This window comes from Paenibacillus sp. MER TA 81-3, from assembly GCF_023713585.1.
GTDB classification, from domain to species: Bacteria; Bacillota; Bacilli; order Paenibacillales; family Paenibacillaceae; genus Paenibacillus_B; species Paenibacillus_B profundus.
On sequence record NZ_JAMAWB010000008.1, the window covers coordinates 1 to 57,671 of the forward strand.

The 57,671-nt window shown below is 49.5% G+C and carries 51 protein-coding genes, 14 tRNA genes and 1 rRNA gene (1 of these 66 running past the window's edge); 60 read left to right on the forward strand and 6 right to left on the reverse strand.

Translation table 11 applies throughout. The features are described 5' to 3' along the window. The first annotated feature begins 141 nt into the window (after window positions 1-141). The 11 genes from rrf (at window position 142) to M3650_RS12750 (ending at window position 1,361) form a co-directional block, all read left to right on the forward strand. A 5S ribosomal RNA gene (gene rrf, locus M3650_RS12700) occupies window positions 142-258 on the forward strand. A gap of 45 nt (window positions 259-303) precedes the next feature. After that, window positions 304-379, forward strand: a tRNA-Asn gene (locus M3650_RS12705). A gap of 3 nt (window positions 380-382) precedes the next feature. Then, window positions 383-474, forward strand: a tRNA-Ser gene (locus M3650_RS12710). A 16-nt stretch (window positions 475-490) separates the two neighbouring features. After that, a tRNA-Glu gene (locus tag M3650_RS12715) sits at window positions 491-565 on the forward strand. Between the two features lie 14 nt (window positions 566-579). Beyond that, a tRNA-Val gene (locus M3650_RS12720) sits at window positions 580-655 on the forward strand. A gap of 16 nt (window positions 656-671) precedes the next feature. Beyond that, window positions 672-748, forward strand: a tRNA-Met gene (locus M3650_RS12725). Between the two features lie 93 nt (window positions 749-841). Further along, a tRNA-Met gene (locus tag M3650_RS12730) sits at window positions 842-918 on the forward strand. A 93-nt stretch (window positions 919-1,011) separates the two neighbouring features. Beyond that, a tRNA-Met gene (locus M3650_RS12735) sits at window positions 1,012-1,088 on the forward strand. A 3-nt stretch (window positions 1,089-1,091) separates the two neighbouring features. Beyond that, window positions 1,092-1,168: transfer RNA gene (locus M3650_RS12740), tRNA-Asp, on the forward strand. 26 nt (window positions 1,169-1,194) lie between these two features. Next, window positions 1,195-1,269, forward strand: a tRNA-Glu gene (locus M3650_RS12745). A 16-nt stretch (window positions 1,270-1,285) separates the two neighbouring features. Then, window positions 1,286-1,361, forward strand: a tRNA-Lys gene (locus tag M3650_RS12750). Window positions 1,362-1,560: 199 nt separating this feature from the next. On the opposite strand, the gene M3650_RS12755 is transcribed toward M3650_RS12750, so the two are convergent. Further along, complete coding sequence (locus M3650_RS12755) at window positions 1,561-2,430, reverse strand: AraC family transcriptional regulator (protein ID WP_251575194.1); 870 nt, start codon at window positions 2,428-2,430, stop codon at window positions 1,561-1,563. A gap of 118 nt (window positions 2,431-2,548) precedes the next feature. Between M3650_RS12755 and M3650_RS12760 the strand changes: the two genes are divergently transcribed. From M3650_RS12760 to yajC, 21 genes are all read left to right on the forward strand, one after another. Further along, complete coding sequence (locus M3650_RS12760; RefSeq protein ID WP_251575196.1) at window positions 2,549-4,525, forward strand: beta-galactosidase trimerization domain-containing protein; 1,977 nt, start codon at window positions 2,549-2,551, stop codon at window positions 4,523-4,525. A 108-nt stretch (window positions 4,526-4,633) separates the two neighbouring features. Continuing rightward, on the forward strand, window positions 4,634-5,653 hold the full coding sequence (locus M3650_RS12765; protein WP_251575197.1) for an asparaginase: 1,020 nt from the start codon (window positions 4,634-4,636) through the stop codon (window positions 5,651-5,653). Between the two features lie 234 nt (window positions 5,654-5,887). Further along, a tRNA-Gly gene (locus M3650_RS12770) sits at window positions 5,888-5,962 on the forward strand. A gap of 6 nt (window positions 5,963-5,968) precedes the next feature. Next, window positions 5,969-6,045 (forward strand) — tRNA-Arg (locus M3650_RS12775). A 15-nt stretch (window positions 6,046-6,060) separates the two neighbouring features. Further along, window positions 6,061-6,142: transfer RNA gene (locus M3650_RS12780), tRNA-Leu, on the forward strand. Between the two features lie 9 nt (window positions 6,143-6,151). Further along, window positions 6,152-6,228: transfer RNA gene (locus M3650_RS12785), tRNA-Pro, on the forward strand. A gap of 285 nt (window positions 6,229-6,513) precedes the next feature. Next, window positions 6,514-7,023 carry an RNA polymerase sigma factor SigY gene (sigY, locus tag M3650_RS12790; protein WP_251575203.1) on the forward strand — a complete coding sequence of 170 codons (510 nt, stop codon included), beginning with the start codon at window positions 6,514-6,516 and terminating at the stop codon, window positions 7,021-7,023. A gap of 1 nt (window position 7,024) precedes the next feature. Further along, on the forward strand, window positions 7,025-7,372 hold the full coding sequence (locus M3650_RS12795) for a YxlC family protein (protein ID WP_251575204.1): 348 nt from the start codon (window positions 7,025-7,027) through the stop codon (window positions 7,370-7,372). Then, window positions 7,365-7,598 (forward strand): sigmaY antisigma factor component, encoded by a 234-nt coding sequence (locus tag M3650_RS12800; protein WP_251575205.1) that lies wholly within the window; start codon window positions 7,365-7,367, stop codon window positions 7,596-7,598. Before M3650_RS12795 ends, M3650_RS12800 begins: the two co-directional genes overlap by 8 nt. Before the next feature lie 29 nt (window positions 7,599-7,627). Next, window positions 7,628-7,834 (forward strand): PLD nuclease N-terminal domain-containing protein, encoded by a 207-nt coding sequence (locus M3650_RS12805; RefSeq protein WP_251575206.1) that lies wholly within the window; start codon window positions 7,628-7,630, stop codon window positions 7,832-7,834. Then, window positions 7,831-8,751, forward strand: coding sequence for an ABC transporter ATP-binding protein (locus M3650_RS12810; RefSeq protein ID WP_251575207.1), 921 nt, complete (start codon window positions 7,831-7,833; stop codon window positions 8,749-8,751). Before M3650_RS12805 ends, M3650_RS12810 begins: the two co-directional genes overlap by 4 nt. Then, the gene (locus M3650_RS12815; protein ID WP_251575209.1) at window positions 8,751-9,545 is read left to right on the forward strand and encodes an ABC transporter permease subunit; all 795 of its coding nucleotides are present in this window, start codon (window positions 8,751-8,753) and stop codon (window positions 9,543-9,545) included. The genes M3650_RS12810 and M3650_RS12815 overlap by 1 nt, the downstream gene beginning before the upstream one ends. Window positions 9,546-9,621: 76 nt before the next feature. Further along, window positions 9,622-10,350 carry a BofC C-terminal domain-containing protein gene (locus M3650_RS12820; RefSeq protein WP_251575211.1) on the forward strand — a complete coding sequence of 243 codons (729 nt, stop codon included), beginning with the start codon at window positions 9,622-9,624 and terminating at the stop codon, window positions 10,348-10,350. 173 nt (window positions 10,351-10,523) lie between these two features. Next, window positions 10,524-11,699, forward strand: coding sequence for a cation:proton antiporter (locus tag M3650_RS12825; RefSeq protein ID WP_483311741.1), 1,176 nt, complete (start codon window positions 10,524-10,526; stop codon window positions 11,697-11,699). 125 nt (window positions 11,700-11,824) lie between these two features. Then, on the forward strand, window positions 11,825-12,328 hold the full coding sequence (gene ruvC, locus M3650_RS12830) for a crossover junction endodeoxyribonuclease RuvC (protein WP_251575214.1): 504 nt from the start codon (window positions 11,825-11,827) through the stop codon (window positions 12,326-12,328). After that, window positions 12,325-12,945, forward strand: coding sequence for a Holliday junction branch migration protein RuvA (gene ruvA, locus M3650_RS12835; RefSeq protein ID WP_019423668.1), 621 nt, complete (start codon window positions 12,325-12,327; stop codon window positions 12,943-12,945). Before ruvC ends, ruvA begins: the two co-directional genes overlap by 4 nt. A gap of 14 nt (window positions 12,946-12,959) precedes the next feature. Beyond that, the gene (ruvB, locus tag M3650_RS12840; protein ID WP_251575216.1) at window positions 12,960-13,964 is read left to right on the forward strand and encodes a Holliday junction branch migration DNA helicase RuvB; all 1,005 of its coding nucleotides are present in this window, start codon (window positions 12,960-12,962) and stop codon (window positions 13,962-13,964) included. 286 nt (window positions 13,965-14,250) lie between these two features. After that, on the forward strand, window positions 14,251-16,398 hold the full coding sequence (locus M3650_RS12845; RefSeq protein WP_251575220.1) for a SpoIID/LytB domain-containing protein: 2,148 nt from the start codon (window positions 14,251-14,253) through the stop codon (window positions 16,396-16,398). Between the two features lie 12 nt (window positions 16,399-16,410). Then, window positions 16,411-17,448, forward strand: coding sequence for a tRNA preQ1(34) S-adenosylmethionine ribosyltransferase-isomerase QueA (queA, locus tag M3650_RS12850; RefSeq protein WP_019423665.1), 1,038 nt, complete (start codon window positions 16,411-16,413; stop codon window positions 17,446-17,448). A gap of 26 nt (window positions 17,449-17,474) precedes the next feature. Beyond that, a complete protein-coding gene (tgt, locus tag M3650_RS12855; protein ID WP_019423664.1) occupies window positions 17,475-18,611 on the forward strand; it encodes a tRNA guanosine(34) transglycosylase Tgt in 1,137 nt (378 codons plus the stop codon). A gap of 99 nt (window positions 18,612-18,710) precedes the next feature. After that, entirely contained in the window at window positions 18,711-19,025 is a 315-nt protein-coding gene (gene yajC, locus M3650_RS12860; protein ID WP_019423663.1) for a preprotein translocase subunit YajC, read from the forward strand. 141 nt (window positions 19,026-19,166) lie between these two features. Here the strand turns inward: yajC and M3650_RS12865 are convergent, their stop codons facing one another. Continuing rightward, a complete protein-coding gene (locus M3650_RS12865) occupies window positions 19,167-20,030 on the reverse strand; it encodes a phosphatase PAP2 family protein (RefSeq protein WP_251575221.1) in 864 nt (287 codons plus the stop codon). A 108-nt stretch (window positions 20,031-20,138) separates the two neighbouring features. After that, window positions 20,139-20,537, reverse strand: coding sequence for a TIGR04086 family membrane protein (locus M3650_RS12870; RefSeq protein ID WP_251575222.1), 399 nt, complete (start codon window positions 20,535-20,537; stop codon window positions 20,139-20,141). Between the two features lie 173 nt (window positions 20,538-20,710). Here M3650_RS12870 and M3650_RS12875 point away from each other — a divergent pair, with 173 nt between their 5' ends. Both M3650_RS12875 and M3650_RS12880 read left to right on the forward strand, forming a co-directional pair. Then, on the forward strand, window positions 20,711-22,033 hold the full coding sequence (locus M3650_RS12875; RefSeq protein WP_251575223.1) for an ArsB/NhaD family transporter: 1,323 nt from the start codon (window positions 20,711-20,713) through the stop codon (window positions 22,031-22,033). 184 nt (window positions 22,034-22,217) lie between these two features. Next, window positions 22,218-23,036: a DUF421 domain-containing protein gene (locus M3650_RS12880; protein WP_251575224.1), complete on the forward strand. Its 819-nt coding sequence runs from the start codon at window positions 22,218-22,220 to the stop codon at window positions 23,034-23,036. A gap of 39 nt (window positions 23,037-23,075) precedes the next feature. On the opposite strand, the gene spoVB is transcribed toward M3650_RS12880, so the two are convergent. Further along, on the reverse strand, window positions 23,076-24,659 hold the full coding sequence (gene spoVB, locus M3650_RS12885; RefSeq protein WP_251575226.1) for a stage V sporulation protein B: 1,584 nt from the start codon (window positions 24,657-24,659) through the stop codon (window positions 23,076-23,078). Window positions 24,660-24,857: 198 nt separating this feature from the next. Between spoVB and M3650_RS12890 the strand changes: the two genes are divergently transcribed. From M3650_RS12890 to M3650_RS12915, 6 genes are all read left to right on the forward strand, one after another. After that, a complete protein-coding gene (locus M3650_RS12890; protein WP_251575228.1) occupies window positions 24,858-25,112 on the forward strand; it encodes a post-transcriptional regulator in 255 nt (84 codons plus the stop codon). A gap of 270 nt (window positions 25,113-25,382) precedes the next feature. After that, window positions 25,383-26,651: a protein translocase subunit SecD gene (gene secD, locus M3650_RS12895; protein WP_251575230.1), complete on the forward strand. Its 1,269-nt coding sequence runs from the start codon at window positions 25,383-25,385 to the stop codon at window positions 26,649-26,651. Further along, a complete protein-coding gene (secF, locus tag M3650_RS12900) occupies window positions 26,641-27,552 on the forward strand; it encodes a protein translocase subunit SecF (protein WP_251575231.1) in 912 nt (303 codons plus the stop codon). Before secD ends, secF begins: the two co-directional genes overlap by 11 nt. 208 nt (window positions 27,553-27,760) lie before the next feature. Next, on the forward strand, window positions 27,761-28,711 hold the full coding sequence (locus M3650_RS12905; protein ID WP_019423653.1) for a cation diffusion facilitator family transporter: 951 nt from the start codon (window positions 27,761-27,763) through the stop codon (window positions 28,709-28,711). 22 nt (window positions 28,712-28,733) lie between these two features. Beyond that, a complete protein-coding gene (gene recJ / locus M3650_RS12910; RefSeq protein WP_251575233.1) occupies window positions 28,734-31,163 on the forward strand; it encodes a single-stranded-DNA-specific exonuclease RecJ in 2,430 nt (809 codons plus the stop codon). A gap of 20 nt (window positions 31,164-31,183) precedes the next feature. Further along, on the forward strand, window positions 31,184-31,696 hold the full coding sequence (locus M3650_RS12915; RefSeq protein ID WP_251575242.1) for an adenine phosphoribosyltransferase: 513 nt from the start codon (window positions 31,184-31,186) through the stop codon (window positions 31,694-31,696). 83 nt (window positions 31,697-31,779) lie between these two features. Here the strand turns inward: M3650_RS12915 and uraA are convergent, their stop codons facing one another. Further along, window positions 31,780-33,042, reverse strand: coding sequence for a uracil permease (gene uraA / locus M3650_RS12920; RefSeq protein ID WP_019423650.1), 1,263 nt, complete (start codon window positions 33,040-33,042; stop codon window positions 31,780-31,782). Between the two features lie 303 nt (window positions 33,043-33,345). Between uraA and M3650_RS12925 the strand changes: the two genes are divergently transcribed. From M3650_RS12925 to M3650_RS12980, 12 genes are all read left to right on the forward strand, one after another. After that, complete coding sequence (locus M3650_RS12925) at window positions 33,346-35,526, forward strand: RelA/SpoT family protein (RefSeq protein WP_251575244.1); 2,181 nt, start codon at window positions 33,346-33,348, stop codon at window positions 35,524-35,526. Between the two features lie 33 nt (window positions 35,527-35,559). After that, window positions 35,560-36,003, forward strand: coding sequence for a D-aminoacyl-tRNA deacylase (gene dtd / locus M3650_RS12930; RefSeq protein ID WP_251575248.1), 444 nt, complete (start codon window positions 35,560-35,562; stop codon window positions 36,001-36,003). A gap of 164 nt (window positions 36,004-36,167) precedes the next feature. Beyond that, on the forward strand, window positions 36,168-36,311 hold the full coding sequence (locus M3650_RS12935) for a hypothetical protein (protein ID WP_233698117.1): 144 nt from the start codon (window positions 36,168-36,170) through the stop codon (window positions 36,309-36,311). A gap of 159 nt (window positions 36,312-36,470) precedes the next feature. Then, window positions 36,471-36,905: a flagellar basal body rod protein gene (locus M3650_RS12940; protein WP_251575250.1), complete on the forward strand. Its 435-nt coding sequence runs from the start codon at window positions 36,471-36,473 to the stop codon at window positions 36,903-36,905. Window positions 36,906-37,039: 134 nt separating this feature from the next. Continuing rightward, the gene (locus M3650_RS12945; RefSeq protein WP_251575256.1) at window positions 37,040-38,602 is read left to right on the forward strand and encodes a coproporphyrinogen III oxidase; all 1,563 of its coding nucleotides are present in this window, start codon (window positions 37,040-37,042) and stop codon (window positions 38,600-38,602) included. A gap of 580 nt (window positions 38,603-39,182) precedes the next feature. Continuing rightward, window positions 39,183-40,433: a histidine--tRNA ligase gene (hisS, locus tag M3650_RS12950; RefSeq protein WP_251575258.1), complete on the forward strand. Its 1,251-nt coding sequence runs from the start codon at window positions 39,183-39,185 to the stop codon at window positions 40,431-40,433. 105 nt (window positions 40,434-40,538) lie between these two features. After that, window positions 40,539-42,323 (forward strand): aspartate--tRNA ligase, encoded by a 1,785-nt coding sequence (aspS, locus tag M3650_RS12955; RefSeq protein WP_251575625.1) that lies wholly within the window; start codon window positions 40,539-40,541, stop codon window positions 42,321-42,323. A gap of 122 nt (window positions 42,324-42,445) precedes the next feature. Continuing rightward, a complete protein-coding gene (locus M3650_RS12960; protein WP_019423642.1) occupies window positions 42,446-43,192 on the forward strand; it encodes a tRNA threonylcarbamoyladenosine dehydratase in 747 nt (248 codons plus the stop codon). A gap of 11 nt (window positions 43,193-43,203) precedes the next feature. After that, window positions 43,204-44,514 carry a replication-associated recombination protein A gene (locus M3650_RS12965; protein WP_483311742.1) on the forward strand — a complete coding sequence of 437 codons (1,311 nt, stop codon included), beginning with the start codon at window positions 43,204-43,206 and terminating at the stop codon, window positions 44,512-44,514. Window positions 44,515-44,647: 133 nt separating this feature from the next. Continuing rightward, window positions 44,648-45,193 carry a PCYCGC motif-containing (lipo)protein gene (locus M3650_RS12970; RefSeq protein ID WP_251575260.1) on the forward strand — a complete coding sequence of 182 codons (546 nt, stop codon included), beginning with the start codon at window positions 44,648-44,650 and terminating at the stop codon, window positions 45,191-45,193. A gap of 301 nt (window positions 45,194-45,494) precedes the next feature. Next, entirely contained in the window at window positions 45,495-45,806 is a 312-nt protein-coding gene (locus tag M3650_RS12975; RefSeq protein WP_019423639.1) for an ArsR/SmtB family transcription factor, read from the forward strand. Between the two features lie 223 nt (window positions 45,807-46,029). Next, window positions 46,030-47,367 (forward strand): hemolysin family protein, encoded by a 1,338-nt coding sequence (locus M3650_RS12980; protein ID WP_019423638.1) that lies wholly within the window; start codon window positions 46,030-46,032, stop codon window positions 47,365-47,367. Window positions 47,368-48,183: 816 nt separating this feature from the next. Here M3650_RS12980 and mnmA read toward each other — a convergent pair. After that, window positions 48,184-49,290 carry a tRNA 2-thiouridine(34) synthase MnmA gene (gene mnmA, locus M3650_RS12985; RefSeq protein WP_251575262.1) on the reverse strand — a complete coding sequence of 369 codons (1,107 nt, stop codon included), beginning with the start codon at window positions 49,288-49,290 and terminating at the stop codon, window positions 48,184-48,186. 240 nt (window positions 49,291-49,530) lie between these two features. Here mnmA and cymR point away from each other — a divergent pair, with 240 nt between their 5' ends. From cymR to M3650_RS13025, 8 genes are all read left to right on the forward strand, one after another. Beyond that, window positions 49,531-49,950 carry a cysteine metabolism transcriptional regulator CymR gene (cymR, locus tag M3650_RS12990; protein ID WP_019423635.1) on the forward strand — a complete coding sequence of 140 codons (420 nt, stop codon included), beginning with the start codon at window positions 49,531-49,533 and terminating at the stop codon, window positions 49,948-49,950. Between the two features lie 40 nt (window positions 49,951-49,990). After that, on the forward strand, window positions 49,991-51,169 hold the full coding sequence (locus M3650_RS12995; protein ID WP_251575263.1) for a cysteine desulfurase family protein: 1,179 nt from the start codon (window positions 49,991-49,993) through the stop codon (window positions 51,167-51,169). A gap of 138 nt (window positions 51,170-51,307) precedes the next feature. Then, window positions 51,308-51,787 (forward strand): PRC-barrel domain-containing protein, encoded by a 480-nt coding sequence (locus tag M3650_RS13000; protein ID WP_251575265.1) that lies wholly within the window; start codon window positions 51,308-51,310, stop codon window positions 51,785-51,787. Window positions 51,788-51,837: 50 nt separating this feature from the next. Continuing rightward, window positions 51,838-52,050: a hypothetical protein gene (locus M3650_RS13005; RefSeq protein WP_026011278.1), complete on the forward strand. Its 213-nt coding sequence runs from the start codon at window positions 51,838-51,840 to the stop codon at window positions 52,048-52,050. A gap of 325 nt (window positions 52,051-52,375) precedes the next feature. Then, window positions 52,376-54,241 (forward strand): anaerobic ribonucleoside triphosphate reductase, encoded by a 1,866-nt coding sequence (locus M3650_RS13010; RefSeq protein WP_251575628.1) that lies wholly within the window; start codon window positions 52,376-52,378, stop codon window positions 54,239-54,241. Between the two features lie 2 nt (window positions 54,242-54,243). Further along, entirely contained in the window at window positions 54,244-54,723 is a 480-nt protein-coding gene (nrdG, locus tag M3650_RS13015; protein WP_483311743.1) for an anaerobic ribonucleoside-triphosphate reductase activating protein, read from the forward strand. A gap of 51 nt (window positions 54,724-54,774) precedes the next feature. Then, the gene (locus M3650_RS13020) at window positions 54,775-55,845 is read left to right on the forward strand and encodes an AI-2E family transporter (RefSeq protein WP_251575268.1); all 1,071 of its coding nucleotides are present in this window, start codon (window positions 54,775-54,777) and stop codon (window positions 55,843-55,845) included. 451 nt (window positions 55,846-56,296) lie between these two features. Beyond that, window positions 56,297-57,671: the beginning of a SwmB domain-containing protein gene (locus M3650_RS13025; protein ID WP_251575271.1), read on the forward strand. The gene runs 1,937 nt beyond the window's last position; 1,375 of the gene's 3,312 nt are visible here — the first part of the coding sequence; it begins with the start codon at window positions 56,297-56,299; its stop codon lies off the right edge, out of view.

Below are 57,671 nucleotides of genomic sequence, written 5' to 3' on the forward strand. Positions count from 1 at the left end.
GTAGATAGGTTCGGGGTGGAAGCACAGCAATGTGTGGAGCTGACGAATACTAATCGGTCGAGGGCTTATCCTAAGCAATATGATTCGAAGCAGTTGAAACTTTCGCGTTCAGTTTTCAAGGTGCAAACCCTTGAATACCTGTTTGGTGGCGATAGCGGAGGGGTTCCACGCGTACCCATCCCGAACACGACCGTTAAGCCCTCCAGCGCCGATGGTACTTGGACCGCAGGGTCCCGGGAGAGTAGGACGTTGCCAAGCAGACAATTAGACTCTTCAAGCGAGTCCTGTGAGAGTCTATAATATTCCCTGATAGCTCAGTTGGTAGAGCACTCGGCTGTTAACCGAGTTGTCACAGGTTCGAGTCCTGTTCGGGGAGCCATCTGGAGAGATGTCCGAGCTGGTCGAAGGAGCACGATTGGAAATCGTGTAGGCGTCACAAGCGTCTCGAGGGTTCGAATCCCTCTCTCTCCGCCAGTTAGGACTTTACTGAGGCCCGTTGGTCAAGGGGTTAAGACACCTCCCTTTCACGGAGGTAACAGGGGTTCGAATCCCCTACGGGTCACCATAGAGCATACATATGGACACTTAGCTCAGCTGGGAGAGCACCATCTTGACAGGGTGGGGGTCAGCGGTTCGAACCCGTTAGTGTCCACCATATTTATCATCAATAGCGCGGGGTGGAGCAGTCCGGTAGCTCGTCGGGCTCATAACCCGAAGGTCGTAGGTTCAAATCCTGCCCCCGCAACCAAATGACACTGGCATAGTTGGGAGAACACCATCCTGACAGGGTGAGGTCAGTGGTTAGAACTCATTAGTGTCAACTATATTTTATTATCAATAGCGCGGGGTGGAGCAGTCCGGTAGCTCGTCGGGCTCATAACCCGAAGGTCGTAGGTTCAAATCCTGCCCCCGCAACCAAATGACACTGGCATAGTTGGGAGAACACCATCCTGACAGGGTGAGGTCAGTGGTTAGAACTCATTAGTGTCAACTATATTTTATTATCAATAGCGCGGGGTGGAGCAGTCCGGTAGCTCGTCGGGCTCATAACCCGAAGGTCGTAGGTTCAAATCCTGCCCCCGCAACCAAATGGAGCTGTGGTGTAGAGGCCTAACATGCCTGCCTGTCACGCAGGAGATCGCGGGTTCGAATCCCGTCAGCTCCGCCATTCATTTTTTATAGGAAATTGCCTTCGGCCCGTTGGTCAAGGGGTTAAGACACCTCCCTTTCACGGAGGTAACAGGGGTTCGAATCCCCTACGGGTCACCATATTTCTCAATTATGAGAGCCATTAGCTCAGTTGGTAGAGCACCTGACTTTTAATCAGGGTGTCGAAGGTTCGAGTCCTTCATGGCTCACCAGAACATACAAATCAGGTCTGCGTTTTTAACGCAGATTTTTTTGTGTTATCCTCCGTTTTTACTTCCAATATTGAAAGAATCGTGCAATCTCAATCTATGTTTCTCCATTCTGTCCGTTGTTATTATGAAAATAATAAGAACCGGAGGCATACCCTTCCGGTTCTTTATTTATTGTTGGCAGCAATTCAATCCGCGAACTTCACCAGCGTTCCACATCGTTGTGCCCTTTCCCCATACGATAGGCCGACGGACTCACACCGTACACGGAAGCGAATTGATTCGAAAAATAATGAATGGAGTCGTACCCGAGCAAGAGGGCAATTTCCGTAATGGATTGACGGCTTTCCATCAAGAGGACAGCGGCTTTCTTCATGCGCGAGCGCAGAACGTACGCCTTGGGCGACATTCCGGTCTCTTGCTTGAACAAGCGGTAGAACTGAGACTTCTCCAGTCCGCACTGCTCGCACCAGCGGTCATGCGTATAGCGGCGCTCTGGATGCTCGTCCATCTGCTGCAGCACCTTTGCGATGCGGTAATCTATTGGATAATCCGCTGAAGTAACATCGCTCCACTGCAGCAGCCAAGCATAGAAGCAGGCGGAGACGGCTTGGGATGTATATTTGCCGTTACGATTATAGACCGCGAGGCAATGCTTGATGAGCTCAATGAGATGCGGATATGGGCGCAGCGACATGCACGTCGGTATTGATTCCAATTCAGGACAGGGCTCGGTCGCCGTCAGCCACAGGGGATTAAAATCATCCCATTCATAGGCAAAGGTTGGTTGCTTCGGTTTCGGCACACTCCATAAATCACAGTATATATTGCATGCATCCATCGTTTCGCTCGGAGTATGCTCGAAGAAATGCCACTCTCCAGGACGGACGAAGATTAAAGTACCGCTGGAGACGGCATAGCGCTGATCGTTCACCAGCATATGTCCATGCCCTTCCGTGAACAGATGAAACGCATAGCTGTAACCTCTACGTCGCTGTTCTTCTGGAGCTCCCCGATAATTGTACATATGAGCGGCCCGGATATGAGGAAGTGTGTCCGTAAGTGATTTCATCATTTTTCCTCCTCGATGATCGGAATATTGTATAAACGAAAGGAAGCTATCTTAAATACGAAACGTTACGTAAATGATACAATGATTCCATAAAAATGTCATGCGTAGGAGGAATATCATGCGTTTTAGACAAGTACATCTCGATTTTCACACTTCGGAACATGTTCCCCATATCGGGAGAAAATTTTCTAAAAGTAATTTTCAGGAGATGCTCCGTGTTGGTCATGTCGACTCGATTACCATCTTTGCAAAATGCCATCACGGGTGGGCTTATTTCCCATCTGAAACGAACGAAATGCACCCGGAGCTCAACTATGACCTGCTTGGGGCGCAAATTGAAGCTGCACATGAAATCGGCGTCAATGTACCGGTCTACTTATCCGTGGGCTTGGATGAAAGATTGGCATGGCAATACTCCCAATGGCTGATTCGCAGCGAGGAAGATCGCACGAATTGGGTCGACTCCTTCATGAAGCCGGGCTATCATCAATTTTGCTTGAATACGCCGTATCTCGATATCGTCATTACACAAATTCAAGAGGTTGTGCGCAAATATGATGCTGACGGCATTTTCTTAGATATTGTCGGTGAACGGACGTGCTATTGCCCAACCTGTCTGAAGCAAATGCAGGAAGATGGCTTGAATCCGCGCAACAAGGAACACGTTATCGAAAATGGGCGCCGTATTTATGCCAACTATACGAAGCGTGTGCGCGATGCCATCGACGAAATCAAACCTGGTCTGCCTGTATTCCATAATGCAGGGCACATTCATCAGGGACGCCGCGATTTAATGAATATGAATACACACCTTGAATTGGAATCACTTCCGACCGGGGGCTGGGGATACGATCACTTCCCGTTATCGGCACGTTATGCGCAGCCTATCGGAATGGATTTCCTCGGGATGACCGGTAAATTCCATACGTTCTGGGGCGAGTTCGGCGGTTACAAGCATCCGAATGCGCTGCGGTACGAAACATCGTTGAACCTGGCACATGGCGCTCGCTGTTCGATTGGCGACCAGCTTCATCCGGAAGGTGAGATGGATAAGGCGACATATGAGCTGATCGGCAAAGCCTACGCGGAAGTGGAGCAAAAAGAAGCATGGTGCGTAGACACGGTCAATCTTGCAGACGTTGCGCTGCTTACGGTTGAAGCGGCAGGTGTACAGCAGGATAGTGGTGCGATGTATTCCGGAAAAATCGATATGGGTGCCGGGCGTATGCTGCTGGAAGGCAAAATCCTGTTCGATGTGGTTGATTTGAAATCCGATTGGAGCCCTTACCGCGTGCTCATTTTGCCGGATGCGATCGTCATGGCAGAGCAGGTGCGCGAGAAGGTGGAAGCGTTTATTGCTGCGGGCGGCAAAGTGCTCGCAACAGGACGCTCTGGCTTGAACGAGGAGATGACGAACAACCTGCTGCCGTTAGGCTTTAAAGACACAGGCGTCAATCCGTTCCGTCCGGATTATTTCCGTCCGGCGTTCGAATTGCCGAACCTCGGCGAGGCTGCTTACATTATGTACGGCGAAGGCCGCCGTATTGAGCTGACAGACGGCACGGAGCTTGGACGCCGTGAAGATCCGTACTTTAACAGACAAGCTTTCCGTTTTTGCTCTCACCAGCATACACCGACTTCCGAACAATATGGCGGTCCGGGAATGGTGGAGACGAAACACGGAATTTATATAGCTTGGAATGTATTTGAAGATTATGCGACAAAGGGAAGCCTTGTATTAAGAGAAATGGTAGTCTATGCTCTGCGCCGCTTGCTGGGAGATCAAATTTCCTTGAAGACGACACTGCCGGCTCAAGGCGTAACGACGCTGCAGCATCAAGCGCAAGAGAAGCGTTTTATCCATCATCTCCTGTATGCTTCCCCGGTGAAACGTGGCGAGCGTGTAGAAATTATCGAAGATATTATTCCGCTCCACAACATTGAAGTAGAGGTACAGCTGCCACAGCAGCAGGTGAAGCGAGTCTATTTGGCGCCACAGATGACGGAGATCGACTATGAAGCGACTTCACGCGGTATCCGCTATGTTGTTCCTCAATTGGAATGTCATCAAATGGTCGTTCTGGAGTATAATTAGCTCGTACCATTCATAGAGGCAAGCGGCCGCATCGAAATGCGTGTTCACGACCTTTTGAAGGGGACATAAGCAAGAAGACACCTTGGGAATGACGAGGGAGGAACGAACGTGGTTGACTTAGGAAAAGTGTTAGTAGAAGAGTTTCGGGGAGACTGGTTGGAATGCGCGTATACGGGCCATGTGGCAGGCGTCAATGAGCACGGGGAAACGATGTTTCATGTCGGCGACGAAGGCTATGTGAGCTTTATGCGCTCTTCTTCCAAGCCGGTACAGGCTCTACCTGCGATATTGGCGGGGGTTCCAGAGCATTACGGCTTAAGCGATGAAGAAATCGTACTGATGACAGCCTCTCACCGCGCTCAGAAGTTCCATGTTGATGCACTTGAGTCTTTTATGAAAAAGACGGGAATTACAGAAGACAAGTTCGTATGCAAACCTACTTATCCGCTGAACAGTGCCGCCAAGGATGAGCGGATCGCGCATGGCGAGCCACCGCGCTCCTTGTATCACAATTGTTCAGGCAAGCATTTGGGCGTGCTGGCCTTGTGCAAAATGATGGGCTGGCCGGAGCACAATTATGCGGAGCCGGATCATCCGGTACAGCAGCACGTATTGAAATTGATGTCGCAATTGTCGGATATGCCTGCGGATCAAATTAAGTTGGGTACGGACGGCTGCGGATTTCCCGTGTATGCCATACCTATTCGCAACATTGCACTCTTATATTTACGCCTTGCCTGTCCGGATCTGATTGCGGATGAAGCAGTGCGCAACGCCGTTATTCGATTGACGACTTTGATGAACAAATACCCATTCTACGTGTCAGGTACAGAGTTAATCTGCCCAACGCTCTTACAAGATGACAACATTGTCGCGAAAGGCGGAGCTAAAGGGATTTACTGCTTCGGGCTGCGCAAACAGAGAATGGGGATTGCATTCAAAGTGATGGACGGTTCGGAGGACCAGTGGCCGCTCATAGTCGCTCATATATTAACAGAAATTCAGTATCCGAATGCGGAAACGATCGAGCGTTTGAAGCGATTGAGTCCTGCGGAGACGAAGAACGACAACGATAGAGTCGTCGGATATCGCGAGCCTAAGTTTCAATTACTATGGGATAACAAATAAGATAAAAGTATCGGAAAAGCCTGTTTTAGAAGTTGTTTAGTCAGCTTCAAATCAGGCTTTTCCATCTATATGCGGTTATTTTCAAATATAAAGAACAAGAAAAAAATACCACAAAATTTTATGAAAAAAAGATTTGCAATTCAATATTCAGTCTGATATATTAGTAAATGTCCTCGCTAAAACGACATGTAACGCTAGGATGCAATACAATTTTTAGCTAATGATGTAAAATATGCGGACATAGCTCAGTGGTAGAGTATCGCCTTGCCAAGGCGAGGGTCGCGGGTTCGAATCCCGTTGTCCGCTCCAGAATATGCGCCCTTAGCTCAGCTGGATAGAGCGTTTGACTACGAATCAAAAGGCCGGGAGTTCGAATCTCTCAGGGCGCGCCATATATAACTTCATAAGCCGGTGTGGCGGAATGGCAGACGCGCGCGACTCAAAATCGTGAGGGAAACCGTGGAGGTTCGAGTCCTCTCACCGGCACCATAAGATGTTCGGGACGTAGCTCAGCTTGGTAGAGCACTTGGTTTGGGACCAAGGGGTCGCATGTTCAAATCGTGTCGTCCCGACCACTAACATGAAGAACCGTCGGTTATATACCGGCGGTTTTTGCATTTTATTTTGTGCATTCGATTACTCTTCGCATAATTCGGCATAGACTACTTCTTGACTAGGTTGCATCCTCTATTCATATCGGTCTTTTCAGTTCGTTTACATTCCTTTTTTTTTATACATCTTCCGGTGTGGTTACTGGGGTTCCATATTTTTTTGCGCTGTGTTGAACGATTGAACCGACTTGTTCGTATTACTTGCGACTGCAGTCATTAGAACATCAATTACAAGGAGCGTGAGAGTGATTGACCGAACAGGATACCATTGACCGTGCTCAAGCGGGTGATACGGCAGCGCTCGCGCTCCTTTTGCAGCAGCATTACCCATTTGTGCGCAGCTATATGTTGAAGCTAACGATGAATCCGACATTGACGGATGATATCGTACAGGACACGATGCTGAAAAGTATGGAAAAGCTGCATTTGTATAACGGCGCTTCCAAGTTTTCGTCTTGGCTTATTACGATCGCCACTCGAATTTATGTCGATTTAATGAGGCGACAGAAGGTGGAGAAGCGATGGCAAGAACAGGCGACGCGGTCTCTCCGATACCAGATGGAGGCTCATAACGTGGAGTGGACGGATATGCTCGATTCATTAGGCAAGCTTCCGCCAGAGCAGCGCGCCGCAATCTTATTAAAGCATTATTACGGTTACACTTATCCGGAAATAGCAGAAATGCTCGACTGGAGCGAAGGCACTGCCAAATCCCGTGTCTTTTACGGCATTGAGCACATTCGAAAGGAGCTGAGATAACATGGAGCATAAGAAATTGCCGGAGACCGAAGAAGAATGGTCCGCTCTTCTCAAGGAACAATGGAGCAAGCTGGATGTGTATAGCGAACAGAAGCCCGTGCCAAGTCAGACGTTTCTTATCGGAATGTTAACGGAACACAAGCAAAGGCAGAAGCGCGCGTTATGGCGCGAATTAAGTGTCCTGTGGCTGGCAGCTGCAGTTATGCTGCTCGGCGGATTTACATTGGCAGTGACCGATATCTCCGTGTATGTAATGATGCAGCTTGTGTTATTTGTCGGCATCCTAGGGGGATTGCTCATGCGAGGATATGTGATGAAAAGACGCAGAAGAGGTGCGCGTCATGAATAATCTGAATTCAATTCCGTTGTGGGCATTGTTCCTGTTGGGAGCTACATTGGTGACGCAGGGGACGTGGCTTTTTCTGCATGCCCGCAAGCACGGCTATTATCCGTGGTTATGGGCCTTGTGGGGCTTCCTTAGTATTCCGCTGCCATCCCTAGTGTACGTGCTCTTTGTAGCTCAGCCATGGAGAAGGACAATACCTAAGAACAGACATACGGATGATAGCGAATAACTTACTTTATGGAATAGAGGGGATAACGAATGCAGATGGCTTGGGCGGATATTCCTTGGAATATCATTATGCCGCTTATCGTTGTGCAGCTCATCTTGATGGTAGTTGCTCTGGTATCGCTGAACAAGACAGAATGGACCAACGGGCCGAAATGGCTGTGGCTTATCATTATTATCGTGTTAAATATTCCGGGTTGCATCGCTTATTTCTTAATAGGTAGAAAGGAGAGAAGATGAGCCAGTTCGTTATTACACAATTGTGCAAGCAGTATGGCAATCATAAGGCGGTGGATGCCGTTAACTTTACGATACAAAGCGGAAGCTGCACGGCCCTTCTCGGTCCGAACGGGGCGGGAAAGACGACGACGCTGCACATGCTGACAGGAGTGACCAAGCCAAGCTCCGGGACAGTCGCGATGATCGATGGGGCGGGACGGGAACATCGCGGGGATCTGAGACGCTGGATCGGATTTATGCCGCAGTCGCCCAGCTTTCATTATTGGATGACAGGCCGGGAGTGGCTGCAAATGATGGCTGAATTAACAGGCTGCAGCAAGCGTCAAGCTCGTGTAACGGCGGATGAATGGATGAAGACTGTCGGTCTGGAGCATGCGGGGCAGCGCAGCATTGGCGGATATTCCGGAGGTATGAAACAGCGACTCGGCTTGGCGCAAGCTATGATCGCGCGTCCGGAGCTGCTAGTGCTTGACGAACCGGTATCTGCGCTCGACCCGATCGGCAGGCGTGAGGTCATGGCATTGCTGGAATCGTTGAAGCGGCGAACGACGATTCTATTCTCCACTCATGTGCTGCACGATGCTGAGGACTTATGTGACGAGCTGATTATTATGAAGCAAGGTAAAGTATTGATGCAGGGCAAATGGGATGAGCTTCGTAAACAATCGGAATCACCGTTATTTACGATTGAGGTGGAGCATACGGCGGATGCTCTTGCTTGGCTGCGAGAGTTAGCCGATATGCCGCTCGTAAAGGAAGCGAATGTACGCTCCGCACGAGCGGAGCTAGTCGTGAGCGATCACGATGCCGCAAGGGAATTTCTGTTGAAGCAGATTCGCGAACGAAGAATACCGCTTGTGCGATTCGAGGCCGGCGTGACAACTTTAGAACAGTTATTTATGAAGGCGGTGAAGTGATGAAGGCATGGTCCGTCCTTTACCGGAAAGAATGCACGGAGATGCTGCGTAATTATAAATGGATTTGGGTGCCGCTAGTATTTGCTGTCTTAGGTATTGCTCAGCCTGTCACGATGAAGTTCATGCCCGATATACTATCGATGGCAGGAAGCTTGCCGGAAGGCACGATTCTGCAGATCCCGACACCTGTGGCAGGAGAGGTGCTCGGCCAGACCCTGAGTCAATTTAACACGGTTGGAGTACTTGTACTTGTGCTTGCATTGATGGGTTGTGTATCGGGAGAAGTGAAGTCGGGAGCGGCTGCCGCACTGTTGACCAAGCCGATCTCCCATGTCAGCTATATGATGGCCAAATGGGCAGGAGCCATCTCCTTGACGATTCCATCAGTCCTGCTTGGTTATTTATGCTCATGGTATTACACGGAACAGCTGATCGGACATGTGGATATATTAAATGGCGCGGCAGCAGCCTGCCTTGCACTAGGCTGGTTCATATGGATCTCCAGCTTAACCGTAGCTATGAGCGCGCTGATTAATAATGCGGGCGGTTCAGCCTTTGCAGCGCTTGCTGCCGCTATGTTGACGAGTATTCTAGCGGGCCTGCTTCCGGCGTCAAGCGGATGGATGCCTTCCAAGCTGCTGCAGGGAGCCCAACTGATGCTGATGAATTTTGAACTGCCATTCCCATGGCCAATTGCGGCTGTGACAACTCTGCTTCTTATGGCAGCCTTTATGGTCACAGCTGTTATTCGCAACGCCCGGCGCGGCACGTGGCTGCCGGCGTCGCACGAATAAATGAAATGAGACAAGCAAGTATAGACTTCCCCTTCATTTGGCCAAACTAAGAAAAAAAGAGTAAGAGGGGATTGTTATGGCTCGGGAACCTCGTACCTATACACGGTTCTATTTTCGAGTGAAGCAATGGAAAAAGCGTCTGCGGCGATGGAAGCGTCCGCTCTGGTCATTGGCAGCCATTCTATTGTTTCTTACGATTTTGACTATCGGTATTCAATTGTCGGATAACATACGTAATCTGGTGGAAGGTAAAGATAATACGCCATCGCTGGAGACATTTGCAATGCTTCAGGGTGATGAATTCACACAGTTGGATAGGTCAACACAGCTTGTCCTGAATCAGCTGATGAACAAGGATGAGAAGCGGGAGGTCGTCCATCGGAAGCAATACATTTGCGGAAAAAGTGATAAAGCGCTAGGCAAACAGAACTCGCGTGACATTATTCAAACCGTGCTGAATCATCCGGATTGGCTGACTTCGATGGACAGTGACGGCCGTGTTATTTTAGAGGAGCAAGTTGACGACATGTCGGAAATTTGTAAGGAACAAGCGCACATTGGATTGGATAAAGACGGGAACCTAACTCTATATGACGGACCGCCGCAGAAGCAGAAGGCGATACGAACTTTTTTTCAACTGGATGTAGAGTCGATGGAGAGCGCTCTTCCGCCTAAAGTGCTCAAACAGTTATATCAAGGCATACGCATTACGGACATGGATGAATATCATAGCGTACTGTCCACGTTCAGCGATTATGCCGTAGAAGAGACGGAAAAAGTGATGAAACCAACTCCAGTCGATTGACGTAATCTTATAAAAAAGAAATGAAAGAAGGACGCCGTAACCGGAATCCTTCTTTTTTGTCCTGGCGGGGTTGGCTGGATTAAATCAGAGTGTGAAAATGGAATGGATTGCCCTGAACAGTTTCTGGAGAAATAACGGTTTACGGTCATAATATATCTACAGCCGAAAGGGGAATGCCAATGGAACTAATTCTCATGCTGCTCATTATTTTGGCGTCGACGAAGATTGCGGGGGATCTTACCGTACGATTGGGACAGCCAGCCGTACTTGGTAAATTGCTCGTCGGTATTATCATTGGACCTGCCGTACTCGGATGGATTATGGACGGAGAGGTAATTAAGGAAATGGCGGAAGTCGGTGTCATTTTGCTTATGTTTATCGCCGGTCTGGAAACCGATCTGGATCAGTTGAAGAAGAACTGGAAAGCTGCGTTTGCCGTAGCGATTGGCGGCGTCATTCTGCCGTTCATCGGAGGCTACAGCGGAGGCTTGTTGATCGGTCTGGATAACAATCAATCGATGTTCCTCGGTCTGTTGCTGTGTGCTACATCCGTAAGTATTTCCGTACAAACATTGAAGGATCTGGGACAGCTAAGCACGAGGGAAGGCACGACCATATTGGGAGCTGCCGTGGTGGATGATGTTCTCGTTGTCATTTTGCTCGCCTTTATGCTGAGCTTGCTCGGAGCAGGCGGTGAAGCATCGATTGGACTAATTATCGGTAAAAAGGTGTTGTTCTTCGCAGTCGCCATCGCAGCGGGCATTTACTTGGTGCCGCACGTTATGAAGTGGCTAGCTCCGCTGCGAGTGACCGAAGCGGTCATTAGTGCAGCGCTTATAATATGCTTTTCGTTTTCTTATTTTGCCGATTATCTAGGCGTAGCGGGAATTATCGGTGCCTTTGCCGCTGGCATCGCCATATCGCAGACGAAATTCAAACACGAGGTGGAGCATCGCCTGGAGCCGATTGCGTATGGCATATTCGTTCCGATATTTTTTGTCAGCGTCGGCATTAATGTAACCTTCGAAGGGATTGGCGATCACATCGTCTTCATTATTATATTTACTGTCATCGCCATACTGACCAAGCTGCTCGGCTGTGGCTTCGGGGCTCGCATGACTGGCTTCGATCGCAAGAGTGCCATTGGTATCGGCGCAGGAATGGTATCTCGTGGAGAAGTGGCGCTCATTATTGCTACGACTGGTCTGGAAGGCGCGCTCTTTGACAAGGTGTACTTTACACCGATTGTCATCGTCATCATTCTAACCACGTTAGTTACACCTCCGATGCTGAAGGCTGCATTTCGCCAGCCGAAAGCGGGTGCGAAACCAATGACAGCAGGAAAATAACGGAATCTATAGCGTGAAAACATGTATCTATTGATTCATTCTCTTCCTATCGATCTGTGTTATAATGGGGTGAACACATATGTTCGCTTACTGTTACATGGACATCGGTGAGGGAGAGATTTTTTTTGCGTATTTTAGGAATTGATCCTGGCATTGCTATTGTCGGGTTTGGGTTCGTTGATAAACAAGGGAGCAAGATTGTTCCCGTACAGTACGGCTCGATTCAGACGGAAGCGACGACAGCGCCCGAGACTCGGCTTCTGCAGGTGTTCGAAGCAGCCGAGGAGCTGCTGGACAGATATAAACCAGATGCGATGGCGGTAGAGAAGCTGTTCTTCAATCGCAATGTCACGACTGCATTCTCTGTGGGACAGGCCCGTGGAGTCACTATATTGGCTGCGGCTAAGCGCGGCATCTCGATTGCAGAATATACTCCTATGCAGGTAAAGCAGGCCGTCGTCGGATACGGGAAGGCGGAGAAGAAGCAGGTGCAGGAAATGGTGCGTATATTCTTGAAGCTGAAAGAAGTTCCCAAGCCGGATGATGTGGCGGATGCGCTTGCTGTGGCTATATGTCATGCGCATTCCAGTGGGCTTAATGACAAATTGAACGGAGTATCGCGGATATGATCGACTTTTTGCGCGGGCAGGTGGCCCATTTAGAAACGGATTATATTGTAATGGATGTACAAGGCATCGGTTACCGAGTGTATACGCCGAACCCTTATGCTTTTGCTAAGAACGATGATCCTGTTACCGTATATACGCATCATCATGTGCGGGAGGACGCCATGCTGTTATTCGGCTTCGGTTCGCGAGAGGAGCAGAAGCTGTTCCGCCGCTTGATCGATGTGAATGGCGTCGGTCCGAAAGTCGCCCTTGGCATATTGGCCGGTGGGAAGCCGGAGAGCGTTGTGTTGGCGATCCAGCAAGAGAATATAGCCTTTTTGACGAAGCTGCCAGGCATCGGCAAGAAGACGGCGCAGCGTATTATTCTTGATTTGAAGGACAAGCTCGACAGCATCGGAATAAATTTGAGCGCCGGCGCGCTGTTTATGGATATTGCGGTGCCAGGAGATGACGTGGCGAACAGCGCATGGGGAGAGGCGAGGGAAGCCTTGATGGCGCTCGGATACACGGACGCGGAGCTGGATCGGGTATGGCATGACCTGCAGCATCGAGTCCATGCTGACGAGAGCGTCGACTCTTTAATGAAGAAGGCGCTGCAATCGCTGTTTAAAGGTTAAGAAAGGCGGTTAAGATGGAAGAGCGCATCATATCAGCCAATTACATGATGGAAGATCAAGTCGTCGAGTTGAGCCTTCGTCCGCGGTATTTGTCTGAGTATATCGGGCAATCGCAAGTGAAGGACAACTTGAAGGTGTTTATCGAAGCGGCGAAAATGCGGAAGGAAGCGTTGGATCATGTACTCTTATACGGGCCGCCAGGGCTTGGGAAGACGACGCTCTCCAACATCATTGCGAACGAGCTCGGTGTCAATATTCGCACTACTTCGGGTCCTGCGATCGAGCGCCCAGGGGATTTGGCAGCGATCTTGACGAACTTGCAGGAAGGCGACGTGCTGTTCATCGATGAGATTCACCGTCTTCACCGCACGGTGGAGGAAGTGCTGTATCCCGCGATGGAGGACTTTGCGCTGGATATTATAATCGGCAAAGGTCCGAGCGCGCGGTCAGTCCGTCTGGATCTGCCCAAGTTCACGCTGATCGGGGCGACTACGCGCGCAGGCCTGTTGTCCGCACCGCTGCGCGACCGATTCGGTGTCATGAGCCGGCTAGAATACTACAACAAGGACGAGCTCAGCTTTATCGTATCGCGGGCTGCCGATATTTTGGAAGTGGAGGTCGTAGGAGATTCTTCCGACGAGATCGCTGTACGATCCCGCGGGACGCCACGGATTGCCAATCGGCTGCTGAAGCGGGTTCGCGACTTTGCGCAAGTTCGCGGAGACGGCATCATTACTCCGGAAATAGCGAAGGAAGCGCTGCAGAGCATTCAGGTCGATCCGATCGGATTAGATCAGATTGACCATAAGATGCTGCATGCGATGATTTCACATTTTCGCGGCGGACCTGTTGGACTGGACACGATTGCAGCGACAATCGGTGAAGAGAGCCAGACGATTGAAGACGTATATGAGCCATATTTGCTGCAGATCGGCTTTCTTCAACGCACGCCGCGCGGACGTATGGTGACGCCACAGGCATATACTCATTTAGGATTGCCAATTCCAGAAAATAAATAACTGAAATAATAGTGCGTGCCCAAAAAAAGTCACTTTTTAGCACCGAGAAGTACAAGCAAGAGAACTACATCGGAAGCATTCCTCGAAGGAAGAGCGGAATGTAGGTAAGACTCATGAGCGCCTGCAATGTTTCCGGAGGATACATACTTCGGAAGCATATGCTCTTCAAGGGTGAGTGCAAGATTCGATGTCAAATGACATCTTGGATGCTTCGTGATCAAAAGGGGGTTTTTTGCACAACCTCTAATTGTTTCAACGGAGAGACGTGCAGGAAGGGGAATGTAACATGAAAAACAACCGGAACGTTATCCGCAGAACGGCAGTGGGGATGCTGGCGGGGGCTTTGCTTGTGAGCGGGGCTTCGCTCGCACCGCTGCCTGGCAGCGGTGCGCAGCTCATAGCGCATGCAGCGGAGGCTGCAGCTGATAAAGACACAGTTCCTCCGCAGAACGTGAAGAGCGAGGACATCCGCGTAGCTTTATTTGCGAATCTGTCCAAGGGATCGCCAGGAGAGACGGCGCGCATTACGATGTCTTCCACTTCGAAACTTCAGATTGCAGCGCGTCACAATGCGGAGAGCATAGGCATTGTTGATGCGGGTACCGAGCAGGTTCGATTCAGCGCAGATGATTATAAGGTAAAACTGATCGAGACGAAAGATAAAGCGGTCGCTACAGCGGTGCTGAAGAAGGCGCAAGCAAGCGATGATGCAATTATGAGCGAGATGCAGCGCCGGGGTACGACCTTCTATGCGATATATGTAGGGAGCTACCCGACAGGCAAAGCAGCGAACCAAGCCCTAACCCGGCTGAAAAATGATGGAAGCGTTGTTTCTTTGCTGAAAGGTTACGAACCAACCGTCGCTGGCCCACATTATGTGCAGACGGGAACGTACGCTTCATCCAATGAAGCAAAAGCGGTCCAGAAAATGTTGCTCGATGCGGATGTGGACGCCTTTGTCGTCTCTATGATATCGAACGGGCAGTTATTGACCTCCGTATGGGCCGGACAAGCAGGATCGGAGGCGCAGCTCGAACAGACGAAAGCCTCCATTGAACGAAAGAATCTATCCGTATCTGTACGCCCTGCACAAGCGCAAGGAGCCCTTATACATACGTTAGAAGAGACAGGAACCGGAAGCTTGACCCATTTACGTGTTAACGGAACCGTCAAATGGTTGGTGAAGCCGGCTGAGCCGACGAATATTAAAATCTCGGAACGATATGAACGTGCTTATCGTGGTGAGATGGAAGTAAGCTTGCATAATGGGGAGCTTGCATTAGTGAATGAAGTGCCACTGGAGCAATATTTAATTTCGGTAGTCGGTGGAGAGGTATACTCCAGTTGGCCGCAGGAAGCACTGAAAGCTCAGGCGGTGGCGGCGCGCACGTTCGCGCTGTATCAGGGCACAAAATTCGAAATCGCCAATGTGGTGGATACGACATTAAGCCAAGCCTATTATGGTGTCGAGAAGGAACATCCCAACATTAAGAAGGCTGTTGAAGACACGGCTGGAGAAGTATTGATGCAGAACGGCAAACTAATCGAAGCGATCTTCAACTCCAATGCCGGAGGCAAGACAGCCGATCCTAGCGAAGTGTGGGGCGGTTCCTATGATTATTTCCAAGTGGTGGACAGCCCTGATGACGCCGTGCAGGAAGGCAAGAAATCATGGTATCATGTCGTTATGCCAGACGGCAAATCGGGTTACATCCGTGAAGATGTAGTCGATATGACCGAACGGCATAATGAAGCAGGCTTTGCGCTCGTCTCCGTTCAGGAGGATGGCACGAATATTCGTCCTAATCCAGCCATTCAATCCGATGTGAACCCGATCGCTAAAGTGAATAAGGGCACATCACTCGCAGTGCTTGAGACGGTTGCGGAATCAACGGAAATGAATTGGGTTCGCGGTCCATATACATCGGAGCAAATCACGAGTTGGTTGAAGAGCCGTACGAAGACCGCGCTGAACGGTCCGGTTACCAGCTTGGAGATTACGGAACGCGGACCATCTGGCCGCGCCGTCAAGATAGAAGCGAACGGAGTTCAAGTGGACGTTAGCTATCCTGATAACTTCCGCTATGCGTTTGGGGGACTTCCGAGCACGCTGTTCGACATTGTGTCTACTGACGCATATACGGCAGCAGGCGTGGATGGAAAGACGAAGGCTCTGAACGGAGTTGGCGGCGCTCAGGCTGTGAGCGGCACGAACCAATCCGATGTGAAAGTGCCGGAGAACGGAGTTAAGCTAGGCGCGAATGAGAAGAGCGGCATCGTCAACTCAGAGCCATCATTCCTGTTTGTTGGCAAAGGCAACGGTCACGGCGTAGGAATGTCGCAGTGGGGTGCCAAAGGTTTGTCTGATCAGGGGTATGACTACAAGAAAATTTTGCAATACTATTACAAAAATGTGGAGCTTGTGAAGCGTTAGGACGGACAAACAATGAATGTGGACTTATTTGATTTTCATTTGCCTGAACATTTAATTGCACAGACTCCGTTGCAGGACCGGACGGCTTCTCGTCTATTGACGTTGAACCGCCGTACCGGAGCTATCGGACATCAACTATTTTCAGACATTTTGCAATTTTTGCGTGCCGGGGATTTGCTCGTATTGAATGATACAAGGGTAATCCCTGCCCGGCTGTTCGGCGTCAAGCCGGATACCGGTGCTAAAGTGGAGGTATTGCTATTAAAGCAAGAGCAAGATGATTGCTGGGAAGCATTGGTGAAGCCAGCGAAAAGGTTGAAGGAAGGGGCTGTCGTTCACTTCAGCGATAAGCTGCAAGCGGAGGTCGTAGAGGAGCGTGAGATGGGGGCAAGAGTTCTTCGCTTCTCCTATGAAGGCATCTTCAACGAAATCTTGGACGAGCTAGGTCAAATGCCCTTGCCGCCTTATATTAAAGAGCAGTTGGAAGATCGGGAGCGATATCAGACGGTCTATGCGAAGCATGAAGGTTCGGCAGCTGCTCCCACAGCAGGTTTGCATTTTACGAAAGAAATATTGAAGGATATCGAACGTATGGGCGTTCGTATCGCTTATATTACGCTGCATGTCGGGCTGGGAACGTTCCGCCCCATGTCTGCTGATACCGTGGAAGAGCATGTGATGCATTCGGAGTATTATGAACTAAGCGAAGAGACAGCTGCGCTTATCAATGATGCAAAGCGTCAGGGCGGACGAATTGTGGCGGTAGGCACCACATCCGCGCGTACGCTGGAGACGGTGGCTGAGCGGTATGAAGGCGCAGTTGTAGCTTCATGCTCGGGCTGGACGGATATTTTCATGTATCCGGGCTACACGTTCCAGCTCGTCGATGCGCTGCTTACTAACTTTCACTTGCCGAAGTCAACACTCGTTATGCTAGTAAGCGCAATGGCAGGACGTGAGAGAATTATGGCTGCCTATCAAGAAGCTATCGAACGCGAATACCGTTTCTTTAGCTTTGGCGACGCCATGTTCATTTATGATGATCGTTAAACCAAAAACAAGGATGAGATAATTACATGGCAGCAGTAACGTATGAGTTAATTAAGACATGCAAACAAACCGGGGCGCGCCTCGGACGCGTTCATACGCCGCACGGCTCGTTCGAGACCCCGATATTTATGCCAGTTGGCACTCAGGCAACCGTAAAGACAATGAGCCCGGAAGAATTGAAGGATATGGATGCCAAGATTATTTTGAGCAATACGTACCATCTGTTCCTTCGTCCGGGACACGACATCGTGAAGGAAGCGGGCGGTCTCCATTCGTTTATGAACTGGGACCGTGCCATTTTGACGGACAGCGGCGGATTTCAAGTATTTAGTCTGAGCGACATGCGTAAGATTGAAGAAGAGGGTGTACATTTCCGTTCTCATCTAAGCGGGGACAAGCTATTTATTTCTCCGGAGAAAGCGATGGAAATTCAAAATGCACTCGGTTCAGATATTATGATGGCTTTTGACGAGTGCGCACCTTATCCTGCCGAGCATGCCTATGTGAAGCAATCATTGGAGCGTACGACACGTTGGGCCGAAAGATGCTTGAACAGTCATTCTCGTCCACATGATCAAGCGCTGTTCGCTATTGTGCAAGGAGGCATGTTTGAGGATTTGCGTCGTCAGAGCGCTATGGATTTGACTTCGATGGATTTCCCGGGGTATGCTATTGGTGGATTGAGCGTAGGAGAGCCAAAACATCTTATGTATGATGTGCTTGATTACACGATGCCGCTATTGCCTGCTCTTAAACCACGATATTTGATGGGCGTCGGTTCACCGGATGCGCTTGTCGAAGGTGCCATGCGCGGAGTGGACATGTTCGATTGCGTCCTGCCGACACGGATTGCTCGTAACGGAACAACGATGACGAGTCAAGGACGTCTCGTCGTACGCAATGCTAAGTTCGCGCGGGACTTCGGGCCGCTTGATCCGAAGTGCAATTGTTACACCTGCCGCAACTACTCGCGTGCGTATTTACGCCATCTCATCAAAGCGGACGAAACGTTCGGACTTCGCTTGACAACGTATCATAATTTACACTTTTTGTTGGATTTGATGCGACAAGTGCGTGAAGCTATTCGGGAAGATCGTCTCCGCGACTTCAGGGATGAATTTTTCGAGGCTTATGGGATGGATCGCAACGAGAGCGGCTTCTAATGGACGCGACTGCTCCTATTATGTATTATTATTTGTATTGTGTAACGGAGCAGCGAGTCTATACATATTGTTTATATTTTATGGAAAGGGGGATTACATATGCTATTAGCTGGAGCAGATGCAGCAGGGGGCGGCGGAATTATGGCGATGTTATTGCCTTTCATCGCTATGTTTGCCGTATTTTATTTCTTATTAATCCGTCCGCAGCAGAAGAAACAGAAACAGCGGAATTCGATGCTTACTGCATTGAAAAAGGGAGACAAAATCGTCACGATCGGCGGACTTCACGGTACGATTGTTGAGATTACAGACGACATCGTGGTCCTTCGCGTCAATGACGTAACGAAGATGACTTTTGACCGCAGTGCGATTAGCAACATTGTTACAAGCGAGGAAACTTCAAGCGCGTCATAATAAGGTATTTAGCAGCAATCAACAAAGAAGCGATACTCCGTTGAATAGGAGCATCGCTTTTTTGTTGTTGATGCATTAGCAAGCTGCCGGCTTGCTTGAGTCGTTATCCTTCGTGTTCAAAGGGAGGCGTTTTGAAAGCTCTTATAGCAATTCTTTGGAGTTGGGGTATGACTTGGCATAGGGCTTCTGTCGTGTTGGAAGCATCGTTCCCCAAAACATCTGAACACCAGCCAACTTCATGCCCATCCAGGCAGCGAAGACGGCGAGCATCGTTCCAGCCACCATATCGGTCAGCCAATGAATGCCGAGATAGAAGATGGAGAATACGATAATAATCGCACTAATAGCCGTAAAGATGGACCAACGCCGGTTACGGGACTGTGAAGCGAGCAAAGCGACAGTCACGGAGATGGAAGTGTGCAAGCTAGGGAAACAGTTATCGAGTCCAGATAAGGAGCGGTAACTTTCTTCAAAGCTCGGGAACACATCCAACATGCGGAACTTGACGCCTGCTGGCGGGTAAGACCACACTTCGTTAACCGGAAAGAATAAGTAGAAAGGTATGGCTACAATATAATTAATTATAATTGCATAACAGACCGCATGCGCCATGCGCATATTCCCGTTGGCTGTATAAATGGCGAGCGAACCTACAATTAACGCCTGAAACACAACAATATAGAAAAAAGACACAACTTGTGTAATAAGCGGGTGATTGAATATTTGCTGTACGCTATATACGAATTGTCCTTCCAAGCGATGAATATTGGCTGTGAAGTCCCAATTAATGTTAAGCCAACTTTCAATCGTAAGCTCCCATCCATTTATCATCAGAATAAGAATAAGTGCGATAAAGGCAAACAAGAACGAACGAGAAGTCCACAGTGCTTTCACAAAAGCGCTAACGACAGCCAACGGCTGTCGGCGCGAACCGAACCAAATTAGCAAGATGACGACTGCGACGGTCCAGAGCGTGACGGACTGCATGGAATGGAATAAAACCATGATAATCCCCCTAAGTATTGTCACATTGCAATGTTAAACTTCAATAGTATATCACAAATAGAGGGGGATTACATGAATCGAATGTTCCTATTCAATCATATGAATTGGTCATTTGCCCGTTCTGCTCATATTTACACCGATAATTCCACCCAAGGCCCCGATGCAAAAAGCAATGAGTACAAGCAGGAGCTTGGTGCCGCTAAGCCCTGCGTCCATAGCAAGAAAGCCAATAAGCAGAACGAGTATAGAATAGCATAAGCCAGTTATCCCGCCATAATACCAGCCTTTCTTGCCGCTTCGCCGTCCAGAAATCCATCCTCCGATAAAAAGAGCGATAGCATGGACAATATAAGTATAGCTTATCATATCATCTTCGCTGGCCGAACTGGAATATAACATAACGGATAAAGCTAAAGCGCCTAAGGCCATCCACACAAAGGCATAGACGACACCGGCCAATAACGGATGACTAACTTTCCAGTGGGAAACGCGCTGAATCGCATTCATGTTCAATTTCAATAACCCCTTTCCAAATTGGAACTGTTTAGTAATCATCGTATGGGCAAGCTGTACGAAATAGTACAAGGCGTAGACGAAAAAAAAAGTCGGGTGTTATAATGTGTGATCGATAAGTCCATAGTGAGTATGAAATACTCGAACAAGCAATTCACTAGAGAGGGATGGAATTTGTGGGACAAGATGCAGCAAGTTGGCAGGTGACCGCAGCGGTCATCATTTTTTTGGTTTCGTATGCCATCATAATTTCGGAAAAAATAAACCGAGCGATAATCGCTCTGCTCGGTGCAGTGGCTATGCTAATCCTCCAAATTGTAGATGTGCATACAGCATTTACAACTTATATTGAGTGGAATACAATTTTCCTGCTTGTCGGAATGATGATACTCGTCGGCATTACGAACAAGAGCGGGATATTTCAATATGCAGCCGTGAAGGCTGCGCAGAAAGCGAAAGGAAGGCCGATTCGCATATTGATTATTTTATTTTTGCTCACTTCTGTGGGCTCAGCCTTTCTGGATAATGTAACGACTGTCTTATTGATGGTGCCGATTACGTTCTCCATTACCCGCATGCTGAAAATCAATCCGGTGCCGTTTCTGATAGCTGAAGTCATTGCTTCAAATATTGGGGGAACGGCAACGCTTATCGGCGATCCGCCGAACATTATGATTGGATCTGCCAATAAGCATTTGACGTTTAATATGTTCTTGACCAACTTGGCACCGATTATCGCGGTCATCGTTGTCGCCGTCATCGGAATGCTAATTCTTATTTATCGCAAGCAACTAAAAGTATCGGATAGCCAGCGACATGCTTTGATGGAATTGTCAGCGGCGTCGTACATTTCTGATAAGCGGTTGGTGCGTAAATCTGTGACGGTTCTTCTCCTTACGATCGTTGGCTTCGTCCTGCATTCGGTCATTCATGTAGAAGCAGCTGTCGTCGCCATGGCAGGAGCTGCAGTGTTAATGCTCATCGGTCTGAAAAACGAAGAGGAGCTCGAAGAAGCATTGCACAAAGTGGAGTGGGTCACTATCCTGTTCTTTATCGGTTTGTTCATCCTCGTTGGCGGATTGATTGAAGCAGGCATTATCAAACAGCTGGCCCAAATGACGCTTAGTATAACAAACGGAGATATGACGAGCACTTCAATGCTTGTACTGTGGGTGTCGGGTATTGCGTCGGCAACGATAGATAATATCCCGTTCGTCGCAACGATGATTCCATTGCTTCAGGATGTGGGTACACAAATGGGCATTACAGACCCGAACCAGTTAAATCCGCTCTGGTGGTCATTGGCGCTGGGAGCCTGCTTAGGAGGAAACGGAACGCTTATCGGAGCCTCTGCAAACGTTATTGTGGCAGGCATGGCGCAGCGCGAAGGCAACGGCTTCAGTTACATGGATTTCCTGAAGATCGGGGCGCCGATTACCATCGTGTCGTTACTCATTTCTACCGTGTATATTCTACTATTCATCCTGTAACTTTTGATCTCGATATGTATTAACTCCACTCCTCCTTCTTCGAGGGATGTGCGCAACAGGAAGAAAGCGGATGGGAATATTTCAATAACTAAATGCTGAATGCCTTAGCGAAACGGCGGTCAGAATACCAATGAATGCGGCTTTCGCAATCCGACAATATCGGTACGCGAGGAGGGTGTTACATATGGAAATCTGGACCGTCGTTGTTCGTACGGTCGTCATGTATTTTACGGTGTTCATCGTGCTTCGTTTGATGGGAAAACGGGAAATCGGCAAGCTGTCCGTATTTGACCTCGTCATTTCCATTATGATTGCTGATGTTGCGGTATTTGTCATTGAGGACAAGAATCGGCCTTACTGGGAAGGATTTGTGCCCATAGGTGTGTTAATCATCATCCAAATCAGTCTGTCCTTTATGTCGTTGAAAAGTAGAAGGCTGCGGCTTCTTTTTGACGGGTTCCCGAGTATTGTAATAGCGAATGGGAATTTAAATCGGAAAGAAATGAGTAAGCAACGGTATAACCTGGATGATTTAATGCAACAGTTGCGTGAACAAGGCATCGATAATTTCGAGGACGTGAAGTATGCGATTCTGGAATCAACGGGGAAGCTGACCGTGTTCCTTACGGAGAATGCCAGCAGCTCCAACGGGCAGTCCAGCGGCGCCGATGATTCGGATTATCTGGATATAATGGGCATGTCCAGCGGCTCCTCAACATCAGGTGATGACAGTTCGGAAGCGTCCGCTGCAAATGCTTCAAGCAATACTAAACAGAAGAAGAAGCCTACCCTGCCCCAGCCCGATCGCTTTCGGTTTGCAACCTTACCTCTTCCCCTAATCATGGACGGTAAGGTGCAGGATGATAATCTACAAAGCATTAATAAGACGCGATTTTGGTTGAAAAATCAACTTCAGTTAAAAGGTGTAAACGAATTTAAACAAGTATTTTTCTGTTCAATTGATCATAAAGGGCATATGTTCATCGATCGGAAACAACCATAAGAGGTTCTCCAAAAAGCCCCTTTTGACTACGAGCATAGGTTATTTATGGTGCGGCTTCGGGGCGAACCACTGCCGGAGCAAAGGAAGCCGCGCCAAATCATCGCGATCAATGAGACGCATCAGGATAAGCAATAGAAGATAAACGACCACCCCAGCTAGGCATGAAACGATAAACTTGGCTAAAAATTGCCCCGAAGCTGCAGGAAAGTGCGTGTATACGGCCTGCATGCACCCCGCAGTAATAATCATCGCAGCAGCTACTTTTAAAAAGTCCATCCAAGGCATTTTGAGCTTTATATGATGAATGACCCCTATCCCATGAAGCATAGTGACGACAACCGTATTAATACATATAGCGATGACTGCACCATAGATGCCAAGACTTGGATTTGAAGTAAGCTGGACGATAAGAATGATCTTCAGCGCTGCTCCGATAAATGTATTTACCAATGCCGTGCCGGGACGTTCAAGCGCTTGCAAGGCGGCTTGAAGTGGAGCCTGCAAGTAAATGAAGACGGCGATGGGGGCCATCCATTTTAACATAGGCGCGACGCTCACATCGTTATAGAGCAGCGCACATAATGGGAGCGCCAATACGAACATGGCGACGGCAAACGGAGCGCCGCTGACCAGAGCGAGCCGCAGCGCTTGATGGATGCGCTTATGAATCGTCTCCATATCTTTGCGTCCTAATGCCTCAGACAGAGAAGGGACCAAGGAGACAGCCAGAGAATACGTCAATGCGCCTGGTAAGGTAAGTATAGGGATAATCATACCTTGCAAGGCTCCATATTGAGCGGTGGCAACTGCGGTAACGACACCCGCCATGGCTAAGCTTCGCGCAATCGTAATGGATTCCAATAAATAGGACAAGGAGCCGATGAGTCTTCCTCCGGTCACAGGCAGCGCAATATGGAGCAGGCGTGACATTTCGCTGCGTTGGTCTGCAGCAGGCTGCTCTGTCTTGACTTCATCGTCCGCTGCGGTCTGCTTCCGAGCAGAGCGCATGAGAAACATTAACACGAGCAGTCCCCCCAATTCACCAACAACGACGCCTGCCATGGCGCCAGCGGCAGCCCACTCGAGGCCATAGGGCAGGAACATATATGCAAATACGATGACGGCGACAATGCGGATGAGCGTCTCCGTGACTTGCGACATCGCGGTGGGGACCATGTTCTGCATGCCTTGAAAATAACCGCGCAGCACGGAAGAGATGGCGACGAACACAATGATCGGAGTCATCACGAGAAATGTATAATAGACCCGGCTGTCCGTCAGCAGCTTGGACGTAATCCATGGGGCCAGCACGACGTAGAGGACGGAGAAGATGATACCAGCGCTAACAGTGAGCTGCATGGCGGTCACTACAATTTTGCGAACGCGCTGCTTGTCCCCCGTAGCATCCGCCTCAGCGATAAGCTTGGCCACTGCTAGCGGAACTCCGCCTGTAATGAGTGTAATGATGACGATAAGAAACGGATAACCTAGCTGATAAATGCCTACTCCTTCTGCCCCGATAATGCGCGGAAGGGTAATGCGAGGTATAAACCCGAGAATCCGATTAATGATGCCTGCGGCCAATAAGATTAACGTTCCTTGTATAAACGATTGCTTTTTCACGGTTCATCCCTCTTCCGAAGCGGACTTGTCTACCTGTTATATCCATAGATATGCGGTTGTCCCTATTCCATGCCGATTCGTTCTATGAATGTCGCGCTGCAGGCAAGTTTTCTTTTTCTTACGCTTGGAAAAGATGTGGAGCAGGAATTCGGCACAGTGAGGTCGAATGTTGTCATAATTAGAAAGGGGATGTGCGGCATGTCTGAGCTGTGTACAGAACAAGAGCGCATTGAGGCTATCGAACTGTGCTGCATCAGTAAGGCGGAAGAGCTAAGGCTGCTTGGCTATGAGTACGTAACGGGAGAAGATGTATGGGAATGCGTCAGTGCAAAGTATAAAAAAAATAATGACAAGCCGGCGCTGCATCGCGTCGTGAATGACATACTGTCTTTAAAATCAACGCAATTTATGAACTATATGACCATGGCGGCTTTCCGGGGGGAACCCATTTAATGGAGGTTGTTCAAAAAACCTTTTATCTCGAACTAATATAGGTGAAAGCTAACTATGTAAAACAGAAACGCAGCTCATCATGCTCCGATAAGGAGCTTTTCTTCTGCAAACAAAAATAATAATTTTTTCCATGAAAATAGCGTGGAAACAGTATGTACAACGGTACAAGAGCACAGTGAATCCCGTTATCGCCATGATCCGTAAAATTGACTCGAAAAATGACCGCCGATATAATAGGAATATTGAATATGAAAGGGGACTTGGGACGATATGAAAAGGGTGCTCGCATTCCTGCTCATCGTTGTTGTATCGCTAGGCGTTATTGTTTGGACTAGCCCTTCGATCGTCAACAACATACGTCTCGGACTCGATTTAAAGGGCGGATTTGAGATTTTATATCAAGCATCGCCACTTGAACCGGGCGGGAAGATTACATCTGAGGCGCTGAGACAAACGGCAAAAAGCTTAGACAAGCGGATTAACGCGACAGGAACTAGTGAACCGGAAATTACGATTGAAGGTTCGGATCGCATCCGCGTAAAAATTGCCGACGTAAAAAACGAAGAGGAAGTACGCAAAAGATTGAAAGAACCTTCCGTGCTGACATTCCGCAGCTCTGACGGTTGTAAAGAAGCGACGGATTACTGCAAAGTGGAGTTGAAAGGTACGGACTTTGTAGAAGGTGGAGCAAGCGTTGTGTTCAATGATCTCCAGCAGCCGATCGTAGCGATTAAACTGAAGGATGCCAGCAAGTTCTCGGAAATTACGAAACGGTTGGCTTCCTTGGCACCAGAACAACGGAATCGCCTTGCCATTTTCATGGACGAGCATTTGATTTCCGATCCGGCAGTCAGCTACGAAATTTCAGGTGGGGAAGCAACCATTACGGGTCAACGCACGAACGAGGAAGCGAACGAGCTTCGGGATACGATTAATTTAGGGGCGTTGCCGCTGAAGCTGACCGAGAAATACTCGCAAAGCGTTGCTGCAACACTCGGTAAATTGTCACTCGATCAGACCGTGAAAGCGGGCTTAATCGGCACAGCGCTTATCCTTCTATTTATGCTGATCGTGTATCGCTTGCCTGGCGTTATCGCAAGCTTCTCGCTTATCCTGTTCACGTGGATGCTGCTCATCGTGTTCTGGCTATCCGAGATTACGCTAACGTTGCCGGGGATTGCGGCATTTATTTTGGGGCTCGGGATGGCCGTGGATGCCAATATTATTACGTACGAACGGATTAAGGAAGAGCTTCGCAGCGGCAAATCGATTAACTCTTCCATGAAAGCCGGTTCCAAGAACTCCTTCCGTACGATTATGGATGCGAACATCACGACGATTATTGCTGGTGTCGTAATGTACGTTCTTGGAGAAAGCCAAGTTAAGGGCTTCGCGCTCATATTGATGATGACTGTTATCGTCAGTATCTTTACGAACGTGTTCCTCTCCCGTATTTTCCTGCACATGCTTGTGAAAGCACATGTGTTGACCAAACCGGGATATTTCGGCGTAAAGGAGAGTGAAATCCGTGCGCTTTAAGGGAACATTCAACTTTGTTCATTCCAGCAAGTATTTCTTTATTTTTTCCATCGTCATTACGATTCTTGGGGCGGTATCACTCGGCGTATTTGGCTTGAACTACGGCGTTGACTTCAGTTCGGGCACGAATGTGGATATCACTTCGACGAAGACGATAGAGAAGACTCAGGTTGACGATTTGTTGAAATCGTATGATTTCAAGAAGGAACCCATTATTACGACGGGGGCCGAACGGATGACCATTCGCTTTAGCGAAGTGTTGACCGAGCCGCAAGAGAAGCAGTTTAAAGCTGATTTCAACAAGATTGATCCCGGGGCTTCCTTCGAAATCAGTACAGTTGACGTTGAGATCGCACGTGAGCTGCAGCGCAACGCACTGCTTGCTGTCGGGATTGCCAGCTTAGGAATTATTCTTTACGTCAGCATCCGGTTCGAATGGCGCTTTGCGGTCTCGGCGGTTGTAGCCCTGCTGCATGACGCATTCATGGTTATCAGCTTGTTCTCAATTCTCAGGCTTGAGGTTAACCTGCCGTTCATCATTGCGATTCTGACGATTATCGGTTATTCGATCAACGATACAATCGTTATTTTTGACCGTATACGAGAAAATCTGCGGTTTTCAAAAGTTAAAAACATTCATGACCTGGCACACTTGGTCAATGACAGCATCTATCAGACGCTGACTCGTTCTATTAATACGGTGTTGACCGTGCTGGTTGCGGCACTCTGCTTGTTCATCTTCGGCAGTGAATCGATTCGCATGTTCTCACTGGCGATTCTGTTCGGCTTGGGATTCGGTGCGTACTCCTCCATCTTCATCGCGAGCCCGCTCTGGGTTGTACTGAAGAGCAAGGAGAAAAAGAAACCGAAGGCATCTACCAAGACACAGCAAGCACAATAACATAATTGCGAAGTCAATGCTGCCTATTTCACTTGCGTGAAATAGCAAAAATTTTCGTTTCTTCTCATATTTGGGAGGAAAGAAACATACGATAAAGCCGCGTCCGTTTGTGACGCGGCTTTGGCGTTGTGCGGCAGCGTGCCTCTCATCGGTTGAAGATCAAGCTGCCAACGCCACAGACATAATGTGATACAAACGAGGGATGTAAATGTCTACTGACCGTTTTGCCAAAGCTGAGACAGGTGCATGGATAGGGATCATCGGAAATGTCGTTCTTGCTGCAGTGAAAGGAGCTGCCGGCTTTTTGTCCGGAAGTCAAGCACTTATCGCTGATGCATTCCACTCCGCCTCCGATGTAGCAGGCTCCTTTGCCGTGCTCATTGGCTTGAAGGCAGCCAAGCGTCCGCCGGATAAGGATCATCCCTACGGACATGGAAAAGCGGAATCGATTGCGGCCATTATCGTCTCGGTATTGCTTCTTGTCGTTGGACTTGAACTGGCGATTTCTGCGGTCAAATCGATTTGGAACGGACAAGTGGAAATACCGAAATGGTATGCACTCGCGGCAATTATGTTATCCATTGTGGCCAAAGAAGGAATGTTCCAGTATAAATATCGTTTAGGCAAAAGACTCTCTTCCCAAGCTCTTATCGCGAATGCATGGGAGCATCGCTCGGACGTGTATTCGTCCATCGCGGCGTTAATCGGAGTCGGTGCAGCGATGATTGGGGGGCAGCTCAACATTGGTTGGCTGCTGTATATGGACCCTGCTGCGGGTGCCGCTGTTGCTGTACTAGTATTGCATATGGGCTATAAACTTGTCATGGATTCCATCCATTCGACGATGGATCATGTCCTTCACGACGAAGAAGCTAATCCGCTCATCCGTGCGGTGCAAACGGTCGATGGTGTTATTACCGTTGATGAGCTGCGCGCACGGGAGCATGGTCATTACGTCATCGTAGATGTTAAAATAAGCGTAAACCCGCGCATGACGGTAGCTGAAGGACATATGATCGCCAAGCGGGTCAAAAATCATTTGCTGCAGCGCTTTTTACACGTTGCCGATGTCTTTGTTCATGTGAATCCGTTCGATCCTGGGTATCCTTACCGAATGCAGGATCAAGTCCGGGAGGACACGACAACCTTATTGCAATAGATGTTGATAAAGGAGAGGAAGGATGCTTCATCCACGCTCGCGGTGGATCTGTGCGGAAACATCGGAAGCCCGCGTTGAACAGTTGGCGCGCGAAGCCAATATTTCGAAGCTGCTGGCGCGTATGTTCATGGTGCGCGGGGTAGAAGATACGGAGCAGATTCATCGTTTTCTAAATGCTGATGTTGAACTTATGCACAATCCGTTCCTTATGGCCGGTATGGAAATGGCAGTGGAACGGATTCGACAAGCAATTGCCAATAATGAACGAATTCGCATTTATGGGGATTACGATGCAGACGGGGTGTCGAGCACCTCATTGATGATTTATGTGATGCGTCATTTGCAGGCGAACTTTGATTACTACATTCCGCATCGGGCCAACGAAGGTTACGGCTTGAATAAGGCAGCGATCGATCACGCGAAAGCGGCAGGCTGTACGCTCATCGTCACTGTCGATACGGGAATAAGCGCCCTCGAAGAAGTTGCATACGCCAAGGAGTTAAGCATTGATGTCGTTGTCACGGACCATCATGAGCCGCCGGAACAACTTCCTGACGCTTACGTTCTCGTTAATCCGAAGCTTCCATACTGCACGTATCCGTTCAAAGGATTAGCAGGCGTAGGAGTTGCCTTTAAAGTCGCTCATGCACTGCTTGGACGCTTGCCAGAGGAATGGCTGGAGCTGGCTGCCATCGGCACGGTGGCGGATCTGATGCCGCTTATCGATGAGAACCGGATCATTGTCCAAAAAGCGTTGAAACGTATGGGTCGTTCCGATTATACGGGGATACGAGCCTTAATGAGAATCGGCGGTATCGAACCGAACCATGTAACATCGACAGATATCGCCTTCTCGATGGCGCCGCGAATCAATGCCAGCGGACGGCTCGATCATGCGGATACGGCAGTACAGCTTTTGACGACGGATGATGACGAGACGGCCCAAGCGTGCGCGGAAGAGCTCGATCGGCTGAATCGGGAGCGGCAAAAGATTGTGGAAAGTATCGTGAAGGAAGCGGAAGCCCAACTGGAAAAAAAGATAGAACAGAGAGAAGGCGTTCCTCACGTCATCGTGCTTGCAGCCGCAGGATGGAATGTTGGAGTCATCGGTATTGTCGCTTCTAAAATATTAGAGCGATATTATCGGCCTACATTCGTGTTAGGTATTGATCCAGAGAGCGGTATGTGTAAAGGTTCAGCCCGATCCATCCCCGGATTTGACCTGTATGAAGCGATGACCGACTGCGCCGAGCTGTTCGAGCATTACGGAGGCCATCAGGCTGCAGCGGGTATGACGCTCCATCAGGATAAGCTTGAGGAACTGGAACGATGCTTGAATGAGTCAGCTCAAGCGAAGCTGAAGGAAGAACACTTCATGCCTAGCGTGGAAGTGGACGCGGAATGTGAAGTGTCAGACGTTCCGCTATCCGAGATTGAGCAGTTGGAACGTCTCGCTCCATTCGGAATGGGCAATCCAAGCCCTCGTGTCGTCATTCGCAATGCGATCGTGCGCGATAAGCGGACGATGGGTAAAGAAGGTCAACATTTGAAGTTGATGTTGGCGAAAGACCGTGCTACATTGGATGCGGTAGCTTTTCATCGCGGCAGCTTGTCGCATCGAATCGCCTCCGATGTGAGGGCAGATGTGCTTGGCGAACTGTCGGTAAACGAATGGAACGGCCAGCGCAAGCCTCAACTTATGATGCAGGATATTCGCATTGCAGAGCGGCAATTGTTCGATATGCGAGCCACCTCCAATGCTGTGGATAAGGCAGTTGAGTTGGCTAGAATATTAGAACAGGACGCGCCGCAATCATGCGCTCTTGTCTTGACACGGGAGCAGGCGGGTGTATATGCAGCCGAGCCGTATGTATGGCTGTACAGCGATGAGGAGAAGGGACCTGTCATTATTCCGGGTGCCTGGGGTTGGAAAGCGGACGATGCATTCGTTGCCGACCTGTCAAGCCATGTGCGAGAACTAGTCATCTGCGGCATGCCGCCAAGCGAGGAAGAATTCGAACGAGTGGCCCTGCAGCTGCCGGACGTCGAAAGAATATATGTCATCCTGCCCCGGCAACCGGAGGGAGGACGGCTGCACTCGCCTGAACGGGAACGCATCGCTCGCGCTTATAGTGAATTGAGACGATTGGCAACATGGGACACCGAACCGGCACTATTACAGTCACTTGCCTCTCGATTGAACATGAGCGATAGAGAACTGTTGCTCCTGTTCGCTGTATTTCAAGATTTGGACTTTATAACATGTATATTATCTCAAGAAAAAGTAACCTATCGCATCGTGGAGCAGCCTCAGAAGACTTCACTTGAACAATCGCAGCGCTATCAGGATTGGATGATTGCCTCCGCCTGGGAAAGTCGTTGGTATGAACCAGCGACAGAGGCTTTTGCGGCTTGGCTCTGGTCATGCTGGGACCGTGTGCGCGGTGTATAACCAATTTAGGAGGAATTCGTATGGATTTTAAATCGTACATTCGTGTCATCCCTGACTTTCCACAACCGGGAATCAGCTTCAAGGACATTACAACGCTGCTCAAGGACGGTCCAGCTTATCAAGCTTCGATCGCAGCGATGAAAGAATTGGTCAAGGATAAGCAAATCGATCTGGTTGCTGGTCCGGAAGCGCGCGGGTTTGTTGTAGGCGCGCCGCTCGCCTTGTCCATCGGAGCTGGCTTTGTGCCTATTCGCAAGAGCGGGAAGCTGCCAGGCGACACGATTGAAGCCGGATATAATCTGGAGTACGGCAAAGACAAGCTGGCGATGCACAAAGATGCGATTCAACCGGGTCAGAAAGTGCTTATCGCCGATGATTTGCTCGCTACCGGCGGTACGATTTCCACTTCCATCGACTTGGTTCGCCAATTGGGCGGCGAAGTCGTAGGCGCATTGTTCTTGATCGAGCTTAGCTACTTGAACGGTCGGGACAAGCTGAAGGATATTGATGTGTTCACGCTTCTCACGTATTAATCCGACCTAAACAAAATCCCCTTGGAACCGTGTTCCAAGGGGATTTTCTCTAAGTGAGTGTTCCAACAAGTTATTAGCTGTCGCTATTCGTTAGACAGGCGAAGCTTGTCGATGATGATGAAGAACAAGTTCAGGAAGATAGCGAGCACGGTCGCAAGCGCCATTCCTTTCAATTCGACGGCACCGAGCTGCAGCTTCGCACCACTAATGCCAATGACGATAACAAGCGTCGTCAAGAGCAGGTTTTTAGGCTTGCTGAAGTCAACTTTAGAATCGACCAGCACACGCAGGCCTGAAGCTGCGATGACCCCGAACAGCAAGAGTGATACGCCGCCCATGACCGGAACCGGAATGTTGGCGATAAGCGCAGATACCTTGCCGAAGAACGACATCAGCACGGCAAATACGGCCGCTCCGCCGATAACCCACACCGAGTAGACACGTGTCAGCGCCATGACGCCAATGTTCTCTCCATACGTCGTATTTGGCGTGGAGCCAAGGAAGCCGGAAATAACGGTGGAAACCCCGTTGCCAAGCAAGGAGCGGTGCAATCCCGGATCCTTGGACAAGTCTCTGCCTACGATATTGCTTGTCACCATCAAGTGACCGATATGCTCGACGACGACGACGAGCGCGGCAGGTATGATGATGGCAATTGCCGTCAAATTCCACTCAGGGAACGTAAATGTCGGCGTTTTAAAGAAGGCGGCTTCTGCAACGAGGCTCATTTTAACTTCTCCCATAAAGTACGCGACGACATATCCAGTTATAATTCCAATGAGCACAGGAATGATTTTAAAGAAGCCACGGAACATGACGTTCCCGATTATCGTTGTCCCGAGCGTGATCAGCGCGAGAGTGATAGCAGTCGAATCTAGCGGCGCATCCGGACTGGCCGGAATGAGTCCCGACATGCCAGCAGCGACCGGCACGAGTTCCAGACCGATAACGGCTACAATTGCGCCCATGGCTGCAGGAGGGAACAGAACATCCAGCCAGCGCGTGCCAACCCATTTGACGATTAACGCCACGAGAATGAAGATGATTCCGGATACGATAAATCCGCCGAGCGCCTGTGCGTAGTTCTCAGTCTTCCCGGCCAGTACGACGGTCACCGGGGAGATGAAGGCGAAGCTCGATCCCAGATAAGCGGGGATGAGACCGCGGCATAAGACGAGATAGAACAGGGTGCCAAGGCCGTTCATAAGCAGTACGATACCCGGATCGATGTGGAATAGGTTGGGTACGAGAACGGTTGAGCCGAACATGGCGAACAGATGTTGAATGCTAAGCAGCAGTCCCGGGGCGAGGCCCGGTTTCTCATGCACTTGAATTTCGCGTTGCAAGGCGAATGCACTCCTTTAATATGTAATTGTAATTGGCCGCACAATGAAGTTTCAGACCCAACTATATAATTTACATGTTGTTAGGGTTTCATTTCAACAACAAATTTTACGATATCGATAAAAAAGTAACATGTATATAAAAAAATACGTTTCTTTATCAAAGTTTGACAGCAATGGACATCGGACATTGACAAAGCAATTTCGAGACCATTGACGGGAGACACCGAATAAAGGCATAATTATAGGATAATCTGTAGTCTAGGGGTACAGCCCCGGATGTAGAAAGGAATCGAAACGACTCCAATGGGCATCGAGCAATTATTAATGAAGGCTTCGACCTATATGAAAGACCCGGACCTGCAGCGTATTCACGAAGCTTACGAATTTGCCGACAGAGCGCATTCCGGACAAGTTCGGAAGTCTGGTGAACCTTATATATTGCATCCACTGGCGGTCGCAGATATTGTTGTGAACATGCAGATGGATCCAACCTCCGCCGTGGCAGCGCTGTTGCACGATGTCGTTGAGGATACGTCTGTGTCGCTGGAGGAAGTGCATGCGAAGTTCGGGGAAACCTGTGCGATGCTTGTCGACGGTTTGACGAAGCTGGAACGCATTCAGTTCCGATCCAAAGAGGAACAGCAGAACGAGAACTATCGCAAAATGTTCATCGCCATGGCGAAGGATATCCGCGTTATTGTCATCAAGCTGGCGGATCGGCTGCACAATATGCGCACGTTGAAGTATCAGTCAGAAGAAAGCCAGCGCCGTATCGCGTATGAGACATTGGAAATCTTCTGCCCGATCGCTCACCGACTCGGGATATCTGCGATCAAATGGGAAATGGAAGATATTGCGCTTCGTTACTTGAATCCGCAGCAGTATTACCGCATCGCGAATTTAATGCATAAGAAACGTGCCGAACGAGAGCAGTATATTTCCGACGTTATCGCTCGCATCAAAGAGAAGCTGGATGAGATGGGAATTACGGCTGATTTGTCTGGAAGGCCGAAGCATATTTATAGCGTTTATAAGAAAATGACTGCAAAAAATAAGCAGTTTAATGAAATTTATGATTTATTGGCGATTAGGATTATTGTCGATAACATTAAAGACTGTTACGCGACGCTTGGCATCATCCATACGCTGTGGAAGCCGATGCCTGGCCGCTTTAAGGACTATATTGCAATGCCGAAGGCAAATATGTACCAGTCGCTTCATACGACGGTCATCGGCCCGACAGGAGAGCCGACAGAGGTGCAGATTCGCACATGGGAAATGCATCGCACGGCAGAATACGGGATTGCTGCCCACTGGGCCTATAAAGAAGGAAATACTTCCATAGGGGGCAGCTTTGAAGAAAAGATGACGTTTTTGCGTGAAATCCTGGATTTACAGCAGGAGACGAAGGATGCGCAGGAATTTGTCGAATCGCTCAAGATGGATTTCTTCTCGGACTCGGTATTCGTCTTCACACCGAAGGGAGAGGTTATCGAGCTTCCGACTGGATCGGTGCCGCTTGATTTCGCCTACCGCATTCATACCGAGGTCGGGAACCGCACGATTGGCGCCAAGGTGAATGGTCGAATCGTACCGCTTGATCATAAGCTAAAGACCGGAGATATCATTGAAATTTTAACGTCGAAGCATTCGTACGGTCCAAGCTCGGACTGGGTCAAAATTGCTCAATCCTCGCATGCGCGCTCGAAAATTAAGCAATGGTTCAAAAAAGAGAAGCGTGAAGAAAATGTGCAAAAAGGGCGCGACATGATTGAGCGCGAGTTAAAACGACTCGGCTTAGAGCCGCCTGCTTGGATGTCCGATGACAAATTGCTCGAATCAGCGAAGAAATTCTCGTTTAACGATATTGAGGATATGATGTCAGCCATCGGCTTCGGCGGCATTACGGCAGCGCAAATCTGTACGCGCTTGACGGAGAAGCTGCGCAAGGAAGCAGAGGAAGCGAATCAGATTGAACTGACGCACGAAGTGAAGGAAGTCAAGAAAGAGTCGGAACGCAAATCCCGGCCGACCCATGGCGTCAGCGTCAGAGGCATCGATAATTTGCTTGTCCGCTTTGCCCGTTGCTGCAATCCGGTGCCCGGCGATGATATTGTTGGGTATGTGACGCGTGGACGCGGCGTATCGGTACATCGTGCGGACTGCTTGAATATCCCTACGACAGCGGATGGGGAAGAAGCGGAACGAATCATTGACGTGGCCTGGGGCGAATCAGTCGAGGCGAATTATAGCGTCGATATCGAGATTACAGGGATGGATCGGCGCGGATTTCTAAATGAGGTGCTGCAGGCTGTATCAGAGAGCAAAACGAATATCGCCGCAGTATCTGGTCGGTCCGACCGCAACAAGCTGGCGATGATCCATATGACGATTCTCATTCGGAACACAGATCATCTTCAAGCTGTCGTCGAGAAGATTAAACGAGTAAAGGATGTATACACGGTGCAGCGAATTATGCAATAATTCGCTGCTTTTTTTTCATAAGGAGGAACAAAGGTGAAAGTCGTTGTACAACGGTGCAAAGAAGCCCGCGTCACTGTGGGTGATGAAATGGTAGGTCAGATTGCAGAAGGACTTATGCTGCTCGTAGGCATAACGCATGAGGATACGGAACAGGATGTGAACTGGATGGCGGACAAGGTGGCCGGTCTGCGTATTTTTGAGGATGAAGAGGAGAAGATGAATTTCTCTGTTCAAGATGTGAACGGCGCCATTCTTTCCGTTTCCCAATTTACGTTATATGGGGACTGCCGCAAAGGGAGACGACCGAATTTCATGTCTGCGGCCAGACCGGATCAAGCGGAACGGTTCTACGAGCTATTTAACGAACGGCTGCGTTCTTTAGGCCTGACGGTAGAGACTGGCCGTTTCGGCGCGATGATGGATGTCAGCTTCACTAACTGGGGGCCGGTTACTCTTATTATCGACAGCCAAGGCTGAGCTTAATGATAAGGGAACGTGCCATGATTAATGAACAAAGGAACCGCCCATACTAATAGTGCGATATGAAATAAGTCTTGTTACAAAAAGTGTGTGTTCAAGCTGCCGGATGATCTTCGTGATCAAAAGGGACTTTTTGAACAACCTCTAAAAGGAGTTATATCGTGCGGCAGTCTTTACATCAATTGGCGATACAATACAGTTCATTAACATCGGCGCAATCGTTGAAGGAATCAGCTAAGCTATTGCGTGGCGAAGCAGAACATCAGGACGCGCTTCGCCGCAGCGGAGCACATATGAAACGTTAGCATAATGCCTATAATGACGCCCGGACGCTCTGTCTTACATGATGGAGGTTCGGGCGTCATTGTTTCACCCCGGCAATCGTCAGGGTATATGGAAAACAAGGAAGCTTCCAGTATGAAATGAAACAGGAAGTAAACAATAGGGAGAATGAGGTGATGCACATGAAACAGATTCAAGCTTACACACGTACAGAAAACGAAGCGGAATCCTTGCGCACCCAACTCGTTACTGTGGATGCGACGAATATTGAAGTTGGCGAGTTAGAGGCGTCAGTTGACGGGAAAGCGCTGCTGTTTGCCCCGATAGCGACCAATAACTTAAATGGCTCGACCTATACAGGCGGCGTGGGCAGCTTCGCCCCGGCTGGCATAATCTTTGCGCGTGACGACGACAACATTGCCGCATCTGCACCGCCGGCGGCGGATTCAATCGGCGAGGAAGCAGATTTCAGCCCTGCGCAGGTGTCGATATCCGAACCGACTGCGGCTCCAGACGATTTACGTTACGTGGTGGCGGCTAAGGTGGAACAATCGCATTATGATGAAGCCGTGCGGCTTATACGCGAAAATGGCGGGTACGTCGAGAAATTGGATTGACGTTGAATACTTTATTTTCCGTCTAAATTATGCTAGGATATCGATAATGCGCTCATGGATATGGGCGCTTTTTTACGCACAGAAAAGGCGGCATTGCTTGCCTTTTTTGCTTGCTTGGGAGGAATCTTGGAACGATGCGCATTACATTAATCGCCAACGAAGCGGCGTTTGAACGCTCGCTTGTCCATATTGTCCAATTGTTTGTCGAACAGCCTGAAGTGACCTATCAGGTAAGCTTAAATCCCGACTCAGTGCCGTCGGACGGGGAGGATGCCGTCATCGGACTGATGCAATGCGGCCCTGAGAGATTGACGCCCGAAGCATTTCCGCGAATGGAAGCGGGACTGGTGCGGGTGAAGGCCACGTTGCGCCTGCTGGGCGAAGGTAAAACGCTGGAAGCCCTCAACGAACGCCCGTTTCCGGCGGATGTGACGTATGAGCAATATCGGAAGCAGGTGAAGAACGCGTTTGCCCATGCGCTGCTGCAGGTACTGACGGAATGGACCGGAATCGAACAGCCGTGGGGCATTCTGACCGGTATCCGTCCGACGAAGCTGATGCACGACGCCCGCCGCAAAGGACTGTCTCAGGATGAGGCGAAGCGTATGCTGAAAGAGGAATATTTGATTACGGACGATAAGATTGGCCGGATGGAACGCATCGTCGCCCGGCAATTGACAGCCCTGCCGGATTTGGATCGTTTGCAGGAGGAGATCAGCATTTATATCGGTATCCCCTTCTGTCCGACCAAATGCGCGTACTGCACGTTCCCGGCCTATGACATTAATGGGCGGCAAGGATCGGTGAATTCGTTCCTAGGAGGTCTTCATTACGAGATGCGGGAAACCGGACGTTTCTTGAAGGAACGCGGTATTCGCATTACGACGATTTATTACGGGGGCGGCACACCGACAAGCATTACGGCGGAAGAAATGGATATGCTCTATGAAGAAATGATGACGTCGTTCCCGGATGTGGACCGCGTGCGTGAGATAACGGTGGAAGCAGGGCGGCCCGATACGATTACGCCGGACAAATTGGCTGTGCTGAACAAGTGGAACATCGACCGGATCAGCATCAATCCGCAGTCTTACATTCAGGAGACGCTCGATATTATCGGCCGACATCACAGCGTAGAAGAAACGGTGGAAAAATATAAGCTGGCTCGGGAGATGGGCATGAGCAACATCAATATGGACCTCATCATCGGCCTGCCGGGAGAAGGAGTTCCTGAGTTCGAGCATACGCTTGCGAAGACGAAGGAGCTGATGCCGGAATCGGTTACCGTCCATACGTTATCGTTCAAGCGGGCGTCGGAGATGACCAAGCACCGGGGCGAAGAGAAATTTAAGGTGGCCGATCGTGCAGAAATTGGCCGTATGATGGAATTGGCTGGGGATTGGACCAGAGAGCACGGCTACGTGCCTTATTATTTATACCGCCAGAAAAATATATTGGGCAACTTGGAAAACGTAGGTTATTGTTTGCCGGGAGCGGAAAGCTTGTATAACATCTTGATTATTGAAGAGATCCAAACGATACTCGGACTCGGCTGCGGGGCGAGCTCGAAGTGGGTGCATCCGAAGACGGGCGCTATAAGCCGCTTTGCCAATCCAAAGGAGCCGAAGGTATATAATGATAACTATGTGGAAGTGACTCGCAAAAAAATCGAGATGATGGCAGAGTTGTTCCAGTAGTCAAAAATAAAACGCTTTATTATTTGTAATCGTTTTGTAATGTTTGTTTCATCTTCCTTTAACATTGACAGCCTATAATAACAGACATGACCCCCTTTTAAAAATATATCTTTTGATAAACCTACATTCGATGTAGGTTTTTTTCTTGACTTTAGCGTGCTGCATCCTTACAATGTTCTTTATATTCCGACAATCGCAATTTGATTTGGATGACCTCATAAATAACGATTTGATGACGGGAACAAGTAGTTCACCCCCACATATACAGAGATAGGTTCCTTGGCTGGAAGAACCTTATATGATGGACGAATGAATGACATCCCCGAGAACCAACGGCGAAACAGACAGCATGTCTTGCGGCAGACTGTCCATTACATGAAGTAGCCGTTCGGCGTGATACGGACGTTACACGTAAATGAAGCGCAGTCAGACGGAGCTTTACATTCGCTTGAGAATGAACCGTCTGTTTTGCGGAATGTGGGTGGCACCACGGGTGAATGGAACACAACCATCTCTCGTCCCTTTGCAAATTGATTTTTGCGGGGCGGGAGATTTTTTATTTATATAGGAGGTTGAAACTATGGCTTATCAGAAACCGACGGGCACGCAGGATTTGCTGCCGGGCACGGTTGAGACGTGGCAGACGATCGAGCGGAAAGCGCGCGACTTGTGTCAACGTTTTAACTATAAAGAAATTCGAACGCCGGTTTTCGAGCAGACTGAACTGTTTGTGCGCGGTGTCGGTGAGACGACCGATATTGTGGAAAAAGAAATGTATACATTCAAGGACAAAGGCGATCGCAGCATGACGCTTCGCCCTGAAAATACAGCGGGTGTCGTTCGCTCCTACGTGGAGAACAAGCTCTATGGCGAACCAGATGTTACGAAGCTGTATTATATGGGGCCGATGTTCCGCTATGAACGCCCGCAGGCAGGCCGTTACCGCCAGTTCCACCAATTCGGGGTGGAAGCATTCGGTTCCGCTGCTCCGAGTCTGGATGCGGAAATTATCGCACTTGGATATCAATTCATGAAGGATGTTGGATTAAGCGGTGTGCGTGTGGAGATTAACTCGATCGGCAATGCGCCGAGCCGGGCGGCTTATCGCCAGCACCTGCTTGATTTCTTGACACCGATGAAAGAGACGCTGTGCAAAGATTGCCAATCCCGAATGGACCGCAATCCGCTTCGCGTGCTGGACTGCAAGGTGGATCAGGAGAAATTCAAGGAAGCGCCATCTATCCTCGACAGCTTGGACGAAGAATGTGCGACACACTTTGCGAAGGTGAAGGAATATTTAACGGCGATGGGCGTTGATTATGAAGTGAATCACCGCCTTGTGCGAGGCCTCGATTATTATACGCACACGGCGTTCGAATATAAGGCGCAGGGCATCGGTGCCATTGACACGGTTGGCGGCGGCGGACGATACAACGGTCTTGTCGCCGATATCGGCGGGCCGGACCAGCCAGGCATTGGCTTCGGAATCGGAATGGAACGGATTGCTCTCTTGCTTGAGAAGCAAGGCGTCGCATGCAACGATGTTCCTCCGCTAGATATCTATCTGGTCGGCCTCGGCGAACAGGCTGAAGATGAGGTAACGAAGCTTCTGTATGGCCTTCGCAAGGCAGGCATTGCGGCGGAGAAGGATTATCAGAGCCGCAAGATGAAGGCGCAGATGAAATCGGCAGACCGGATGCAGGCACGCTATGCCGGAATTCTTGGTGATGACGAGCTCTCCCGCGGTGAAATTGCCGTGAAAGAACTGGCTACCGGAGAGCAGCGTTTCGTCAAGCTGAGTGAACTGGCTGAAGTATTAAAGCAAGGCTAATACGATCAACGACAGATACAATACTTTGCAGCTACCGTCATTCTAGTAACGAACTTCTACATGGCGCAGCCATAACATTATATAGTGAGGAGCGTGCATCACATGATGTACAAGACGCATCATTGCGGAAAAATTACAAAAGCTCAAATTGGAGAAACAGTTACTCTAAACGGTTGGGTGCAGCGCCGACGTGACTTGGGCGGCGTATTATTCATCGACCTGCGCGATCGCAGCGGGATAGTGCAAATCGTCTTTAACCCAGAATTCTCCCATGATGCGCATGACATTGCGGACCGTGCGCGCAATGAATACGTGCTGGCCGTTCGCGGACAAGTGGTCCTGCGTGACGATGAAACGGTTAATCCGAACATGCCTACCGGTGAGGTAGAAGTTCGCGTAACCGAGATCGAAATTTTGAACGGTGCGAAGAACCCGCCGTTCTTTATCGAAGACGGCATCGAAATCGATGAATCGCTTCGCTTGAAGTATCGTTATTTGGACCTGCGCCGTCCAGAAATGCAGAAGACGCTGGCGCTTCGTTCAAAAGCGACGAAGGTGTTCCGTGACTTCTTGGATGAGAATGAGTTCGTAGAGGTTGAGACGCCAATCTTGACGAAGAGCACGCCGGAAGGCGCACGTGATTATCTTGTGCCGAGCCGGGTGCATCCGGGTGAATTCTTCGCCCTGCCGCAATCGCCGCAGCTGTTCAAGCAACTGTTGATGGTGTCCGGGATGGAGCGCTATTATCAAATCGCGCGCTGCTTCCGCGACGAGGATCTGCGTGCGGATCGTCAGCCTGAATTCACTCAGGTCGACATCGAGACGTCTTTCGTCTCTCAAGACCAATTGCACGATATGATGGAGCAACTGATGGTTCGTCTGTTCAAGACGACTATCGGCGTGGACATCCCGACTCCGTTCCAACGCATTACGTATCAAGATGCGATGGAGAAATACGGCTCTGACAAGCCGGACCTTCGTTTCGGTCTCGAGCTTGTTGATGTATGCGACATCGTGGCCAACAGCGGCGTTAAAGTGTTCGGTTCCGTCATTGAGAAGGGCGGCGTCGTGAAGGTCCTGAACGCGAAAGGTTGCGGCACGTGGAGCCGCAAAGATATCGATGACCTCGCACCGTATGCAGCGCGGTACGGAGCAAAAGGGTTAGCTTGGATCCAAGTGAAGGACGGCGAATTCCGCGGACCGATCGTAAAGTTCATGAGTGAAGAGGAAATTGCCGCGCTTCGTGAACGGACCGGCGCTGAAGAAGGGGACTTGCTGCTCTTCTCTGCGGACAACCGCAAGGTCGTATATGACGTGCTTGGCAACCTGCGCCTTCTGATTGGACGCAGACTGAACCTAATCGACGACAGTGTGTATAAATTCGCTTGGGTTGTTGATTTCCCGCTTCTTGGCTATGATGGGGAAGCGAAGCGTTATGTAGCGGAACACCATCCGTTCACCCGTCCGAAGGATGAGGATGTGGAACTGTTCGATACGGATCCGGGACAAATTCGCGCTGAAGCGTATGACCTTGTCCTGAACGGGTACGAAGTCGGCGGCGGATCGATGCGGATTTACAAGCGTGAAGTGCAAGAAAAAATGTTCAACGCGTTGGGACACTCCCCAGAGGAAGCGCAAGAGAAATTCGGCTTCCTATTGAACGCGTTCGAGTACGGCACGCCTCCACACGGCGGGATTGCCTTCGGACTTGACCGGCTCATCATGCTGCTTGCGGGCCGCAACAACTTGCGTGAAACGATCGCGTTTCCGAAGACAGCCAGCGCGGTGGATCTTATGATGGATGCGCCGAATGAAGTGGATTTAGGCCAATTGGAACTGCTGCAAATTAAATCGACATATAAGAAGAAAGAAAAGAAAGAAGAGCAATAAGCCACACAGCTGTTTGACGGCAGCTTGATATGACGCCCCCCGCCCGATTCCTATTGCTGGATCCGGCGGCAAGGGGCGTTCCGACTATGTGCGGCTTATGCGGCAGGAGGAGTAAATAGACGATGTTACATCAATTTTCGCGTACTGAATTAGCGATTGGCCCGGAAGGACTAGAGAAGCTGAAGAATAGCACGGTCGCCGTGCTCGGCATTGGAGGCGTAGGTTCGATTGCCGCAGAAGCGCTGGCCAGAACCGGCGTCGGCCGCATTATTCTAATCGACAAGGATGTTGTCGATATTACGAACCTGAACCGCCAAATTCATGCGCTCACGACGACGGTAGGGCAGAAGAAGGCGGAACTGATGCAAGAGCGGATTAAGCTTATCAATCCGGACTGTGATGCGATTGCGTTAAATATGTTCTATACGGATGAAACGTGCGAGGAACTGTTCAAATACGAACTGGACTATGTCGTCGACGCCTCGGACACGATTTCGTACAAGATTCACCTCATTAAAGAATGCTTGCGGCGCAAGCTCCCGATCATATCCTGTATGGGCGCCGCGAACAAGATGGACCCGACGCGATTCCAGGTGGCTGATATCTCGAAGACGTCGGTCGATCCAATCGCACGCGTCGTCCGCCAGAAGCTGCGGAAAGAAGGCATTAAGAAAGGCGTGAAGGTCGTTTTCTCGACGGAGGAGCCAATGAAGCCGCGCAGCGATGTAACGGAGAAAATTGTACCGGAAACGGCGCCTGACATCCGCAAGGCGAAGCAGCCTCCGGCAAGCAATTCCTTCGTTCCACCGGTTGCCGGACTCATTATGGTAAGTGCCGTCGTGCGTGACCTCCTCAAAACGATAGAATAACGGTGATGAACATGGATTTATTCTCGTATCAGGAAGACCGGGAACCGGGCATGCGGCTGTTAGCCGATCGCTTGCGCCCACGGACGCTCGAACAATATATCGGACAGGAGCATATCGTTGGCCCGGGACGGTTGCTTCGCAGAGCTATTGAGGCGGATCGTATCTCGTCTATCATCCTGTATGGTCCGCCAGGCTGTGGAAAAACGACGCTCGCCAACATTATTTCCGAGCAGACGCAGGGCGAGTTCGTCCGCTTGAATGCGGTAGACGCTTCGGTCAAAGACGTGCGTGCGGTTATCGAGCAAGCGGAAACGAATAAACATATGTACAATACGAAGACGATCTTGTTCCTGGATGAAGTGCATCGCTTCAATCGCTCTCAGCAGGATGCGCTGCTGCCGGCAGTGGAGAAGGGCACAATTATTTTTATCGGAGCGACGACAGAGAATCCGTTCCATCATGTCAACGGCGCGTTGATGAGCCGTTCGACACTGTTCCAGCTGAAGCCGCTCACGAAGGAGCATTCGCTAATCGCGATGAAGCGGGCGCTCTCAGATAAGGAACAGGGGTTAGGGTTCATGCCGATTGAGGCTGATCCGGAGGCGCTTGAACATATCGCCTCCATGGCTAACGGGGATATTCGGCGGGCATTGAATGCGCTGGAGCTCGCCGCTATGACGACGACGCCCGAAGCGGACGGTACAGTCCATATTACGGTTCCGGTGGCGGAAGAATCAGTTCGTCGTCCGACCGTGCAAGCGGATGAGTCGGTACAGTATGACGTGCTGTCCGCCTTTCATAAGAGCATACGCGGGTCGAGCGATGCCGCATTGTTTTGGTTCTTTTACGCCGTAGAGAAGCTCGGAATGGACCCTATGACGTTCATCCGCCGCTTGACGGTAGCGTGCAGCGAGGATATCGGACTGGCCAATCCCCAAGCGATGGTGCAGGCGGTAAGCGCCCTTGAGGCTTACCATCGAATTGGATGGCCGGAATCGAAGTATATTATTTCCCAAGCGATTTTGTTTGCGGTGGAAAGTCCGAAATCGAACTCCATTCCGCTTGCCATTGCCCGTGTTATGCAGGCATTTGATGATATCAAATCCGCGGACGTGCCCCTGCATCTGCGGGACACGCATTATAAAGGAGCGGATAAGCTCGGTCATAAAGGATATCAATATCCACACGAATATCCGGGGCATTATGTGGAGCAGCAGTATTTGCCCGATTCGATTAAAAATCGCGTGTTTTTCATGGCAAGCGAACAGGGGACGGAAGCAAAAATGCGCATCAATCAGGAACGCCGCCGCAATCCGAACTGATGGTCAAGCGGATGCGGGCAATCAGCTTGCTTGCAGCAGCGATAGGTTACGGAGTGACGGGTTTCGTTAGCTGAACGAAGGGGTAATACGGTTCATACATTCAAAATTGCGAGGGATCAGAGGAGGGGATGGGTTGTTCACGAAGATTCAACCTAAACGTAAGCAGCGTAATTTGTATCGTCTCGTGTCCGCAACCGTAATATTGAGTTTGTCGTTAGTTGCTGCTGGCTGCAGCTCAGCCGAAACGGATAGTCAACCGTCTGCTTCACATGCGGAGCAGCATGAACGTCTGCTTCCGAATGGCGATCTGCAGCAAACGACAGCATCCCGGAATGACCTTCCGCCGTTTTTAGATGATAAAAAGGAGGAGATGCGGCTCATTTATACGTTAGCTGCGCAAAACGACGAACTGCTGCAGTATATTCCTTGTTATTGCGGTTGTGGGGAGATTGCGGGACATGAGAGCAATCTGAATTGCTTTGTTGCGCAAATGGAAGACGACGGAGCTGTGCAGTGGGATGATCACGGAACACGCTGTGGCGTCTGCCTTGAAATTGCGGTCGAAGCATCCCAAATGCAGCGCGAAGGCAAATCGATGCGCGATATTCGCCAAGCGATTGATGAGAAATATAAGGAAGGCTACGCAGAACCGACACCCACTCCTCTGCTGACAGTGTAAACATTCACGATTATATGTAGTCTCGCCTACACTCAGCGCCTCCTTCGAGGAATGCTTCCCGACGTAGTTTTCTTGCGAAAACTTGTACTTCTCGTTCTCAGCGCTGAAAAGTGGTCTTTTTGAAGACGCAATTATATGTACTATAGAAACTTGAAATCGTTTCCTAGTGTCGCCATGTTTATTTTGTTTTCCTTTGTCATAACCTACAGGCATTAGCGTGCCGTACATATGTGGATATGTTCATTTCAATTGGACACTGCTGATACTTGGATGAATGAGCTTATTAAAGGAGACGAAGAACATGGATTATTTCCTGGGAAAAGATTTGGATGCAGAGGTGCTTGAACGTGTCTCGCAAACGTTTAAAGCGCTCGGTGACCCAACGCGCATTCGTATTTTAACGCTGCTTGCCCGCGAGGAGTGTGCCGTTAATCAGGTTGCCGATGCGCTGCAGTTATCTCAATCTGCCGTGTCCCACCAATTGAAGACGCTGCGGGCATACCGATTTGTCCGCTATCGCCGCGAGGGACAAAACATTTTATACGTTTGCGACGATGCCTATATCATTGGCTTGCTTGATGAAGCCATCCGATACGCGACTGAACAGCAATAAAAAGTGAGCATCCTGTCTGAATTAGGTGATAGGACGGCGTACAGATAGAATATATATAATGTCAATCAACGCATGGCAGGGAGATGCATATTTTTTTAATATTTCGGCCGTGCGTCGATTTGAATTGTATGTATTTTCTTATATAATATAATTATATGATTTTATTTTTTGACGATGGGGAGGTGCACCTGTCCGCTTCTTATAGAGGAGGATGGGGAATCGATTGGATGATCCGTTACCGATAGGCTGGGGTTTGTTATTTGTCTTGTTTCTTGTGTTTTTAAATGGTTTTTTCGTAGCCGCGGAATTCGCGATGGTGAAGGTGCGCGGCAGCCGGATTGACACGCTGGTGCAGGAAGGAAATGCGAAAGCCAAATTCGCAAGACATGTAACAGACCACCTAGATGCTTATTTGTCGGCATGTCAGCTGGGTATTACGTTAGCTTCACTTGGATTAGGATGGATTGGGGAAAAAACGGTGGCCGAATTATTGCATGACCCGTTGACGGCCTTAGGTGCAGGACCTGCAGTCGTGCATTCTATAGCAACGGTGATTGCGTTTATCATCATTACGGTGCTTCATATCGTATTGGGTGAACTGGCACCTAAGACATTGGCTATCCGCCAAGCGGAAGGAGTTGCGCTGTGGACAGCCGGCCCGCTGCGTTTTTTCTACAAGATTATGTATCCGTTCATCTGGCTGTTAAATGGAACGGCCAATCTGGTGCTGAAGCTGTTCGGTATTGAACCGGCATCTGAGCATGAATCGGCCCATACGGAAGAAGAGATTCGTATTCTCATGAAGGAAAGTCATAAGAGTGGTTTGATCGATAATACAGAACTTACGTTAATGGATAACATTTTTGATTTTACGGAAACGCATGCCCGTGAAATTATGATTCCGCGCACGGACATGGTTTGTTTGTACGCACAGGATTTATTTGAAGATAATAAACGAAAAGCGATTACCGAAATGCATACTCGTTACCCGGTATGTGATAACGATAAGGATAATATTATCGGCTTCGTTCACATTAAAGACTTGGTGAAGGCGCCTGCGGACACACAGGACATTCGTGACATTATTCGGCCGATGATGAGCGTGCCGGAATCGATGTCCATCAGCGCGCTTCTCAAAATGATGCAGAAAAACAAGGTGCAAATCGCGCTGCTTATCGACGAATTCGGCGGTACGGCCGGTTTGGTCACGTTAGAAGATATTATGGAGGAAATCGTCGGGGAAATTCAAGATGAATTCGATGAAGAACGGCCTCAAATTGAAAAAAAGGATGACATGAACTTTTCCATTGATGGACGATTGCTTATCGAAGAAGTGAATGCCTATTTTGACACGGATATCGTGTCCGACGATTACGATACGATTGGTGGATGGATTTACTCCAAGGTGGAGGTTCCGCCCCGCAAAGGACAGCGGATTACGGTGGAACAACAATTGGAATTTATCGTGGAAGAAACCGATCATCTCCGGATTTCCCGACTGCACGTAAGAAGGTTGACTCTGCCCGAGTTAGATTTGAACATAAATACAGCAACTTCATAACATATTACAAGCGAAGCCCTTTCCGGACTACATGCCGGGAAGGGTTTTTTATGCGGGGTTTCCCGATGAGGCTCAGATTGATCGAGGGAGGGGGCGCCAGATCGTTCTTTTATCCATTCTCCCATGATTCAGATCGTGCAGTAACTTCCAGCCCATACCGATACGCTGCTAAGTACTTCTTTCCACTCTCCCTCTTGTTCAGAAGGGCATCTCTTCGTATGGGTGAGGTTAAACTTTGGTATACATGTCTCTTTCATCCAAAAAGTTATAGCCCTCGAATGGGCGAGGTTGCCTTCGGTGTACATGTCCCTAATAACGTTGTATCGGATTTTTCTGAATCAAAGGGTGAGTGAGCAAAAGGGCTTTTTGAAGCATCATTCTTAGGAAAGAGGATACGTACGATTGTTGGAGCACAAACCGGGGACTGAACATCTCAAAAAGCCTGACGGAGGTTTCCTCATTCACTAAAACACGGCCCGCTCTTGTCCCATACAACAAGGAAAGCCCATGAACCGATGCGATCATGCCGCGATTCATGGGCGTAGGTTTGGAGGTTAGTCCGATTATCCATACAGTACTGCGATGTGACCTAGCAACTCAATTAACGGTGGTATGATTTTACCAATGAACTCCAAGATCGCTATGAACATAGTCATATTAATCACTCCCGATACGATAGCCAAGAAACTGTAATGTTCCTTGTACTATATATATCGGCAAGCAGCCTTCTTTTTGTTAGCGCTTTCATAACGAAAATTAAAAAATATTGGTGGAAAAACCACCCAACCCCCTAAAAAGGGAATTGGGTGGGAGTCATTACGCTTCAAGCTTGCGAATGGCATCGATCGTGCCTCCGCCCAAACAAACTTCGCCATCGTAGAAGACGACGGCTTGCCCTGGTGTAACGGCGCGTTGGTGTTCATCGAACGTCACCTCTACTGTTCCGTCGGCGTTCTTCATAAGAGTCACGCCTTGATCTGGCTGACGATAGCGGAACTTAGCCGTACAACGAATCGGTCCTTCAGGCATATCCCCTGAAATCCAGTTCACTTGGGAAGCGAGCAGGCCAGTGGAGTAGAGGCTAGGGTGGTGATCGCCCTGAACGACATATAAGATGTTATGCTGCAAATCCTTTTCCACTACGAACCACGGCTCTCCTGTCCCGGATCCACCGATGCCCAAGCCTTGGCGTTGGCCGAGTGTATAATACATGAGCCCATCATGACGGCCCATTACTTCATTGGTGCGGATATCGACCATCTCACCCGGCTGTGCGGGCAAATATTGGCTGAGGAACTGCTTGAAATTGCGTTCCCCGATAAAGCATACGCCAGTGCTGTCCTTCTTCTTCGCTGTCGCAAGGCCAGCTGCTTCGGCAAGGCGCCGCACCTCAGGCTTCGGCAAATGCCCGATAGGGAACATCGCTTTTGCCAGCTGCTCCTGACTGAGAGCATTCAGGAAATACGTCTGGTCCTTGTTGCTGTCAATCCCGCGCAGCAGTGTATGACCGCTGTCTTCGTGCACGACGCGGGCATAATGTCCGGTAGCCAAATAATCAGCTCCCAGATCGAGCGCCTTCTGCAGAAATTCGCCGAATTTGATTTCGCGGTTACACATGACGTCTGGATTAGGCGTACGCCCGCGGCGATATTCATCGAGAAAGTAAGAGAATACCTTATCGAAATATTGCTCCTCGAAGTTAACCGTATAATAAGGAATGCCGATTTGTTCACACACGCGGCGTACGTCTTCCGCATCTTCCTCGGCAGTACAGTGCCCAAATTCATCTGTGTCATCCCAGTTTTTCATGAAAATACCGATAACATCATACCCCTGCTGCTTTAAGAGCAGTGCGGTTACTGACGAATCGACGCCGCCTGACATCCCGACGACGACGCGTGTTTGTGCATTGGATTTTGTCATATTATCACCGTCTTTGCTGCGATCTGTTGAATGATGGATCTAGGATTCACTATTCATGTTCTATTGTAACATATGGCGCTTTTATATCGAAAATAAGGTTGCTTGTCAAGAGATTGACATCATTTTATGAATACGCAGGCAGATTATTGACTATAACGAGGATAGTTATGATACGATATACGGGTGCCTTAATCGGAATACATTGAATTGATACAATAATGAATAAACGAGGTGTACAATATGAAAATATCTACGAAAGGCCGTTACGGATTGACGATTATGATGGAGCTCGCGAAGAGCACTGGCGAAGGTCCGACTTCTTTGAAGAGTATAGCGGAGAAAAATCAACTATCGGAGCATTACTTGGAGCAGCTGATCGCGCCACTTCGCAATGCAGGACTCGTGAAGAGCATTCGCGGCGCATACGGTGGTTATATTTTATCGCGCAATGCGGAGCAGGTTACGGCTGGAGAAGTGATTCGCGTGCTGGAAGGTCCGATTTCACCAGTCGACTTCACGGAAGAAGACGATCCTGCTAAGCGTGATTTATGGTTGCGCATAAGGGATAGCATTGCTCAAGTGCTTGATTCGACAACGCTCGCCGATTTAATTACCTATAAAGAAGAAGGCAGTCAAGATAGTTATATGTTTTATATTTAGAGGTTAGGTTACGCATATTTAGTAGTTGGGGGAAGATGCGATGGAACGCATATATTTTGATCATGCTGCAACTACGCCGCTTCATCCGGACGTGCAAGCAGTAATGGCGGCAAGTATGCATGACGTATTCGGGAACGCATCAAGTGTTCATGCATACGGGCGTGAGGCAAAATCTGCTGTCAATCAAGCACGCGATCGCATGGCGGCACGGCTTGGCTGCCGTCCTCAGGAGCTGGTATTTACGAGCGGAGGCACGGAAAGTGATAATGCGGCATTGTTCGGGGCCGCCTGGGCGGCATGGCTGCAATCCGGGCAGTCGCCGCACCAGCACACCACGAAGCCTCATATTGTGACGACTCAAGTCGAACATCATGCTGTTCTCCATGCCTGTGAACGATTGGAGGCTCTTGGCTTTGAAGTGACTTATGTGGCGCCTGATGAGACAGGCTTCGTTAGCGCGGACAAGATTGAATCCGCTTTACGGCCGAATACGTGCCTTGTCAGTGTCATGTACGGCAATAATGAGGTGGGCACGCTGCAGCCTATACGGGAAATTGGCGGAATCGTGCGTGCACACGGTATTCTAATGCATACAGATGCCGTACAAGCTCTAGGCATGATACCGATCCAGTTGAATGAACTGCCTGTAGACTTTGCAAGCTTCTCCGCCCATAAGGTGAATGGTCCGAAGGGTGTCGGCGCGCTGTACATTCGTACAGGCGCCGTTTGGGATCCGTTTCTTTTCGGGGGCAACCAAGAACGCAAACGCAGAGCGGGCACGGAAAATATTGCGGGAATTGCCGGCTTTGCCGAAGCGGTGGAGCGGGCGGTCAGTTCGTTAGATGAGAAGATTCAGCAACTGAACAGCATCCGGGAAGCGCTGTGGACAGGGTTGAAGGATACTTTGGGAGATCGCGTGGTGTGGAACGGTCATTCTTCCTTGCAGCTGCCCCATATTTTGAATGTGAGCATACTCGACGTTCCTACCGAAACGATGCTGATGAATTTAGATATTGCAGGCATCATGGCAGCAAGCGGCTCGGCCTGCACATCGGGATCATTGGAAGTGTCCCATGTGCTGGAAGCAATGAATTTACCGGAAGAACGCAAGCGCACGGCTGTACGTTTCAGCTTCGGATTGGGCAATACTAGGGAAGAGGCAGCTTTCGTCGCTCAACAAATTGCAACCATCGTTTCACGTGTTCGTACTAGAAAGTAAGGGCAATTCCACGGCGTGAAAGGAGGGGCAGCATAGATACGGCGGTAAGCGAGTTCTCGTACTTCTTGGACAAGCATCAGGCGAAGTCGCGGATGTGTGCAAGAAAGTGATTATGCCGTAAGCTGAGGAGGCCCCGACATGAAGTTGTTGGAATTGATAGGTCTGCCTGTATATGAAATTGAAACAGGAAAGCAAGTATCTAAAGTGAAGGATTTCCGTATCACGGAGCAATGGTGTATTACACATATAGAGCTTGAAGGAAGTGGCCGCAAAGCAAACGTCATATCTGTCGTAAGATGGGAGGACGTAACGGCTTGTGGCGAAGATGCCATCATGATAGCGAACGATAAAGCCATCCGGCAGACGGAGGCTATCCATATAGAACGATCGTTTCTTACGGGAAAGACGGCAATGAGAGATTTGCCTGTCGTAACAACGGAAGGATCACAATTGGGATGGGTCGCCGATGTTTATTTTCAGCCAAATATGGGTAACCATATAACAGGTCTGGAAATATCAGACGGTTTGCTTTCTGACCTTTTGGAAGGGAGACGGCAGATAGATGGGATGAGCGGCTTGAAGTGGGGCGCTGATGTTATCGTCGTTGAAGAAAGCTGAAATAGCATTTAGTACGAACAAATTAGTCAATGGACGGAATGGTGAGAATGATGCGCTGCCCGAATTGCAATTCCAAAGATATCGGGAAAATTGGCTCCCACCAATTTTATTGCTGGGGATGTTTTATAGAGCTGACGGTAAACGGCGACAAAATGTCTGTATTTCAAGTGGAAGAAGACGGTACATTAAGCTCGTTGGACGATTTATTTTTCGGTGATGATTTTGTGACACCTCCTTATCCGGAAGCGCATGCTTCATCCTAGAGGATGCGAACAGGAACGGTTCAAAATAATGCCTAAGCGCTCGAACTCGGTCGTTGACACGGGAACGGGCGCTTTTTGTGTTGACTATGACAAAGCGCATATTGTGTTTATAATGATTGAGGCATAATACATATTGTGTTTGAAAACATAAAAATACACTACATATAGTGATTTGCCTGGAATATAGCAATGGAAGGACTGGACGAAGATGACGATGATACCGGTGAAACGCCGCAACACGGCTTGGGAAATGCACAAAAATCAAGAAGGAACCGCTGTGGCGGCAGGTTGGGACAGTCAGCTTCCCCGAACAAGTGAAATGAAGATGAACACATCTCTAGATATAGCATCCGCTTCGGATAAGCTGACTTGCTCGCTGCATGAAATTATCGACGGCGGCAACAAGGATTTAATGCAGGAAAACGCGAACGTGGACGGTCGCTCCCCAATGGGCATGATGGGGAAGATGGCAAGTGAAAGCGCTCGTTGGTACGCGGTGGAGCGCTTGCTATCACCAGACGTGAGACAAGCGATGGACCATAATTTGTTGTACCCGCACGATTTGGACTTCTATGCTTCCGGTACGACGACCTGTTGCCAAATTCCGCTCGGCAAGCTGCTTCGACTCGGGTTCAATACCGGCCATGGTCATATGCGCGAGCCGCAGGATATTAAGAGCGCACTGGCACTAGCTTCCATCATTCTGCAAGCGAACCAGAATCAGCAGCATGGCGGGCAAGCCTATCCGATGTTTGACTATGATCTTGCTCCATATGTGCGCAAGACGTATGAGCGTCATATGCGTTACATAGCAACCCTGCCGCTTGATCCAAGCTTCGACACGGAAGCGGAAGCATGGCGTCTTGCGGAACGAGACGTATACCAAGCATGTGAAGCATTCATTCATAATGCGAACTCGATGCATTCGCGCGGAGGCGGCCAAGTTCCATTTATCTCGATTAACTATGGGACGGATACCTCTGTCGAAGGGCGCATGCTGATGAAGCAGCTGCTGCTCGCGACGCAGGCAGGACTCGGCAAAGGAGAGACGCCGATTTTCCCCATTCAAATTTTCAAGGTGAAAACAGGTGTCAACTTCGAACCTGAGGACCCGAATTATGATATATATTTGCTCGCGTTGGAGACGACGGCACAGCGTCTTTTCCCGAACTTTGCGTTTTTGGATGCGACCTTCAACGCGCAATATTACGACGGGACGGCGGAGAGTGAAGCGTGCTACATGGGGTGCCGCACGCGCGTAATGGGCAATGTTAACGGAAAAGAGACAGCGCTCGGGAGAGGGAATTTGTCGTTTACCTCGCTTAATCTTGTGCGGCTTGCCCTATTGTCCGCCAATGTGTCCGATTTCTTCCAGCGGCTCGACGAGTTATTGTCGCTATCGGTGAAGCAATTGCTGGAGCGCTATGAGTATCAGGCCAAGAAGCAGGTTCAGGATTTCGCGTTTCTGATGAAGCAGGGTGTATGGCGGGGCAGCGAAGCGCTTCGTGCGGAAGAGGAGCTGCGCGAGGTATTGAAGGAAGGGACTCTCAGCGTCGGCTTTATCGGGCTCGCGGAGGCGCTTGTCGCCTTAACCGGAGAGCACCATGGCCAATCGGAAGCAGCATGGAAGCTCGGCCTCCGCATCGTCTCTCACATGCGCAAGCGGATGGACGAGGCGACCGATGCTACTGGCATGAACATGACGCTCATCGCTACGCCAGCGGAAGGCTTGTCTGGAAAGTTTACGCATAAGGATCGGGCTGAATTCGGCTGCAGGGAAGGAATTACGGATCGAAGTTATTACACGAATTCCTTTCATGTGCCTGTGTACTATGACGTCAAGGCATATGACAAAATTGTGATTGAGGGGCCGTTCCATGAGCTATGCAATGCCGGACATATTACGTATGTAGAGCTGGACGGAAGTGCCAAAGCCAACACGCGAGCGCTCAATCAGCTCATTCGCGCCATGGCCGCGAACGGAATCGGCTATGGCTCCATCAACCACCCTGTGGACCGCTGTCGGGCATGCGGTCATCACGATACGATAGAAGAGGACTGTCCGGTATGCGGCAGTCCCAGCGATCAGATTGAACGCATCCGCCGCATTACGGGCTACTTGGTCGGAGATATGAATAAATGGAACTCGGCGAAGCGTTCCGAAGAATCGGAGCGGGTGAAGCACGGATGAGCTTGCAGGTGCTTTCGATCCTTCATGACAGCGTCGTTGATGGCGAAGGGCTGCGAACGGTCGTCTTCTTCAGCGGATGTCCGCATCAATGCCCTGGCTGTCACAATCCTGAATCGTGGAATATTAGGAACGGTACGAAGATGACTGTGGACGAGGTCGCAGTGGAAATTTTGTCCAATCCGCTGACCGATGTCACTTTGTCTGGAGGAGAGCCGTTCATGCAGGCCAAGGAAGTGAAGCAGCTTGCGCGCAAGCTGAAGGAGGCCGGCCGCCATATTTGGTCGTACACCGGTTATACTGTGGAGCATCTATTGCAGCGAGGTACGGCAGATCAGCGCGAGCTTCTGCAATATGTCGATGTGCTCGTGGACGGTCCGTTTCTAATGGAGCGGCGCCGTCCCGGCCTTCGTTTCTGCGGGAGCGACAACCAGCGCATTTGGCGAATGATTTGCGGTCAACCTGACGGGTTAATTTTTCCTTGAGTTACATATACTCTACTGTATGATGCTCGTCCGAACGGAGTGTGGAATGCAGTGGAACGTTTTTGGAAAAATCGGTTGTTCGTATACGGAGTCTATATTCTGCTTGGTCTTATTATTGTATATATTCTACTCTTGTTGAAGCCGCTGATCGGGCATGTGTACGGGTTTATGAAGGCCGTGCTGGCTCCGTTCTTCATTGCGATGATTATCGCATATGTGCTTAATCCCGTCGTGACACTGTTGAACGAGCGCAAGGTGCCCCGCACGATGGCGGTGCTGCTCATCTACGTCGTATTCATCGCCTCGCTTACCGTCATTCTCATCAATATGATTCCGATGCTGATGAAGCAGCTCGAGGAACTTAACAATCAAATGCCGCATCTCAATGCGAAGGCGGAGAAGCTGATGGACGGCTTGAGTCAGTCGTCTATCATGCCGCCTTCCGTACGTTCTGGGCTGAACGATTGGTTGTATGCGTTCGAGGAACGGCTCGGCAAAGGAATTTCTAACTTTATGGACAATATCGGCGCCACCATTAATATGCTGTTTATTGCCTTAATAGTGCCGTTTTTGATTTTTTACATATTGAAGGATTTCGATGTCTTCGAACGGACGATTATCGCCTATGTGCCGAAGTCGCACCGCAAACATATGGTTATGATGCTTAAAGAAATCGATACGGCGCTTGGCAACTACATTCGCGGCCAATTCCTCGTCTGTGTCATTATTGGTGTGTTGGCGTATATCGGTTATATGATTGTCGGTATGCCCTACGCGCTGCTGTTAGCGTTATGTGTGGCGATTTTTAACATCATCCCATACTTGGGGCCATACTTCGGCGCAGCACCGGCGCTGATCGTTGCTTCTACGATATCGCTCAAGATGCTCATTTTTGTAGCGGTAGTCAATACCATTTGCCAAATTCTTGAGGGCAATATCATTTCGCCACAGGTGGTGGGACGGACGCTGCACATGCATCCGCTCGTCATTATATTCGCGCTGTTGGTAGGCGGCGAATTGGCTGGAGTCGTCGGCTTAATATTGGCGGTTCCGTTCTTTGCGGCGCTGAAAGTGGTGCTCAGTCACGTGTTCACCTATTACATTTGGCGCAAGACGCCTTGACGCCTTGAGGTGCGGAATAAGTGGAGGCCTGTTGACGGGCTTCTATTTTTTTTTGAAAAAAAGCAGGGCTGAAGTCTTGACCGTATCCCCCTTGTCTCCATTTCGCTCAACGTATATCGTACATTTTGAATCATGTAAGCTCTAATTATATTGGATAATTGGAGTTTTTTATTTTTCCATATAAGATTGATCACAGTCACAATAACTACATTCACCGTCGAACGGACTTACGAATAGGCTCATATAAGTCAGCCTAATGAGTACTCGGGACTATCCGACTTTTTACCTCCTTCCAAAGTTGTATTTTCTGGTAATTTCAAAAATAGGTACAACAAAACATGCTTTAGTCGCGTTTAAAAATGTGGATGCGGCGTTACATGATATTGTGTGCTGCATGTTTTGTTTCTGGAAAAAGACGCAGGTCAATAGACCAAAGGAGGAGAGTTCTAGCGTGAAAAGAACACTCGCGATACTACTCACCGTTGCAATGGCGATGGAACTTTCAATGAGTACCGCATTTGCCTTGTCTCCCGACGAGGTGAAGCAGACGAATAAAGCCTGGCATAACGTAAAGGTGGAGGCAACCTATCCTCGTTCCGGTACGAATGATGTGGATGTGCAATCGGAGCTGAGCATACAGTTTCAAGAACAGGTTGAAATAGGTACGGGAAATGTAACTATTAAGACGATGAACGGGGAAGTGGTGGAAGCCATTTCCGTCCAAAGCGATCAAGTAAAGCTTGACGATGCGAAGAGGACAGCGACGATTAAGCCTTCCAAATCACTTCATTATCGGACGAAATATATCGTACAGGTCGATTACGGTACGTTCAAGGTCGAGAACGGCGAGTTCCTGGGCATTTATGACCCTGTTGCGTGGACGTTCGCCACAAAGGCGGAGCAAGGATTGCCAGTCCTGTCGAAGCTGTCTCCAGCACAAGAACAGCGAGATGTCCGTGTGGATGCAAATCTTGAGCTTACGTTCAACGAGAATGTCTGGAAAAAAGACGGCAGCGTCATTATAAAAACGGCAAAGGATGGCAAGGTGGCCGAAGCGCTGCCAATGTCGTCAGGCCGTATTGCAGGTGACGGGACGAAGACGATTTCGATTGACCCTGTGCAAGATTTAAGGGGCAATACGGACTACGTCGTGGAAATATCAGCCGGGGCGCTTAAAAATGAAAGCAGCAAGGACTATGCTGGCTTGAAGGATTGGCGTTTCTCTACAGGCAAGCAGGACGTAACTGCACCGGTATTGAAGTCTGCGGGTCTGACCGCCTCCGATACGATTCGGTTGACTTACGACGAGTCGCTGGATAAGGCGTCCGTTCCGTCTGCGTCCAGATTTACGGTGACGGTTAATGGCGATGCGCGCCGGGTGAAGAGTGTAGCGGTAAGCGGCGAACACGTCGACGTGAAGCTGCAAAGCGGCATTGCCTATGGTCAGGAGGTGCGCCTGTCTTATAGTCCGGGCTCGGATCGCAAGCCGATTCGGGACACGAGCGGAAATGCGGCGGCTTCGATAGACCGTTGGACAGTAGCCAATACAGTGGACAATACGCTGCCGAGCGTTCGTAACGTAACGGCTCAAGGCAATAAGGTGGAGCTCGAATTTACGAAAGAGCTGGATGCCGTATCTTCCAAGGCGGATGGCCAGTTCACGGTGTGGGCAGACGGTAAAGAACGAAGAATTAGCCGTATCTCCCACAATGGATCCAAGGTGACATTGAGCATTATTCATCTCATTACGAACGGTGAAGTCGTAAAGGTAAGCTATAAACCAGACAAATACCCGTTAAAGGACCGAGGCGGCAATCAGGTGCAGG

Coding starts and splice junctions, on each gene's coding strand:
- M3650_RS12755 (WP_251575194.1), bottom strand. CDS start 2,430: ATGAAATCACTTACGGACACACTTCCTCATATCCGGGCCGCTCATATG.
- M3650_RS12760 (WP_251575196.1), top strand. CDS start 2,549: ATGCGTTTTAGACAAGTACATCTCGATTTTCACACTTCGGAACATGTT.
- M3650_RS12795 (WP_251575204.1), top strand. CDS start 7,025: ATGGAGCATAAGAAATTGCCGGAGACCGAAGAAGAATGGTCCGCTCTT.
- M3650_RS12800 (WP_251575205.1), top strand. CDS start 7,365: ATGAATAATCTGAATTCAATTCCGTTGTGGGCATTGTTCCTGTTGGGA.
- M3650_RS12805 (WP_251575206.1), top strand. CDS start 7,628: ATGCAGATGGCTTGGGCGGATATTCCTTGGAATATCATTATGCCGCTT.
- M3650_RS12810 (WP_251575207.1), top strand. CDS start 7,831: ATGAGCCAGTTCGTTATTACACAATTGTGCAAGCAGTATGGCAATCAT.
- M3650_RS12815 (WP_251575209.1), top strand. CDS start 8,751: ATGAAGGCATGGTCCGTCCTTTACCGGAAAGAATGCACGGAGATGCTG.
- M3650_RS12820 (WP_251575211.1), top strand. CDS start 9,622: ATGGCTCGGGAACCTCGTACCTATACACGGTTCTATTTTCGAGTGAAG.
- M3650_RS12825 (WP_483311741.1), top strand. CDS start 10,524: ATGCCAATGGAACTAATTCTCATGCTGCTCATTATTTTGGCGTCGACG.
- ruvA (WP_019423668.1), top strand. CDS start 12,325: ATGATCGACTTTTTGCGCGGGCAGGTGGCCCATTTAGAAACGGATTAT.
- ruvB (WP_251575216.1), top strand. CDS start 12,960: ATGGAAGAGCGCATCATATCAGCCAATTACATGATGGAAGATCAAGTC.
- M3650_RS12845 (WP_251575220.1), top strand. CDS start 14,251: ATGAAAAACAACCGGAACGTTATCCGCAGAACGGCAGTGGGGATGCTG.
- queA (WP_019423665.1), top strand. CDS start 16,411: ATGAATGTGGACTTATTTGATTTTCATTTGCCTGAACATTTAATTGCA.
- tgt (WP_019423664.1), top strand. CDS start 17,475: ATGGCAGCAGTAACGTATGAGTTAATTAAGACATGCAAACAAACCGGG.
- yajC (WP_019423663.1), top strand. CDS start 18,711: ATGCTATTAGCTGGAGCAGATGCAGCAGGGGGCGGCGGAATTATGGCG.
- M3650_RS12865 (WP_251575221.1), bottom strand. CDS start 20,030: ATGGTTTTATTCCATTCCATGCAGTCCGTCACGCTCTGGACCGTCGCA.
- M3650_RS12870 (WP_251575222.1), bottom strand. CDS start 20,537: ATGAATGCGATTCAGCGCGTTTCCCACTGGAAAGTTAGTCATCCGTTA.
- M3650_RS12875 (WP_251575223.1), top strand. CDS start 20,711: ATGGAATTTGTGGGACAAGATGCAGCAAGTTGGCAGGTGACCGCAGCG.
- M3650_RS12880 (WP_251575224.1), top strand. CDS start 22,218: ATGGAAATCTGGACCGTCGTTGTTCGTACGGTCGTCATGTATTTTACG.
- M3650_RS12890 (WP_251575228.1), top strand. CDS start 24,858: ATGTCTGAGCTGTGTACAGAACAAGAGCGCATTGAGGCTATCGAACTG.
- secD (WP_251575230.1), top strand. CDS start 25,383: ATGAAAAGGGTGCTCGCATTCCTGCTCATCGTTGTTGTATCGCTAGGC.
- M3650_RS12905 (WP_019423653.1), top strand. CDS start 27,761: ATGTCTACTGACCGTTTTGCCAAAGCTGAGACAGGTGCATGGATAGGG.
- recJ (WP_251575233.1), top strand. CDS start 28,734: ATGCTTCATCCACGCTCGCGGTGGATCTGTGCGGAAACATCGGAAGCC.
- M3650_RS12915 (WP_251575242.1), top strand. CDS start 31,184: ATGGATTTTAAATCGTACATTCGTGTCATCCCTGACTTTCCACAACCG.
- M3650_RS12925 (WP_251575244.1), top strand. CDS start 33,346: ATGGGCATCGAGCAATTATTAATGAAGGCTTCGACCTATATGAAAGAC.
- M3650_RS12940 (WP_251575250.1), top strand. CDS start 36,471: ATGAAACAGATTCAAGCTTACACACGTACAGAAAACGAAGCGGAATCC.
- M3650_RS12945 (WP_251575256.1), top strand. CDS start 37,040: ATGCGCATTACATTAATCGCCAACGAAGCGGCGTTTGAACGCTCGCTT.
- hisS (WP_251575258.1), top strand. CDS start 39,183: ATGGCTTATCAGAAACCGACGGGCACGCAGGATTTGCTGCCGGGCACG.
- aspS (WP_251575625.1), top strand. CDS start 40,539: ATGTACAAGACGCATCATTGCGGAAAAATTACAAAAGCTCAAATTGGA.
- M3650_RS12960 (WP_019423642.1), top strand. CDS start 42,446: ATGTTACATCAATTTTCGCGTACTGAATTAGCGATTGGCCCGGAAGGA.
- M3650_RS12965 (WP_483311742.1), top strand. CDS start 43,204: ATGGATTTATTCTCGTATCAGGAAGACCGGGAACCGGGCATGCGGCTG.
- M3650_RS12975 (WP_019423639.1), top strand. CDS start 45,495: ATGGATTATTTCCTGGGAAAAGATTTGGATGCAGAGGTGCTTGAACGT.
- mnmA (WP_251575262.1), bottom strand. CDS start 49,290: ATGACAAAATCCAATGCACAAACACGCGTCGTCGTCGGGATGTCAGGC.
- cymR (WP_019423635.1), top strand. CDS start 49,531: ATGAAAATATCTACGAAAGGCCGTTACGGATTGACGATTATGATGGAG.
- M3650_RS12995 (WP_251575263.1), top strand. CDS start 49,991: ATGGAACGCATATATTTTGATCATGCTGCAACTACGCCGCTTCATCCG.
- M3650_RS13000 (WP_251575265.1), top strand. CDS start 51,308: ATGAAGTTGTTGGAATTGATAGGTCTGCCTGTATATGAAATTGAAACA.
- M3650_RS13005 (WP_026011278.1), top strand. CDS start 51,838: ATGCGCTGCCCGAATTGCAATTCCAAAGATATCGGGAAAATTGGCTCC.
- M3650_RS13010 (WP_251575628.1), top strand. CDS start 52,376: ATGAACACATCTCTAGATATAGCATCCGCTTCGGATAAGCTGACTTGC.